The organism is Aeromonas sp. ZOR0001, from assembly GCF_000801015.1.
GTDB classification, from domain to species: domain Bacteria; phylum Pseudomonadota; class Gammaproteobacteria; order Enterobacterales; family Aeromonadaceae; genus Aeromonas; species Aeromonas veronii.
This window is the reverse complement of sequence record NZ_JRJY01000037.1, coordinates 46,488-102,700: the sequence shown is the minus strand read 5'-3', so window position 1 is coordinate 102,700 and position 56,213 is coordinate 46,488. Positions and strand designations below refer to the sequence as shown.

The window sequence follows — 56,213 nt, the reverse complement described above, 5'->3', positions numbered from 1 at the left end:
TGCTCGATATCCAGCTGCCGGACATGACCGGCTTTGATGTGGCGAAAACCCTGCTGGAGCGTTATGGCGACAGCCTGCCACCCATGGTGGCGCTCACCGCCAACTCCACCGGTGATCGCCAGTACTACCGGGATCACGGCATGCAGGATGTGATTAACAAGCCGCTTGGTTCCAAAGCGGTGCGGGAGGTGATTGGTCACCTGTTTGCCGATCTGGCCGAGGATGAAGCGGACGAGCAGGCGGATGCGGGCAATCAGGATGCCCTGCTGGATATCCCCTTCCTCACCGATTACGCCGATACCGTGGGCAAGCCGGTGCTGCTCTCCAGCGTTGATCTGTTCGAGAAGATGATGCCGGACTACATGGCAGTGCTCGACTCCAACATGATTGCCAAGGATCAAGCTGGGGTGGTGGAAGAGGCACACAAGATAAAAGGGGCGGCAGGCTCCATTGGCCTGCGCCGATTGCAGCAGACGGCCCAGCTGATCCAGAGCCCGGATCACCCCGCCTGGTGGGAAAACGTGGAAGACTGGATTGAGACGCTGCGCCGGGAATATCCGGGCGACATCGCCCGTCTGCGGCGCTGGTTGCTGTCTTGATGCTGGAGGTTGTCTTGAGTCTGATGGAAGTTGCTGGCAAGGAGCTGCGAGATGTATAGCCGTTTGATTACCCCCGCGCGCATCCACCCCTGGGGGGATGAGGAGCTGCTGGAGGCGACCGAGCAGGATCGCGCCCGTATCGTGCAGGCCGCGCCGGTGCGCCGGTTGCAGCAGAAGACCCAGGTCTTTCCGCTCGATGTGAAGGCCTCGGTGCGCAGTCGCCTCACCCACTCGCTGGAGGTGCAGGAGACCGGTCGCCAGATCAGCCGCCGCATTCTGGCTGCCTTGCCTGCCGGGATGGTCTGTGAAGGGGCTTTTATCAATCTGGTGGAGATGTCCTGCCTGCTCCATGACGTGGGCAACCCGCCGTTTGGCCACTTTGGCGAGCAGGTGATGAGCCAGTGGCTCGGCGAGATGCTCGATCCCCTCTATCAGCAGGCGCTGGCGCAGCCACCTTCAGCCCAGTGGGCTGAATTGCGTCAGGATCTGCAACTGTTTGATGGCAACGCCCAGAGTCTGCGGCTGGTGCACAGCTTGCACGAGCTCAACCTGACACTCGGACAACTGGCGGCGCTCTGCAAATACCCGCAGCAGCCCCAGCCCGGCGTGAGCTATGGTCAGCATCATGGCTGGAGCAGCAAGCGGGGCATCTTCTTTAGCGAGCAGCCGCTCTACCGGGCCCTCGGCCAGAGCCTGGGATTGGCCCCCGGCTGCCGTCATCCGCTGGTTTACATCATGGAGGCGGCCGATGATATCTCCTACTGCATCGCCGATCTGGAAGATGCGGTAGATCGGCGGATCCTGACTCAGGGTGAACTGCTGGCGGCGCTGCGAGCTGCTGACCAGAGTGACTACATGGGCACCTTGCTGGATGAGGCGCTGGCTTCTGGTCGGGGCTTTTTCCCCCATTTTCGCCAGCAACTTACCCGGGATCTGGTTGCGCTGGCGGCGCAGAGCTATGTCAGCGAACATCAGGCCATTTTGCAGGGCTCCTATCCGCAAGCGCTGCTGCACGGTCAGGCGCCGGCGGCGCGGGTGCTCGATATCCTCAAACGGGTGGCCCGCGAGCTGGTCTTTATGCGCCCCGAGGTGGAAGAGCTTGAGCTGGAGGGGTATGCGGCGCTGCGCGGGGTGCTGACCAGTTATGCCTGCCTGTTGTCGCTGCCAGCGCCACAGTTTGCCCGCCTGCTGGCCGGGGAGGGGAGCCAGGCGCTGTTCTTTGCGCGCCGCCTCTATCACCGCCTCTCGGCCCGCCATCTCAAGGCCTATCGATTGGCGATCGCCACCCCGGATCCGCGTTTTGCCTGCCAGAACGAGCAGGAGTGGTATTACCGGGTGCGGTTGCTGCTCGATTATGTCAGCGGCATGACGGATACCTACGTGCTGGAGGAGTACCGGCTACTCTCGGGGATCTGATGCCCCAGGCTCCCTGTCGGGCAGCATAAAATGCCGTGAAAACGTTTAAAAAGGAGTCGCAAGAGGCTTGTTTTAAATTCGGATATTTTTTAGACTTCTGCAACCTGTTCAATTTTTACTCGGTAAGGAGACGAAAATGCAACATCTGATGCTCAATATTGCATTCTCTCGCGGCACTGCGTGCGGCGTGAAATCTCGTGCTCTTTTACCGCGTGGCGTAAACAGGTAACCCCTGTCTTTTTATCACCCGCGGTTCGTCCCGCAGGGTGATATCCACTTTCTCCGGGAGAACCGCATGTTCAACTGGAGAATGTCATGTCTATCGAACTGGTTTTACTGCGCAGTGTTGAATCCCTGGTCCAGAGAAGGATTGCCCGGGTCGAGCGTCGTCTCGTGCTGGTCAATCTGTCACCCGCCCTGCTCAGGGATATCGGGCTGGAAGGATATCAGGGTCAAATCGCCCTCGTTCGCGAGCGGGAGTATCAAACCGGCTTCCGCCTCGGGAATCGAATAACCTGATCGCGAGGGGGAGAATAAGATCCCCCTCGCTAGTGAAATGGCAGGCTGCATGCCTGCCATTTTTCCATCTTATGGTTGATTCCATGTTCACATGTTGGTGACTCAGTATTATCCTCTCTGCCCTCTTTGTAACAGCTGCGATTGTTTTCTCGCCTTGCGTCGTCAGGATCTGCAAGATTAGAGGTGGCAGCCCTATCTGTTTTACTCATCAGGACAAGACCTTATGCCGCTCTTTCGTCAGCTTTTTCTTCCTATTTTGCTGTTGTTTACGGGCATGTTGGCTGTTGCAGCTCCCCAACCGCAAGATGAGAGCACAAGTAACGAAATTACTGCACAAAAGGAGCTGCTGATCGGGGTTCCCCGTGGCGGCTATCTCCCTTTCATCTATCAACTCCCCAACCAGCGTTATGCCGGTCCGCTCAAGGAGCTGGCCTCGCGCATTGCAGCCGAAATGGGCGTGTCATTGCGTTATATCCCCTACAACTCCTACGTGGATGCCCAGATTGCTCTCCAAGACGGCCAGATTGATGCATTAATCGGGGTCGAACGTAATGCTCTTGAATTGAAGGGGATAAACCCTATTGGCAGTATCGGTTCTTATGCTCGCTCCATTTTAATGCATACCCCGGATCAGCGATTGACCCTGGAGCAGGCGCGCAAGTTACGCTGGGTCTGTATTCGCGGGTTTGGCAGTTGCAATGAGTTGGCTCGTTTGGGGATCTCTGATGTAACTGAGCTGGAGAGCCGCACTGAGGCGACCTATATGGTCAAGCTGGGCGCTGTCGATGCATATCTTGAGTTGGGGCCAATTGTTACCCTCAAGATGGAGAGAATGCCAGCGTCAATGGGGGTTGTCGCTCCTGGGTGGCTTTCTGGCAGCACGTTGACGATGGCGACCAGTTCCCTCCAGCCAGAGCTGAGTGAGAAGCTTTGGCAGGCATATCAACGGATACCCGTTGCAGACTCACGATTACGGTTGCATCAGGAAGATGAACGCGCCAACGCTGGTCTGTTGCTGGAACCAGATGAGGCTAGTTGGCTGAAGCAGAGAAACAAGGTCATCAAGTTCGCCGTTGCCCCCAGATTTGCCGGCATCAGTGAAATCGATGACGAAGGTGAATTGCATGGCTATACGGCAGACCTGATGAAGTTATTGAGTCTGCGCTCCGGGATCCGCTTTGAGCTGGCGTCGACAAATACCTGGCAGGAGTCACTTAAAATGCTGAAAGAGCACAAAGTGGACCTTATTCCCTTGATGACACCGCTCAAGGATCGTCAGTCCTTTGCCTCTTTTACCTCCTCCTATCTGAAGTTAGACAGCTATGTTGTAGCCAGACACGGTGCTCGCCCGCTGAAGTCGTTGGTCGAGCTGAAAGGGCGTCTGATTGGTGGTGTGACGGGCTCTTACGAAGCCTCTCTCATTCACGCGCTGGGCGCCAATATTATCGAAGGAGGCAAAGATGCCGATTTACTGACCTTGCTTGATACTGGGCGAGCCGAATATGTGCTGTTGACCATGACCAATCTGGGACAGCAGGCGATGAAGGGGTTCAATGATAAGTATCAGGTGGTGCTGAGCTCTCCCGAATTTTCCGTACCTATCAGTATGGCCGTCGATAATGCTCAGCCCGAGTTGCTCCGCATCATGGACAAGTTGCTGCTGACCATCACGGATGAGGAGTGGCAACTGCTGGAACGACGCTGGCTCAATGTGTCGGTCAATATCGAGTCTGATTACACCCTGATTTACAAGTGGTTGGCCATAGGGGGGGGCGCCTTGCTTGTCAGCGGTTTACTGGTGATGCTCTGGGCTCGCAGTTTGCGTCGCCAGATTGCGCAGCGGAAAATCGCAGAGGACAAGCTGAACGAACAGTTGCTGTTTGTGCAGACCTTGCTCAACTCACTTCCAACCATGGTGGCGCTACGTGATAGCGAGCAGCGGATCACCTTGTGCAATCAGGCCTATCGCGATGCTTTCCTCGGTGCTGGCAGTAGCAGTGAGGAGCTGCAAAGCATGCCCGAGGCACTCAGAAACAGTGTGTTGGAAGAAGAGCGCTGGGTGTGGCAGACCGGACAGGATCTGGAGGGGGCAGGGAGCAACCAGCGAGCTGATGGTACGCCCTGCCATGTTATCTATGCCAAACGTCCTTATCGCGATCCCGATGGCAATATGCTGGGGGTGTTGACAGTACTGACCGATGTCAGCCGGATCAAAGAGGCGGAGGAGCGCGCCCGTCAGGCTGAAAATCGCCTTACCCAGATTACCGACAGCATGCCTGGGGTGGTCTATCAGTATTTGTGGCAAGGACCCGGCAAGGGGCGGTTTTTGTATGCTTCTCAGGGGGCCAGCGAGATCCTCGGGGCTTCCCGGCAGGACCTGTTCAATGCCGAATCGGGTGGTGAGGTGTTCGGCTTTACCGAAGAGGCGCTCCAGGATTTTGTCAGCAAGGTGGCCAATCATGCCGAGACTCTGGCGCCCCTCGATCTGGAGGTCAAGGTGGAGCAACCTGATGGAGATCGCTATCTGCAAGTGCGTGGCAACTTTGTCAGACAGGAGCAGCAGGCACTGATCCTTAACGGGGTGATTCAGGACATCACTGCCCTCAAGCAACAGGAATATGAGCTGCGCGAAGCTCGCGCCTATGCCGAGCAGGCGATGCAGGCTCGCAGCCGCTTTTTGGCAACCATGAGCCATGAACTACGAACACCCATTTCAGGCATGCATGGCATGCTCGAATTGCTGCAAATGAGCGAGCTCAACGACGACCAGCGTTTTATGGTGCGCAATGTGGTTACCTCGACCAACAACCTGCTCTATCTGGTCAATGACATCCTCGATTTCTCCAAGATAGAAGCGGGTCAGTTGCAGTTGAATTACCAGAGCAGCCGGTTGCAAACGGTGATCTGCGATGCCATTCGTGGCCATGCGACACTGGCTCATAACAAGGGGCTCCACGTGGTGCTGGAGTGGGAGCACCATGTGCCGGATTGGGCCGACATCGATGGGGTGCGTATCGGTCAAGTCATCTCCAACCTGCTCAACAATGCGGTGAAGTTTACCGAACAAGGGGGGATTACTATCTGGGTCAGCTACCTGAGCGAGCAACTGACCATCAGTGTCAGTGACACCGGTATCGGGATCGCCGAAGAGAAGCAGGCGCTGCTGTTCACGCCTTTTGAGCAGGTGGAGTCAGATATCAACCGTCGTTTTGGTGGCACCGGACTGGGGTTGGCAATCTGTGAGCAGCTGGTATGCAAAATGGGGGGGGCACTGACACTGACCAGCAAGGCAGGAGAGGGCTCCTGTTTCCGCTTTACCGTACCGCTTACCAATCCGCAGTGGGATCCCCCTGCTCTGGCTGACACAGAATGGTGGTTTTTCAGCGATGACACCAATCTCGAAGCGGCCATGGTACGGCAGGGGGCCAAGCTCAGGTACTTGGGGGCCAATGAGCTCAGTCGCTCACTGGAAGGGTTGCTGTTGGCCGATCAACGGTGGCTTGAGCAAGCGCTTGGGGGGGAATGGCAAAGCTGGCTGCAACACTCTGCGCTGAAGGGGATCATAGCGTCACCCGATGAGGCGTTACGGGGTCGGATTGGTGAACAGAAATGGTGGCGCCTGGGTCTATCTCCTCTCTATCCGGATCTTCTGCTGGAGAGCTGCCACGAATTGCTACAGGAGCGGGTCACACCAATCCTCCCTGCGCTTGCAGAGAAGCTGGGTGGCAAAGTATTGGTGGCCGATGATCATCCGGTCAATCGTGCCTTGCTGGCACGGCAGTTAGCCATTCTTGGTATCGAGGCTCAGGTCGTGGAAGATGGCGAGAAGGCTCTGCGGGCCTGGCAGGGACAGCAATTCTCTCTGCTGTTGACTGATTGCCATATGCCGGTGATGGATGGTTATGCTCTGACCAAGGCGCTGCGGGCTGCGGGAGTGACGGCCCCCATCATAGGGGTAACGGCAGATACGTCGGAAGAGGCGAGTGCTCGTATGGTAGAGGCAGGCATGAGTGACATGTTACTGAAGCCCTACCCGCTGGATATCTTGCGCCAGATGCTGGCCCATTGGCTGGCAGAGAGGACGCCAACCAGAAGCGCGGTTGCGCCCGTTGATGGGGCTGCAGGCATGCAGGCTGAACGCTGGTTAGCGCTGTTTGGTGACGAGCTGACCGCGCGAGCCATGGCGGTGGAGTATCTCGATTCCAACCGGCAGGATGGCGAGGCCATGATGGCAGCGCTGATTTGTCATGATGCCAGCGCTTTGGTAGAGACTGCCCATCGGATCAAGGGGGCTGCCAGAATGGTCGGGTTGGAGGGGCTTGCCAGCCAGGCTGCCATGCTGGAATCGGCTGCGCGATTGAAGCGGCTCGACGAGCTCGACGATCTGGTCAGCACAGTGCAGAGGTTGATGACGGCGATTGCCCACGACATTGGATTATGGCTCGATGAAAAAAGCACAACATGAGTTGGTCATCATGGTCGTGGAAGACCATGGATTTCAGCGCAAGGCGCTGCTGCACCAGATCCGCAGCCTGGGTTACCAGAATCTGCTGGAAGCGGTTGATGGTGTCGAGGCGTTGGCGCTTAGCCAGCAACACAACGTCGATATCCTGTTTTGCGATCTGCGAATGCCCGGAATGGATGGTATGGCGCTGTTGCACCGCCTGTCGCTGGGTGGTTTTCAGGGCGGCATTATCCTCTCCAGCGCGCTTGAGGGGGATGTGGTGGAAGCCGTATTGCGTATGAGTACCGCTTATGGCTTGCAGGTGCTCGGTCGCATAGAGAAACCCTCAACGCCGCAGCAGCTCCAGCGGCTTATCCAGGCTTGGTCACCCCGGCAGGAACCAGTCAGAGAAGAAGAGGGGCACAGAATAGGACTCGATGAGTTGCGTCGGGCGATCGAACAAGATCAACTGCTGCCCTGGTATCAGCCCAAGGTGAGTTTTGCATCCGGCGAGTGGGTCGGGATGGAGGCGTTGGCCCGCTGGCAACACCCCGAGTTTGGCCTGATCCCGCCCGGGCGTTTTATTTCACTGGCGGAGCACAACGGGCTTATCGATCCGTTGACCGAGGTGATCATCAGCAAATCTCTGAGTGATGGTCATTTATGGGAGGAAACCGGGTTGTCACTCAATCTGTCGATGAACCTCTCCACCACCTCACTCATTGAAGGGGATCTTTGCAACTTATTGATTGATCAGTGCAAGCGCTGGAGTATCAATCCTGAGCTCATCACCCTCGAGGTGACTGAGAGCGCATTCGTGCAGGATCTGGGCAAGTCTCTGGAGGTGCTGACCCGGCTAAGGATGCATGGCTTTGGCCTCTCCATCGATGATTTTGGTACCGGCTACTCCTCGATGCAGCAGCTGGCACTGTTGCCGTTCACCGAACTCAAGCTGGATCGCTCTTTCGTCGATCACTGCCATGCCGATCCGTCACGTTTGGCTATCATCGAGTCCAGTATCGAGTTGGCCCGCAAGCTGGGGCTGAAGTCGGTGGCGGAAGGGGTAGAGGATGAGGCGACCTGGCGAGTGCTGGCTCAGCTCGGTTGTGACCTCTGTCAGGGATTTTTCTCTGCCCGCCCGATGCCGCGCAGTGAATTGGCTAATTGGCACCGGACTTGGCAAGATAGATTGCCTACACTGATATCTATCTGATTCTGTTGGCTGGATCCCTCCGTTTGAACAAGGATGTTCATGAAAATCTCAAGCAAGTTGCTGCTCAGCTTCGGTTTTATCAACCTGCTGATCCTGCTCTCCTCCACGCTGGTCTATTACCGGCTGACCCAGATCAATCAGGCCCAACACACCCTGCTGGAGCAGGCGCTGCCCGCCCTGCAGCGGGATGAAACGAGCCAGAAGGCGCTGGTTGCCACCGTTTCCGCCTTGCGTGGCTATCTTATCCTCGGCAAGGATCCGGCTCAGGCCTCCCGCCTCAAGCAGGAGTGGGAGTCGGCCTGGCAGGCCATTGCCCATCAGGCCTTCCGTCCGGCGCTCGCCAAGTCTCTCGAGACCTTCAAAAGCAATCAGGATAAGGTGTGGACCATAGCCCAGAGCGAAGAGAATCTGCCCGCTCACACTCTGATGCTGCAGGAGGCGGGGCCGTTAGCGGAGGCTGCGCTCGATCAGTTGCAATCCTTTGCCAATGAAGAAGTTGGCACTCCGCAGGATCAACTCTCCGGCGATCGTCGCATGCTGCTCAAACAGGTGGGGGATGCCTACAACAGCCTCGCCAACGCCCTCTCTGCCCTGCGGGATTTTCTTATCTCAGGTGACCCCGAATACCGCAGCAAGTATCAGGATTACTACCAGTTTCATCAGCAGCGTGTGGCTGAGGTTAAACAGCAAGCCGCGCTCTTTACCGACACCCAGCAGAGCCTCTGGCAACTGTTTGAAGAGATGGCGACCCCTTTCTCCGAGCTGGTGGGGCAGGTGATCGAGAAACGCCAGGCGCCGGATTGGGATCAGGCAAACTACCTGATGGCCACCGACATCGAGCCGATGCAGTCCAGCCTCAGCGAGCAGCTGGTCCAGCAGGTGGAGAAAACCCGTGCTGAGGTGGATCAGATTTCGGCGCAGATGACTGGAGCCGGGAGGGCCATCAACCAGACTCTGCTGTTGGCTACCGGCAGCGCCATCGTGCTTGGCATGGTGGTCGCATGGCTCTTTAGTCGCCGTCTGACCCGTGACATTGCCTGTCTGGTGACCCGGGCGGGGCAGGTTGCGGATGGTCGGCTGGCGGCCGAGCCCTTGCCAATCACAGGGCAGGATGAGTTGGGAGAATTGACTGGCTCCATCAACCGGATGTCTGCCCAGTTACATCATCTGGTCGGGGAGTTGCAGGGCGCAGTGGGGCAGGTCGAGGTGGCCTGTCTCGATGTGGGCAGCACCACCAGAGCCATAGTGGTGGATCTGACGGAGCAGGATCAGCGGGTCGATGCGGTGGCGGCGGCTATCGATCAGATGTCAGTGAGTGCTCGTGATGTGGCTGGCAACATTGCCGGTGTGGCGGATGGAGCCCATCAGGTGCGGCAGCAGACCCGTCAGGGAGAGGCCGCGCTGGCGCGAATGAGCGATACCATGCAGCAGATTGCCGCCATGATTGGACAGGCCAACGAAGCCATGGGGCTGTTGGAGCATCAAAGTGAACAGGTGGGGCAGATCACCGAGGTGATCGCCACCATTGCGGAGCAGACCAATCTGCTGGCACTCAATGCGGCGATAGAAGCGGCGCGGGCAGGCGAGCAGGGGCGCGGTTTTGCGGTGGTAGCCGATGAGGTACGCCAGCTGGCGACCCGCACCCATCAATCAACCGCCGAGATCAGCCAGACTATTGCGGCCATCTCCCAGCAGACTCGCCAGACGGTAAGTACCGTCAGCAGCGGTACCCGGTTGGTGGAGCAAGGGCGGGATGCTGTTGGATTGGTGACAGATACCCTGAGTGCCATGAACCAGCTGGTACAATCGCTGTCGGGCCAGCTGGAGGCCATTTCGGTGGCAACCGAGCAGCAGTCGCGGGTGGCCGCCGAGGTATCCGGGACGGTCGATGACATTGCTGCGCTCAGTCGGCAATCCTGTCAGCGCAGTCAGCAGGGGGAGGAGATCGTAGCCAGACTGGCTGGTGATACCGGCAAGCTGAAGGCGGTCATCGCCCGTTTTGATCTTGATGCGTGAGGTGGCGGGAGCATCCCGCCATTGCTATTGCCATTCACCGGGCCGTCTGGCCCGTGGGCTTAGTCCAGACGTCTGAAGGTGTGGTTGTCGAAGCTGCTGGTAGTCTCTCGGTTGAGCAGGCTGACCAGCAAAATCGCCCGTTTCTCTCCATCCGGCTCCATATAGATGGCTTCGAATCCAGCTAACGGCCCCTCTTCAATCAGCACCTTGTCGCCCGAGCAGGGCAGGCTGGCGTAGCTGGCTCTCGCCTCATCGCTGTCATCGCGGCTCATCAGCTGATAGACCAGCTTGCTGCTGATGGGGGTCCATTCACTGCCAAAGTGGATGATCCGGCTGATGCCGCGGGTCGATTTCAGGGTGACCGGTGTCACCTCTTCCAGATCGACAAAGATAAACAGGTAGTTGGGGAACATGGGTTCCCGTACCGGAACTCGCTTGCCCCGGCGCAGCTTCTCGATCTCCACCATGGGGTAATAGGATTCGATACCCTGGGCATCGAGGTGGGCGCGGGCGCGGGCCTCTTCTTTTGGCTTGCAGTAGGCCAGATACCATTTTTTCATGTTATGAGTATGTTCGTGTTGCCGTGCTCGCGGATATGATAGCGGCGCCAATAAAAAAGGCCACGCATTGCGTGGCCTTTTTTGCCGAGTGAGCAATTACCAACCTTTTACCAGGCCACCTTTGAACAGCTCGAGACCTTTCTTGTAAACATCATCGGTCTGGAAAGCTTGTACGAACTGTTTGACCTTCTCGTCATCCTTGTTGTTGTCGCGGGCGACGATCAGGTTGACGTACGGGGACTCTTTGTCTTCAACAAACAGGCCGTTCTCGGTCGGGGTCAGACCAATCTGGCCGGCGAAGGTGTTGTTGATGATGGCCAAGTCCACGTCTTCCAGCGAGCGCGGCAGTTGGGCTGCTTCCAGTTCCACAATCTTGAAGTTGCGCGGGTTGCTGGCGATATCCAGCACGGTGGCTTCCAGACCGGCGCCATCCTTCAGGGTGATCAGGCCCTGTTTGGCCAGCAGGATCAGGGAGCGGCCCAGGTTGGTCGGATCGTTCGGTACCGCGATCTGGGCGCCATCTTGCAGCTCGCTCAGCGCCTTGATCTTCTTGGAGTAACCGGCAATCGGGTAGACGAAGGTGTTGCCAACCGGCACCAGCTTGAAGCCGCGATCACGCACCTGCGCATCCAGATAGGGTTTGTGCTGGAAAGCGTTGACGTCGATGCTCCCATCGTTAAGCGCCACGTTCGGGGTGACGTAGTCGGAGAAGTTGACCACCTCGACTGTCAGACCGTATTTCTCTTTGGCGACCTTGGCAGCCACTTCAACCAGTTCGGTCTCGGGGCCGGCAATAGCGCCCACTTTCAGAACCTTGCTCTCTTCTTTTTGACCGCAACCGGCCAGAACCAGACCAGCCAGCAGGGCAGCCGCAACGGATTTGATGCCAAATTTCATAAAACCTCCTGTCAGAAATCGACGATTAACGATGATCACATTTGTTGACCAGGCGCTCACCCGCGCTCTGGATAAGTTGAACCAGTACTACCAGGATAACCACGGTCACCAGCATGACGGTCGGGTCAAAGCGCTGATAACCATAACGAATACCCACATCCCCCAGACCGCCGCCACCGATGGCCCCGGCCATGGCCGAGTAGTTCACCAGAGTGACGAGGGTAATGGTGACGCTGTTGAGGATGCCGGGCAGGGCCTCGGGCAGCAGCACCTTGGTGATGATTTGCAACGGCTTGGCGCCCATTGCCTTGGCCGCTTCCAGCAGGCCGTCCGGCACTTCCATCAGGGCCCCTTCCACCAGACGGGCGATGAAGGGGATGCAACCGACAGTCAGCGGCACGATGGCAGCGATGGTGCCGATACTGGTGCCGACAATCAGCCGGGTTAGCGGAATGATGGCGACCAGCAGGATGATAAAGGGCACCGAGCGACCCACGTTGACCACCATACCCAGAGTACGGTTGAGCAAGGGGTTGGCCAGGATCTGGCCCGCCTTGGTCACATGCAGTGCCACGCCGAGCGGCAGACCCAGCAGGCAGCCGAACAGGGCGGAGGCAAACACCATGATCAGGGTGTCGCCCAGGGCCGTGATGAGCAGATTAATCATGGCTTCGGACATAACCCATTACCTCCAGCTGAATGTGGTTGTCGATAAGGAACTGCTGGGTGGCCTCGCATTGGGCTTCATCCCCGAACAGCTCGGCCAGCAGGAAACCGAATTTGACGCCACCGGCGTATTCGATGTCTGCGCTCAGAATGCTGATGTCGATATTGAAACGGCGGCTCGCCTCGGAGATCAGCGGCGTATCGACCGTGCTGCCGGTAAAGCCAAGCTTCACCAGCGGGTAGCTGCCCGGCACCCGCTCGCTGCTCATCCGATCCTGATACTCCTGCGGTACCTCCAGATGGATGGTGGAGTGGATGAAGTCACGGGCCAGCTGGGTCTTGGCGTTGCTGAAGAACCAGGCCACTTCGCCCTGTTCGATCAGACGGCCGTCGCTGATGATGGCCACTTCGTCACAGATCCCTTTCACCACATCCATCTCGTGGGTGATGAGCAGGATGGTGAGCCCCAGCTTGACGTTGATCTCCTTGAGCAGGGTCAGGATCGAGCGGGTGGTCTGCGGGTCGAGAGCAGAGGTGGCCTCGTCACACAGCAGTACCTTGGGGGCCGGTGCCAGTGCGCGGGCAATGGCGACGCGCTGTTTCTGACCGCCGGAAAGCTCGGACGGATAGGCATGGGCACGGGCTTCCAGCCCGACCAGCGCCAGCAGCTCGGCAACCCGTTGCTGGATCTTCTCTTTGCTCCAGCCTGCCAGCTCCAGCGGAAAGGCGATGTTGGCAAACACGGTACGGGAGGCAAGCAGGTTGAAGTGCTGGAAAATCATCCCGATCTGGCGGCGAGCCTGGGTCAGATCCCGTTCGCTCAGGGCGACCAGATCCTGGCCATCAACGATGACTTGACCCTCTGTCGGGCGCTCCAGCAGGTTGACACAACGAATGAGGGTACTCTTGCCGGCACCGGAGGCACCGATCACCCCGAAAATTTTGCCTTGGGGTACATGCAGACTCACATCACGCAGGGCGTGCACGGCGTCACTGCCTGTACCGTAGACTTTGTTGAGACCGATCAACTTAATCATGGATTCTTCCGTGCTAACAGCCTTAAAGCACAGGGCGCTACAGGCGGGGAAATTGGGCAGAGGTTCCACTGGGTTACTCTGTCATCATGGAGGATGATGCTAAGATGTCTGGATGGCCATGTCAACGCATGTTTTTACGTCTAGACGTCTAAAAAAGTGATAAGGATTTCTGTCAGGCGGATAACGATCAGGATGGTATTGTTGCTCTTCCAGATCCTGTTTCGTCCCTGCGACAGATAACCGAATTAAAGATGGTTTATACACGGTAAATGCTGGTTTTATTAGTGTGTCAGCCCGTTTCTGTTCACATCTGCTGTCGAGCTTAATGCTCCTCCATCGTTACACAAATTGCTGCACAAATCGTTCCCTATTCTCGACCGGATCACCTGATCGCCACTTTGTCGGTGTCAACCTTGATGCAGCGCAAGGGGGGCTCGGATAGGGATTGGGTCGGTGGCGCCGGTTTTTTATACTGATGATGTCGACAAGCATGGAGGGCTGTGCGATGAGATTCCAACAGATCAAAGAGTTGCTGCACTATCTTGAACAGGTTCACCATCAGCTCGGGCTCTGTTACGGGCGTTTGACCAGTCAGGTGGACAGCGAACGCAGCCGGATGTTGCTGGTCTATCTGCAAGGGCGTGAGGATGCGGCCAGTGCCCATCTGCACGAATATGCTGCTCAGCTGGGAGAGGCGGTCAGGGAGACCTGGCTGAACCAGAGTTTCAGTGAGGATATGCTGCCTGCCATTACCCGCTTCGAGCTGCTGGCATCAGTCCAGACTCAGGATATCGTCACTCAGGTATGCCGCTGGGAAGAGCAGCTGGTGGGCGAGCTGAGTCATCTGGCCCGGGAGTGCCCGACACCGGCCACCACCGCTTTGCTCGAGAATCTGGCCGGGCTGGAGCAGACCCGCCTGACTCGGCTGGTGCACGGGGTGCATCGATTCGACGACATGTAACGGGTGATAAGCTCCAAACACGCAAGATGGCCGCAAAACAAAAGGGCCCGGCAGCAGTGCCGAGCCCTTTCCATTGGTATCTGCTGACTTGCAGTGAGCGTCGGTTAGCCCTGCTGCTCGGCCGCGTAGAGGGCGGCCCCGATAATGCCCGCCTGATTGAGGCTGGCCGCCGGAATAAGCGGCGCCCGGGTCTCGATGCGATCGACAAACTTATCCAGCTTGGCTGCGCTGCCGCCCCCCAGAATGAAGAGGTCGGGGGAGAAGAGAAACTCGAGGCGCGCCAGATACTTGTTGAAACGCTTGCCCCAGCGGTTCCAGGAGAGATCTTCCCGTTTGCGCGCCGCATCGGAGCAGTAGTGCTCGGCGACCATTCCTTCCAGCATCAGATGGCCCAGCTCGGTGTTGGGCAGCAGATGGCCGTTGACGAAGATGGCGGTGCCGATACCGGTACCGACCGTGATGAGGATGATGACCCCCTTGCGATCCTTGCCGGCCCCAAAGCGCATCTCGGCCAGACCGGCGGCATCGGCATCATTCAGCACATAGCAGGGCTTGCCGGTGACATCGGCAAACAGATGCTCGGCATCGGTTTCGATCCAGCTCTTGTCGATGTTGGCGGCACTCTTGGCAATTCCGTTGTGGATGGTGGCGGGAAAACCGCAGCCCACCGGCCCTTTCCAGTCGAAGTGTTCGACCAGCGCCTTGAGGGTATGGGCGATGGCGGCCGGGGTGGCCGGTTGCGGTGTGGCAATGCGATGGCGCTCGCCAATCAATTCGCCGGTTTTGGTATCGACCAGACAGCCCTTGATCCCTGAGCCTCCAATATCCACTCCCAACATATGCATCTGTGTTGTCCTTGTTGTGTGCCGACCAGTTTGCAGTGACCACGCTGTTATGGGCACTGCAGGTCGGCAGAGCATGAAAAAAGTGCTGCAATCCGGCAAGGGGCAGATCACTTATGCGTGATCCGACAGACCTTTTTCGATGCAGCGGATCAGCAAACGGGTCTTCTTGTTCTCTTCATCCTGACGCCGGGCAAGGGTGGTTAGCGCCCATTCGATATGTTCGGCCACCATGGGCTCGGCGGTGGTCAGCCCCAGTTGCAGGGCGGCGATCACCTCGGGGGTCGCCGGGCCATTGCCAAGGGCGACCGCCAGATTGCGGCGCCAGCGTTGATAGCCGATGCGGCGGATCGGGCTTCCCTCGGTCTGTTTGAGGAAATCGCTCTCGCTCCAGCACCACAGCGCCAGCAGGGGCGGGCGGTGCAGGCTTGGGCGAGGACTAAAATCGGGCTCCGGGCTGGCATCGGCGTAGCGGTTCCAGGGGCAGATGAGCTGGCAGTCGTCGCAGCCGTAGATGCGGTTGCCCATCAGGGGCCTGAACTCTTCCGGAATAGGGCCGTCGTTCTCGATGGTGAGATAGGAGATGCAGCGGCGGCCATCTACTACATAGGGGGCGACAATGGCGCCGGTCGGGCAGATGTTGATGCAGGCGACACACTTGCCGCACTGCTCCTTCTCCACTGGCTGGTCGAGCGGCAGCGGCAGGTTGAGCAACAGCTCACCGAGAAAGAAGAAGGAGCCGGCCGATTCGTTGAGCAGCAGTGAGTGTTTGCCAACCCAGCCTAGGCCCGCCTTGGCTGCCAGTGGCCGCTCGAGGATGGGGGCGGAGTCGACGAAGGGGCGCCACTCACCCAAGGTCTCTTCAGTGCCTTGAAACAGCTCGGCGCAGCGCGCTTCGATGCGATCACCCAGCTGTTTGAGCCGGTTGCGCAGCACCTTGTGGTAGTCACGGCCGAGGGCATAGCGGCTGATATAGCCGAGAGTTGGATCGCGCAGGGTAGCGGCGAAGCCCGCTTCGAACGGCAGGTAGTTCATCCGCACCGACAACACCCGCACCGTGCCCGGCAGCAGTTCGTGGGGGCGCGCCCGCATCATGCCGTGGCGCGCCATGTAATCCATGCTGCCGTGATAGCCCGCATCCAGCCAGGCCTGCAATCTCGGCTCTTCGATACGCAGATCGGTGTCGGTGATGCCCGCCTGGTCAAATCCTAGCTCCCGTGCCCAGAGCTTGATATCGTGGGCCAGCTGGTGGAAGTCAGGTGCGCTCATGCAGCTTGGCCTGGCCGGTGTTTGCTGGCGTGGGTCGATTGATAAGAGGCGGGAGCCGTCATGGTAGAGATCATCAGGGGCGCGTTGGGCACAAAAGAGGCGGGCAGTTTACCACAGGGGCTGTGGCAGACTGAACAGATCCGCGCACTGGAGCGCAACTGGGCTGCGCGTGAGGGGCAACCTCTCTATGCCCTGATGGAGCGAGCCGGTGCCGCGCTGCGCACCTATGCCACCCTGCATTGGCCCGACAGTCGCTGCTGGTGGATTTTCGTCGGCCCCGGTAATAACGGCGGTGATGGTTATGTGCTGGCCCGCCTTGCCCGCCAGATTGGCATCGAGGTGGTGGTGATTGCCGCCAGAGCACCCGACCAGCTGAAGGGGGATGCCAGACGGGCTGCCGATGAGTGGCTGGCGGCCGGTGGTCGGGTCTGGCTGGCCGAGCAGTTTGATGATACCCAACACTCCGCCCCGGATCTGGTGGTCGATGCCCTGTTTGGCACCGGCGTCAACACGCCCCTCTCGCCACTACTGACAAAGGTCGTCGCAACAATCAATGGCTTGGCTGTGCCCGTGCTGGCGGTGGATCTCCCCTCCGGCCTCAACGGCGATACCGGCCGTGCCATGGGGGCCGTGGTGCAGGCCACTCGCACTCTCACCTTTATCGGTATCAAGCAGGGGATGCTCACCGGCGATGGGGTGGATTGTGTCGGCCAGCTCGACTGTGATCCCCTTGGCGTCACGCCTGATGACACTATGTTGCCCGCCGCCTGGCGTATCGATTATCCGCAGCTGAGCACACAGCTGACCCCGCGCCCGCGCGCTTCCCACAAGGGCTCTTATGGCAAGGTGCTGCTGGTGGGGGGCAATCGCGGCATGCAGGGGGCCATCGTGCTGGCGGCCCGCGCCTGCCTGCGGGCGGGGGCCGGGCTGGTGCGGGTGTGTCAGCATCCGGAACATCCGCCGGTCAGCCTCTATCAACCCGAACTGATGAGTCTCACTACCGCAGATGACGAGGGGTGGGCGTCGGTGCGGGTCATCGGCCCCGGGCTCGGTCAGGATGAGTGGGGAAGCGCGCAAATCACCCGTTATCTCACCGGTCGGTTGCCACTGGTTTTGGACGCCGATGGATTGAATTGGCTGGCGCAATCTCCCCGCCATCAGGATAATTGGGTGCTCACGCCCCATCCCGGCGAAGCGGCGCGCCTGCTGGGATGCACCATTGCCGAGATTGAAACCGACCGGTTTGCCGCCGTGCAGGCGCTGCAGCGGCGTTATGGCGGTGTGGTGTTGTTAAAAGGGGCGGGAACACTTATTTATGACGGCGAGCGGGTCGCTCTCTGTTGTGAAGGCAATCCCGGCATGGCAAGTGGCGGCATGGGTGATCTGTTATCTGGTATAATCGCCGCCCTTTTGGCCCAGGACTGGTCTGCCACTATGGCAAGCTGGCTGGGCGCCGTGATCCATGGCGAGGCTGCAGATCAGGCCGCCGCCGACGGCGAGCGGGGCATGCTGGCGTCAGATCTGCTGCCGCTGATCCGCAAACTGGTTAATCCCGACACCATTACAAGTTAAAAAGAAGAACATGGCAAAACAGTTGATGATGACACTGCCGGACGAGGCAGCAACCGTGGCACTGGGTGGCCGTCTGGCACAGGCCTGCCAGCAGGCGACCACAGTGTTTTTGCATGGCACGCTTGGCGCCGGTAAAACCACCCTGACCCGCGGCTGGGTGCAGGGACTTGGCCATCAGGGCAAGGTAAAAAGCCCGACTTACACTCTGGTCGAGCCCTACGAGCTCGATGGCTGGCAGGTCTACCATTTTGATCTCTATCGCCTGACTGATCCGGAAGAGCTGGAATTCATGGGCATTCGGGACTATTTTGCCGCCAACACACTCTGTCTGGTGGAGTGGTCCGAGAAGGGCGAGGGCTGGTTACCGGCTCCCGACCTGGAAATTACCCTCACTTATGTAGGCGAGCAGCGCGAGGTTCTGATAGAGGCTCGCTCTGCTATTGGCGAAGCCATTCTGGAACGGTTGTCATCTACGTGCGCTTGATCCTTGTTATTGCTCTCTCCTTGATGGCGTTACCCTCTTGGGCGAATCAGCTCAAGAGCGTACGAATCTGGCCATCACCGGATAACACCCGGGTGGTGCTCGATATGAGCAGCGCTCCCAATTTCAACTACTTCACCCTCACCGGCCCGGATCGGCTGGTGATCGATCTGAAAGGGGCGAGCAACGCCGCCAATCTGGCCCGGATCGAGAACAACAGCGAACTGGTGCGCAAGATCCGCCAGAGCACTCCGCTGGAGAAGGGCGGTCTGCGGCTGGTGATGGATCTCAGCTCCGCCATCAAGCCGGTGGTCTTTCCGCTGGCGCCAGCCGGGCCCTATGGCCACCGTCTGGTCATCGACCTCCCTTATGAAGAGAAGCGCTCGGCGGCAGCAGTGCAATCCACGCCTGTCGGTGGCAAGGGCAAAGGGGTGGTGATTGCCATCGACCCGGGCCACGGCGGGGAAGACCCGGGCTCCATCGGCCCGCGCCGTACCTATGAAAAACGGGTGACGCTGGCGGTCTCCCAGAAGCTGGCGGCACTGATCGACCGCGAGCCGGGGATGCGCGCCGTGATGACCCGTCGTGGCGACTACTTCGTCGACCTCAACAAGCGCTCCGAGATTGCCCGCAAGGCGAAGGCGGATCTGCTGGTCTCTATCCATGCAGACAGTTTTCATAACTCGACCCCGCGCGGCGCCTCGGTCTGGGTCCTCTCGACCAACCGTGCCAACCGCGAGATGGGCAGCTGGCTGGAGAAGCAGGAGAAGCAGGGCGAGCTGCTGGGCGGTGTCGGCAAGGTGTTGGCGGAATCTGATCCCAACCCCTATCTGGCGCAGACCTTCCTCGACCTCTCCATGGACAAGTCCCGTGCCGAAGGGTATGACGTCAGCCGCCAGATCCTGCGTTCCATGGGCAAGGTTGCCCGACTGCACAAGAAGGCGCCGGAGCATGCCAGTCTGGCGGTGCTGAAGGCGCCGGATATTCCCTCGGTGCTGGTGGAGACCGGTTTTATCTCCAACCATGCGGAAGAGAAGCTGCTGGCCACCGCCAGCTATCAGGACCAGCTCGCCCGCGCCATCTTCGAGGGGATCCGCAACTACTACCGCGCCCACCCGACCAAGGGGGCCATGCTGACCGGCAAGGGGCAGGTGAGCCAACCTGCTGCGACCACTCGCCCTGCACCGGTAGCCCGGCAGCCGGTGAGCCAGCCTAGGCAGGCACAGTCCCAGCCGGTAGTGACCAACAAGATGCCCGCTACTGCCCGCGACAGCGGCACGGCGAGCGGCTCTGGTGCCGGAGTGATCAAGCCTTACTCGGCGGCAGCGCAAGAGAGCGGTGCACCGGTCAGCAGTGTGGGGGACTATGACAAATCGCGGATGCTCCGCCATGTGGTCAAACGGGGTGAGAGCCTCTCCCGCCTTGCCGAGAAGCATGGAGTGAGTCAGTCCACTCTGGTGGAGATCAACCAGCTGCGCAGCCGGGATATTCAGATTGGTCAGACCATCTATATTCCCCAGCAGGGGCAGAGCCGCGCTGCTGCTCCCGTTCGCAGTGACGACAAGTCGCAGATGATCCGCCATGTGGTCAAGCGGGGCGAGAGTCTCTCCCGCCTTGCCGAGAAACATGGGCTGAGTCAGGCTCGGCTGGTAGAGATCAACAAGCTCAAGTCGCGGAATATTCAGGTAGGGCAGGTGCTCTACATTCCGCAAAACTGACGCGCGGGAGCGGGTGATGCCGCTCCCGCTGTTAGCGAATACCATCAGCAAGATTGAAATTCAGGAGTCAGCGATGCCGATCCGTATATTGCCCCCTATCCTTGCCAACCAGATTCCGGTTGGTGGAGAGGTGGTGGAGCGGCCCTCCTGGAGCCTTAAGAGACTGACCATCCGCAAGATAGAAATTCAGGAGTAAATGATGCCGATCCGTATTTTGCCACCCATTCTGGCCAACCAGATTGCAGCCGGAGAGGTGGTGGAGCGGCCCTCTTCTGTGGTGAAAGAGCTGGTGGAGAACAGCCTGGATGCGGGGGCCGACCGGGTCGAGATCGACATCGACAAGGGGGGCGCCAAGCTGATCCGCATCCGTGACAACGGCTGCGGTGTCGCCAAAGATGAGCTGGTACTGGCGCTGTCGCGTCATGCAACCTCCAAGGTGGCCACGCTGGATGATCTGGAAGGGATCAACAGCCTCGGTTTTCGCGGTGAAGCGCTCGCCTCCATCAGCTCGGTCTCCCGTCTCACCTTCACCTCCCGTACCGCCGATCAGTCCGAAGCCTGGCAAGCCCAGGCGGAAGGGCGCGAGATGAGCGTCACCATCAAGCCGGCGGCCCATCCGGTGGGCACCACGGTGGAGGTGGTGGATCTCTTCTTCAATACCCCCGCGCGGCGCAAGTTCATGCGCAGCGAAAAGACCGAGTTTGCCCACATCGACGAGCTCGTGCGCCGCATCGCGCTCTCCCGCTTCGATGCCACCCTGATCCTGCGCCACAATGGCAAGGTGGTGCGCCAGTACAAGGCCGCCAATACCGTGCCGGAGCAGGAGCGTCGCCTCGCCGCCGTTTGCGGCACCCCCTTCATGCACCATGCGCTGGCGGTGGAGAGCGAACACAGCGATGTGTGTTTGTGGGGCTGGTTGGCGACTCCGGAGGGGGCAAGACCGCAAAACGATCTGCAATACACCTACGTAAACGGCCGGATGATGCGCGACAAGCTCATCAATCACGCTATTCGTCAGGCCTATGACGAGTTGTTGCCTCCCGACCGCTTCGCCGCCTATGTGCTCTATATCGAGCTGGATCCCCGTCAGGTGGATGTCAACGTCCACCCGGCCAAGCATGAGGTGCGCTTCCATCAGGCGCGGCTGATCCACGACTTTATCTTTCAGGCGTTGTTTACTGCGCTGCGCCGCGAAGGAGTCAGCGCCGCTCATCAGGACGCGCCGCTGGCCGAAACTCTGGTCGAGTTGCCGGTCAGTCCGCAGATCGAATATCCCGGTCAGGCGCCACGCCCGGAGTGGTACGGTGCCGAGCACAGCTACCGGGCACCTGCACAGGTGCGGGAAGGGAACGGTGGTGGTGCAGGCAGGGTCAGCAACTATCAACCGCCCGAGCCCCCAAGCCGGGAGGTGATGCGCGGCATGGGCGCTCTGCTCACTACGCTGCCTATCGCAATTGCGGCTGAGGCTGTTCCCGCACAGCCCACCGACACAGTGCCGTCACCCAAACAGGGGGGATGTCGCGCCCTGACACTGGTGGAGCAGGCCTACCTGTTGATCGAGAGGGATAATCAGCTGGCGCTGCTCTCGCTGGTACGCGCCGAGCGGGTACTGCTGCGCCACTGGCTGCTGGAGACCTGGGGCCAGGGACTGGCGGCCCAGCCACTGTTGCTGCCGGTCTCCTTCAAATTGCCGAAGAATTTGATTGCGCTGGTGACCGAGCAGGAACGTTTGCTGAAACGGATGGGGCTGGAGTTGAAAAGCGGGGGGCGCGACACCATGATCCTGACTCGGGTGCCGGCTCTGCTGCGCCAGACCGATCTGGTGCGTCTGTTACCCGAATTGCTGCAAATTATCGAGGGCGGATCTGACAGTGATGCTGGTCAGCAGGCTGAAGTATTATGCCAATGGCTGGTGGAGCAGGGGATAAGCCGCGAGAAGATATACGATTTTTCAACTGCCAGTCGTCTGCTGACGGAACTTGTGACAGATTTCAGTGACCAACTGGCAGACATTCGCATGGTGCGCCCCCTTTCGCTGGCGACCGTGCTGGAGGAGTTTGAACATGGCGAGTGACTTGCCGACCGCAATTTTTCTGATGGGGCCGACGGCCTCCGGCAAGACGGATCTCGCCATTGAACTGTGCCAGGCATTGCCTTGCGACATCATCAGCGTCGATTCTGCACTGATCTATCGCGGCATGGATATAGGTACGGCCAAGCCGACTGCCGATGAGCTGGCGCGGGCCCCGCACCGGCTGATCGACATTCTTGATCCCGCTGTGAGCTATTCGGCAGCCGATTTTTGCAAGGATGCCCTGCGGGAGATGAAAGAGATCGCCGATCGCGGCCGCATTCCGCTGCTGGTGGGCGGCACCATGCTCTATTTCAAGGCGCTGCTGGAGGGGTTGTCCCCATTGCCCTCTGCCGATCCCGCCATTCGTGCCGGGATTGAGGAAGAGGCTACCCGCCTCGGTTGGCAGGCGCTGCACGATGAGCTGGTGCGCATCGACCCGGTGGCCGGTGCGCGGATCCACCCCAATGACCCGCAGCGACTCTCTCGGGCGCTGGAGGTCTACCGTATCAGCGGCAAGACCCTTACCGAGTTGACGCAAGTGCAGGGGGAGGGCTTGCCCTATCGGGTGCAGCAGTTTGCCATCGCCCCGAGCGAACGCGCCGTGCTGCATCAGCGGATCGAACAGCGCTTTGACAAGATGCTGCAAGGCGGCTTTGAACAGGAGGTTCGTGCGCTGATGGCGCGCGGCGATCTGCACCCGGATCTCCCCTCCATTCGCTGTGTGGGTTATCGCCAAATGTGGGACTACCTGTGCGGTGAAGTAGGGTATGATGAGATGCGTTATCGTGGCATTGTTGCCACACGCCAATTGGCAAAACGACAGATGACCTGGTTGCGCGGCTGGCCCGATGTGACCTGGTTGGAATCTGGTGAGTCTGGCAATCTCGACCGCGTGCTTGCTCGCGCTGGTGCGGCTTGACACTCCCTGTATAATCAGGTTGTTATATTGATATTCGGTGTTTAAAAACAACAAACTATAAGGAAAAGAAAAATGGCTAAGGGGCAATCTCTCCAAGACCCGTTTTTGAATGCGCTGCGCCGTGAGCGGATTCCTGTTTCTATCTATTTGGTGAACGGCATCAAACTGCAAGGTCAGATCGAGTCTTTTGACCAGTTTGTTATCCTGCTGAAAAACACCGTGAGCCAGATGGTTTACAAGCACGCCATCTCGACTGTCGTACCGGCCCGTGCCGTCAATCATCACCAGCCCACTCCGGGTGGCGCGGCTGATGAACAAGGTGATGCCGAGGCGTGATATCCTTGGGCGAGTCGACTCGCCAACTCAGATTCATCATGATTCCTGTTAAGGAGCAAGCGCTTGTTTGACCGTTATGAAGCTGGCGAACAGGCCGTTCTGGTGCATGTCAACTTCAGTGATGAGGGTGAGCGGGAGGATCTGGAAGAGCTCAAGATGTTGGTGAGCTCGGCCGGAGTCAATGCGCTGGGGGTAATTACCACCAGTCGCAGTGCGCCCAGTGCCAAATTTTTTGTCGGCAGTGGCAAGGCTGAAGAGATCGCGTCCCAAGTCCAGATGCTGGATGCCGACGTCGTCATCTTCAACCATGCCCTGACCCCTGCCCAGGAGCGCAACCTGGAGCGTCTGTTCCAGTGCCGGGTGGTGGATCGAACCGGCCTGATCCTCGATATCTTTGCCCAGCGCGCCCGAACCCACGAAGGAAAACTGCAGGTCGAACTGGCCCAGTTGCGCCATCTTTCCACTCGTCTGGTGCGAGGCTGGACCCACCTTGAGCGTCAAAAGGGCGGGATCGGTCTGCGTGGCCCGGGTGAAACCCAGCTTGAAACCGACCGACGTCTGTTGCGGGAACGCATCAAGGCGATTTTGCGTCGGCTCGACAAGGTGGCCAAGCAGCGGGAGCAGGGACGCCGTGCCCGCAACCGCAACGAAGTGCCGACGGTGTCACTGGTTGGTTATACCAACGCCGGAAAGTCCACTTTGTTCAACCAACTTACAGCTGCCAGCGTGTATGCTGCCGACCAATTGTTCGCAACTCTGGATCCTACCCTGCGTAAACTGGTGATCCGGGATGTGGGTGATGTGATTTTGGCGGATACAGTTGGATTTATTCGACACTTGCCCCATGATCTGGTCGCGGCCTTCAAGGCGACCCTGCAGGAGACCCGTGAAGCGGATCTGCTGCTGCATGTGGTGGACTGTGCCGATGAGCAGATGCAGGAGAATATCGATTCCGTGCAGCAGGTGTTGGCCGAGATCGAAGCCGATGACAGGCCCCAGCTGATGATCTGCAACAAGATCGACAAGCTGGCGGATCGTCCTGCAGGTCTGGAGCGAGATGACGAGGGGCGCCCGTTGCGCGTCTGGTTGTCGGCCCAGACTGGTGAAGGTTGTGAGCATCTGTTTACGGCGCTGACCGAATTGCTGGCTGGCTCCATGGTGCATCACACCCTGCAGTTGCCTCCTTCTGCCGCGAGATTGCGCAGTGCGCTCTATCAGCTGAAAGGGATTGAGCAGGAAGGTTTTAGCGAGGAGGGTGATTTCGTGCTGGAAGTCCGCTTGCAAGTGGCCGACTGGAACCGCCTCGTGAAACAGGAAGGTGAGAGTTTACAACGCTTTATCAGGTATTGATTCGTTGATGAAGATGAACCCTTAGGGGCTTCTCAACGTATGACGGCCCGATAGAGATGATATCCATCCGCATGTATTAATGGAGACGCTGATGGCTTGGAATGAGCCTGGTAACAACGGCAAAGACCGTGACCCTTGGGGGAATAACGGCAAGAATCAGGGACCCCCTGATCTGGATGAAATGCTGCGCAAAGTGAGTCGCCGTTTCGGTGGCTTGTTTGGTGGCGGCAAATCTGGCGGCGATGTAGGTCGCTTTGGTATCTCCATCGCGCTGGTTGTGGCTGTGGTGGTGTGGGTCGTCAGCGGCTTCTACACCATTCGCGAAGCGGAGCGTGGTGCCGTGCTGCGGTTTGGCAAGTTTTCCCATATTGTCGAGCCGGGCCTGCGCTGGAAGCCGACCTTTATCGATCAGGTGATCCCGGTGGACGTTGAGTCCGTGCGCTCCCTGCCTGCCTCCGGTTTCATGCTGACTCAGGATGAGAACGTGGTACGGGTCGAGATGGACGTGCAGTACCGTGTGGTCAATCCTGAGCAGTATCTGTTCAGCGTGACCAATGCCGACGAGAGTCTGGGTCAGGCCACCGATAGCGCCCTGCGCTATGTAGTGGGTCATACCCGGATGGATGATGTCCTGACTACCGGTCGTGAGAAGGTGCGTCAGGAGACCTGGCAGGTGATCGATGGCATCATCGAGCCTTACCAGATGGGTCTGCAGATCGTCGACGTCAACTTCCTGCCGGCGCGTCCGCCGGAAGAGGTGAAAGACGCGTTTGATGACGCCATCTCCGCTCAGGAAGATGAACAGCGTTTCATTCGTGAAGCAGAAGCCTATGCCCGTGAAGTGGAGCCCAAGGCTCGTGGCCAGGTGAAGCGTCTGGAGCAGGAAGCGGAAGCTTACAAATCCCAGATCGTGTTGAAAGCCCAGGGTGAAGTTGCTCGCTTCAACGAGCTGCTGCCCCAGTATCTGGCTGCCCCCGAGCTGACCCGTGAGCGTATCTATCTGGAAACGATGGAAGAGCTCTATCAGCAGGCCAACAAGGTGGTGGTCGACATGCCGGCTGGCAACAACAGCATGATCTACCTGCCGCTCGACAAGCTGTCCGGCAAGCCGAAGGCTGCCCAGTCTGATCGTACCACTGTCGCCCCGGTCACAGAGCAGGTCCCCGTTTCCAACGAGGGTGCCAACTCTACCCCGACAATGCCGCTGCGTAGCGGTGACCGCTTCAGCTCAGGGAGAAACTGATAGATGAAAAAGCTAGCTATTGGTGCAATCGCTGTCGCGGCCATGGTCTGCTTCTCCTCTGTCTTTATCGTTGATGAAGGTCAGAAGGGGATTGTGGTGCAGTTTGGCAAGGTGAAGCGGGTTGACTCCGGTGAACCCCGCCTCTATGAGCCGGGCCTGCACTTCAAGGTGCCGCTCATCGACCAGGTTCGCAAGATGGATGCCCGCATCCAGACCATTGACAGCCAGGCCGACCGTTTTGTCACCTCCGAGAAGAAAGACCTGATCATCGACTCTTACGTGAAGTGGAAGATCGAGGACTTCTCCAAGTACTACCTGGCAACCGGTGGTGGCAACAAGCTGCAGGCTGAAGATCTGCTCAAACGCAAGATCAATAACGGTCTGCGTTCCGAGATCGGTAACCGCACCATCAAGGACATCGTCTCCGGTGAGCGCAGTACCGTGATGGAAGATGCCTTGAAGAAGATGGCGCGCTCCTCCGAGCTCGGTATCAAGGTGGTGGATGTGCGGATCAAGCAGATCAACCTGCCGGTGGAAGTCTCCAACTCCATCTACCAGCGGATGCGCGCCGAGCGTACCGCAGTTGCCCGTGAGCACCGCTCTCAGGGGCGCGAGAAGGCTGAAATCCTGCGTGCCGATATCGACCGCAAGGTGACCGTCATGATCGCCGACGCCGAGAGTAACGCTCGCCAACTGCGTGGTGAAGGGGATGCGGAAGCCGCCAAGATCTATGCCGACAGCTACAAGAAAGACCCCGAGTTTTTCAGCTTCGTGCGTAGCATGGAGGCCTATCGCAAGAGCTTTGCCGGTGGCAACGACCTGATGGTGCTCAAGCCGGACAGCGAGTTCTTCCGTTACCTCAAGTCTCCTCACGGCACCAAGCAGTAATCGCCACGAGGTCACATTCAAAGGGTCTGCATTGTCAGACCCTTTTGTTTTTGGTGCCAATGCCAGCCGTTGACCCGAGGGGCTGGTTGCATTGAAGGAGATCGGATGCTGACATCCATGCTGATGGGGTTGGGATTGCTGTTGTTGTTCGAGGGGCTCGGCCCGCTGTTGATACCAAGGGCATGGCAGCAGATGTTACGGCTGCTGAGCGATCAGCCACCGGAGCAGTTGCGCCGTATCGGCGGCTCGCTAGTGGTGGCGGGTAGCGTGATCCTCTGGATGCTCAGTCGCTGAGTCTGGCGCAATGTACTGTCCAGCAGATAGCAGACAATAAAAAAGAGGCCGAAGGCCTCTTTTTTCATGCATGTCGTTTACTCAGGCACTGCGCTGCACGGCCATGTGGGCCAGTGTTTCCAGCGCGTGCTTGTGCGGGGAGTCCGGCAGGATGGCGAGGGCGGCAATGGCCTTGTCGGCCTCTTCCCTGGCACGCATGCGGGAGTACTCCAGCGCGCCAGTGCGGTCGAGAATGCCAAGGATCTGCTCAAGATGCTCCATGCCGTTGCGGTGTTCGATGGCATCGCGCACCAGCTGGCGCTCTTCCGGTGTGCCCACTTCCATGGCGCGCAGCAGCGGCAGGGTCGGTTTGCCTTCGGCCAGATCGTCGCCGACGTTCTTGCCCATCTCTTCGCTATGGGAGCAGTAGTCCATCACGTCATCGATGATCTGGAACGCGGTGCCCAGATACTTGCCGTAATCGGTCATGGCCTGCTCGACGGGCTCGGGCTGATGGGTCAGCACGGCGGCGAGTCGGGTAGCGGCCTCGAACAGCTTGGCGGTCTTGCAGTAGATGACCGTCATGTAGCTCTCTTCGGTGGTATCCGGATCGTTGCAGTTCATCAGCTGCAACACTTCCCCTTCGGCGATGGTGTTGGTGGCATCCGAGAGGATCTCCATCACCCGCAGGTTGGAGAGTTCGGCCATCATCTGGAAGGAGCGGCTATAGAGGTAGTCACCGACCAGCACGCTGGCGGCATTGCCAAACATGGCGTTGGCGGTCTCCCTGCCACGGCGCAGGTCGGATTCGTCGACCACGTCGTCATGCAGCAGGGTAGAGGTGTGAATGAATTCGATGATGGCGGCCAGTTTCAGGTGATCCTCACCCTCATAGCCCAGCGCACGCGCAGCCATCACGGTCAGCATTGGGCGCATCCGTTTCCCGCCGGCGCTGACAATGTAGAAACCCAGCTGATTAATCAGACTAACGTCGGACTGGAGTCGGGCCAGGATCAGTTCATTGACCGCCGTCATGTCGGCGGCACAGAGCGCACGGATAGTCTGTTGGTCCATAAGTCTCGTAACGTGACAGCAGCAATAACTGCGATTTTAGTAATGGCAGGGATTCTACACGATTTCACAATGGGTTACAGTTAGGCGTTTATCCACGGCGGCAGATATGCGCACAAAATAAACTTTTTGCTAAATTGGCCTTGCCTGAGCAGATCGATTTGCGTAGAATGCCCGCCCATTGTTATAGGTTTTTGCGCATGTCTAGCCTTGAGCAAAAGACATGCCTTTACGGAGTTAATCAAATGTACGCGGTATTCCAAAGCGGCGGAAAACAACACCGTGTGGCCGAAGGTCAAATCGTTCGTCTGGAAAAGCTGAACGTTGAGACTGGCGCTACCATCGACTTCAACGAAGTTCTGATGGTTGCTGCAGGCGACACTTTTAAAGTAGGTGCTCCTTTCGTTGAAGGTGGCAAGGTTGTAGCTGAAGTTGTGGCTCACGGCCGTGGCGAGAAAGTGACTATCGTCAAGTTCCGTCGTCGTAAGCACCATCGTAAGCAAGCGGGCCACCGTCAGTGGTTCACTGAAGTCAAAATCACTGGCATCAGCGCTTAATTAGAGGAGTCCGATAAATGGCACACAAAAAAGCTGGCGGTTCATCCCGCAACGGTCGCGATTCTGAAGCTAAACGCCTGGGCGTGAAGCGTTTCGGCGGCGAAACAGTTCTGGCTGGCAGCATCATCGTTCGTCAACGTGGTACCAAGTTCCACGCTGGCACCAACGTTGGTCTGGGCAAGGATCACACCCTGTTCGCTACCGCGACTGGTAAAATCCTGTTCGAAGTTAAAGGTCCGCTGAATCGTAAGTACGTTAGCATCGTTGCTGAGTAATTACGGACCGCAAGGATCCGAAGCCCCGCCAACAGGCGGGGCTTTTGTTTTTCTGACGTCTTTCTGATGTCGTTGACGAAAAAACGGAACGCAGCTGACTTTGGCTCTGACGGGCATGATTGGCAAGATGCGTATCGCCCGCAGGGGTCTGTACCACTATAATTGCGTATCGGTTTTTCGAATTAAGGTGACGGTTACCTATGAAGTTTGTTGATGAAGTCCAGATTCGAGTCGATGCCGGTGACGGTGGTAACGGTTGTGTAAGCTTTCGCCGTGAAAAATATATTCCCAACGGTGGTCCGGACGGCGGTGACGGCGGTGACGGTGGCGACGTATATCTGATCGCCGACGAAAACCTCAATACCCTGATCGACTACCGTTTCGAGCGTTTCCATGCTGCCGAGCGTGGCGAGAATGGCCAGAGCGCCAACTGTACCGGTCGCCGCGGCAAGGACAAGATCCTGCGTGTGCCGGTCGGTACCCGTGCGACCGATGAAGATACCGGTGAACTGCTGGGGGATCTGACCCACCACGAGCAGAAGCTGCTGGTTGCCAAAGGTGGTTTCCACGGTCTGGGCAACACCCGCTTCAAGAGCTCCGTCAATCGTGCTCCCCGTCAGAAGAGTAACGGTACTCCGGGTGAAGTGCGTACCCTGAAGCTGGAGCTGCTGCTGCTGGCCGATGTCGGCATGCTGGGTCTGCCCAACGCAGGCAAGTCTACCTTTATTCGCGCCGTTTCTGCGGCTCGCCCGAAAGTGGCTGATTACCCCTTCACTACCCTGGTACCGAACCTGGGTGTGGTGCGTGGTGAGAACTCCCGCTCCTTCGTGATCGCCGATATCCCGGGTCTGATCGAAGGTGCTGCCGAAGGCGCAGGTCTGGGTATCCGCTTCCTGAAACACCTCGAGCGTTGCCGCGTGCTGATCCACCTGGTGGATATCTGCCCGGTTGATGGCTCCGATCCTGCTGAAAATGCCGTGACCATCGTCAAGGAGCTGGAGAAGTACAGCCCGGAACTGGCTGGCAAGCCGCGCTGGTTGGTGTTTAACAAGATGGACCTGATCCTGGAAGAGGAAGCCCAGGAGGTGATGGATCGCGTCAAGGCGGCCCTGAACCACGAAGGTCCGGTCTATGCCATCACTGCCATCAGCAAGGAAGGCACCAAGAAGGTCTGCTACGACATTCTGGATCTGCTGGATACCATGCCCCGTCAGCTGGCGGAAGATGCCAAAGACGCCATCGAGAAGGTGGAGTTCAAGTGGGACGACTACCACAAGAACCAGTTGGCCAAGGCTGAAGCGGAAGCACTGGCTGCCTCTCTTGCCTTCGATGAAGGGCTTGATGATGACGATTGGGATGACGACGAAGATGATGGCGTTGAAGTCATCTACGTCCGTGACTGATCCCCGTCACTCTCATTGAAAACCGGAGCCTGCACAGGCTCCGGTTTTTTTATGTCTATCGAGCAGCAACTCATTAGGTATATTTGTGATGTCACTTATTGCCTGCCACTGATAACCGATTATACTGCCCACCAAAATTAACAATAACGAAACAATCATCTGGCGATGTCGATTGAATCGATATGCGCCGCTGTATCTTATTGTTTTAATAGGAGGTTTACCTGTGGAAATATTTATGCGCAGATTTCTGCTTTAAGGGGTTGTTTGTGCATTTTTTTAGAGTATTCTTGCGCCCGTTTTGCCGGTTAATGCATGAATACGCAGGTTGGCCGGGCTAGGGAAAAGTAACATTAGGGCAGTCATATCATGTTGGAAAAGAGTCTCGAAGCACCTGCGGTCAATACTCGCCGTAACTTGTTGATGTTTCTGGTTCCGTCACTTATCGGGATCCTGCTGTTCATGACGCCGGTCGTCTATGACGGTAACGTCACCATCCCGGTGGCCGTGCTGGCCAAGCTGGTACAGCGCGTTTTTGCCGATTATCTGGTCGCCATGGTCAGTGCGGTGATCACCACCACCATGCTGATGACGCTGATTGCCTGGTGGTTCAAGCCAGCGATTCTGGTGCGTCGTCCTTTCCTCAACAGCTTGTTCAATGTCTCCCCTTTCTGGGCCTGCGTGCGGGTATTGGGCGGTATCTTCGTGCTGCTGACCTTCTTCCAGGTGGGGCCTGAGGTGCTTTACTCCGGCGCAACCGGTGGACTGGTGCTCATCGATCTGCTGCCGGTGCTGTTCTCGGTCTTCATTTTTGCCGGCCTGCTGCTGCCGTTGCTGCTCGATTTCGGGCTGCTGGAATTTGTCGGCACCATGATGACCCGCATCATGCGTCCGGTGTTCCGGTTGCCGGGTCGTTCGGCTGTGGACTGCTTTGCCTCCTGGCTCGGCGATGGCAGCGTCGGTATCCTGCTGACCAGCAAGCAGTACGAAGGGAAGTTCTATACCCAGCGTGAAGCCGCGGTGATTGGCACTACCTTCTCTGCCGTCTCCATCACCTTCTGTCTGGTGGTGATCTCCCAGGTGAAGCTGGAGCACATGTTCGTCCCCTTCTACCTGACCGTCTGTCTGGCGGGGGTGGTTGCCGCCATCGTGGTGCCGCGTCTGCCACCGCTCTGCTGGAAGAAAGACATCTATGCCGATGGCACTCCCCTGTGCCGCAAGCAGGAAGCAGTGCCGCACCAGCACAGCGTGATGAGCTATGGTTTCGAGCGTGCCCTGACCAAGGCTGACAGCATGACAAATCTCGGCGCCGTCGCGCGAGAAGGGGTGAAGAATGCACTGGATATGGTGTTTGGCGTGCTGCCGGTGGTGATGGCGATCGGTACCTGCGCCCTGATACTGGCCGAACATACCCCTATCTTCAACTGGCTTGGCGCTCCGTTCGTCCCCTTGCTGGAGCTGCTGCAACTGCCGGAGGCGGAAGCGGCTTCCAAGACCATCATGGTCGGTTTTGCCGACATGTTCATTCCGGCAGTGTTGGCCTCGACCATCGAGAGTGACATGACCCGCTTCGTGATTGCCGCCATGTCAGTGACCCAGCTGATCTATATGTCGGAAGTGGGCGCCCTGCTGCTGGGCAGCAAGATCCCGGTCAAGCTGTGGGAGCTGTTCGTTATCTTCCTGCTGCGCACTCTGGTTACCTTGCCCGTTATTGCCGGGGTGGCACACCTGCTGTTCTAAGGACGCAGCGCAGTGAAAAACGGTCAACCTCGGTTGACCGTTTTCTTTTTCGCAGTAACGGGAGAGAGTCCCCCTTCGGTTGGCTCAGCCTGTAGTGACGGGACACTGGATGGTCAGCGAGTGGATTGTGTTGGCGATGCGATAGGGCTTGGCTGCCTTGTAGACCTTCTTCTCGTCGTCATAGCTTCCCCCCAGATACTGGGTGCTGTAGAGAGTCTGCTGACGACGATCGGTCTCCTTGTAACCTTGCGGGCAGGTCTGGTTGGCCTGCTGGAAGCAGGCTTTCATGCTGCTGCACTCTATGTAGAAGCCGCGCTGGCTGGGATCGGCAAGGTGCACCGGGGTGACGGTAGGGGCGGGGGGAGACAACAGGGCGCAACCGGAGAGCGTCAGTGCGCCCAGCAGAACGAGATGTTTTGACATAGATAACCTGAACAGTGTGGTGTGACAAAGAGTGAGGGGGAGTCTATTGCTCCCCCTTCGCTATAGGGGCACCGTTATAACCAGCCGGGGGCGCTCAGGCCAGCCCGCAAATGTAAGAAAATATGATCCACCCACGGGCTTGTGCGGCCAGCAGGATGAGCGTTCAAACAATACTTGCCTGAGATTTGTTCCGTTCGATTGCTGCCGCTTGGCAGGCAGAGTGTGGCAGGAGATAGTGATTCATTCAGGTATCCCGTGCTACATTGCCCCACTTGTTACTGGCCTGTAAATCAATGGAGTGACCCATGTCTGCCATCCCCTATTCCGTGCTCGATCTGGTGCCTGTTGCCGAAGGTTCCGTGCCTGCCGAGTCGTTTCGCCGTTCACGGGATCTTGCCCGCCATGCCGAGGGTTGGGGTTACCAGCGCTACTGGCTGGCTGAACATCACAACATGCCGGGCATTGCCAGTGCCGCCACCTCGGTGCTGATCGGTCATCTGGCCGAGGCCACCACCACTCTGCGGATCGGCGCGGGTGGCATCATGCTGCCGAACCACTCGCCACTGGTGATTGCCGAGCAGTTTGGCACTTTGGCTTCTCTCTATCCCGACCGCATCGATTTGGGCCTTGGTCGCGCCCCCGGTACCGATCAGCGCACCATGCGGGCGCTACGGCGTATGCGCAGTGGCGAGGTGGATGATTTCCCAGCCGATGTGCGCGAGCTGATGAGCTATTTTGGCGACGAGATTGGCGCGGTGCAGGCGGTGCCCGGCCAGGGGCTGCATCTGCCTATTTGGCTGCTGGGTTCCAGCCTTTACAGCGCGCAACTGGCGGCGGCGATGGGTTTGCCGTTCGGGTTTGCCTCCCATTTTGCTCCCGCCATGTTGCTGCAGGCGCTGGAGATCTATCGTAGCCAGTATCGCCCCTCTGCGCGCTGGCCCAAGCCCCATGCGGTGGTCTGTATCAATATGATCGCCGCCGACAGCGAGCGCGAAGCCCGCTTTCAGTTCACTACCGTGCAGCAGCAGTTTTTGCGCCTCCATCGCGGTGATGCGGGCAAGCTGCCCGCGCCGGTCGTCCAGCTTGGCGACGAGTGGGCACCCCGGGAGCTGATGGCGATGGAGCAGACCTTAGCCCGCTCTCTGGTGGGAGATCCGGAGCAGGTTCGTCACGGTCTCAAGGCGCTGCTGGCGGAAACCCGCGCCGATGAGCTGATGTTCAACGGTCCTATCGTCGATCATCAGGCCCGACTGCGTTCTTTCGAGATTGCCGCCGAGCTGATGCAGAGCCTGTAAGCCATGACGAACCCTACTGTCGCGGTGGATGAGGTGTATTGGAATCCCATGGTACCGGAGCTGTCGGTTACCGATCTGGCTCGATCTCTGGTTTTCTATACCGGTTTGTTGGGCTTCTCGGTCCGCTATCGGCGCGATGACCCTCCTTTTGCTTATCTTGAACAGCAACAGGTACAACTGATGCTGGAGCAGGTACATCCGGCGGGTTGGCAGGTCGGGGCGCTGGAGCCACCGTTCGGTCGGGGGATCAATCTGCAGATGGAGCTGACCGAGATCCAGCCGCTACTCGACCGCTTGCAGGCCGCCGGGATTGCACTTTTCCGGCAGCCCACTGAGGTCTGGTATCCAGTGGGCGAGATGCTGGCCGGGCAGCGCGAATTTTTGCTGCAGGATCCCGATGGTTATCTGTTACGGTTTGTGCAATATCTGGGGGAACGAGCGGCTGACTGACAAGATAAAAATCTTAACCATCTGATTTTAAAGGACTGTCAGATGTATGTCGGCCATCTGTCGTGTCACCTTTCGCGGCGCAAGCCCTATGCTGGCCCTGTCAATTACCACAAGGAGTTCGAGATGATCGTCAGGAAGTTGAGATTGCAGCGGGGTTGGTCTCAGGATCAGTTGGCAACGTTGACTGGTTTGAGTGTCCGCACTATCCAGCGGATCGAGCAGGGGCAGCAACCCGGACTGGAATCTCTCAAGGCCCTGGCCGCCGTCTTTGAACTCGATGTGGCTCAACTGGATGGGTCAGAGCAACAGGAGCGCGAGATGAGAGGAAGTGACACTATGGGTCAGGATGCGGTGCAGGTATCGGCAGAGGAGCGGGCGGCAATGCGCTATGTGGAGGAGCTCAAGGGCTTCTATCACCATGCCGCCAGCTACGTGGTGGTGATCTGCGGGCTGTTTGTCATCAACTACCTGAGCAATCCGGAGTACATCTGGGCCTGGTGGCCAACCCTGGGTTGGGGGCTGGGGCTTGCCTCCCATGCTGTTCGGGTGTTTCAGCCCTTCAAGCTGTTTGGCCCCGAGTGGGAGCGGCGCCAGATCGAGAAGCGGCTGGGGCGCAAGTTGTAACTTCATTCGCTGGAAAACAGGGAACCTAAAACAGCAAGCCCGGCAGATTGCCGGGCTTTGTTATTGGAACGGGTTGTGGCAATCCGTGCGGCAGCGACCGCCAGATTGCTGCGTCCCCCTAGCTGGCGTGAACCGGGCAGGGGGTGGCGATCAGGGCATCATCCTCGTAGCGCCACAGGGTGAGGCTGTTGCCCCAGACACAGCCGGTATCGAGTGCCTTGATATCGCTCTTGCCGGTGTTGCCCATCAGGGCCGCCCAGTGGCCGAACACCAGAATGGGGTCATCCACGTGATGCTCGCGCTGCTCGAACCAGGGGCGCAGGCCCGGGGTCGACTCCTTGGGCCCCTTCTTGCATTTGAAGTCGAGACGACCGTCGAAATAGCAGAAGCGCATCCGGGTGAAGGTGTTGATGATGTAGCGGTAGCGGTCGATCCCGACCAGATCATCTTTCCAGCCATCGGGCTGGTCACCGTACATGTTGTGCAGCAGCCAGCTGTACTGGTCACCGCGCAGCAGGCTCTCTACCTCGCGGGCGCAGTTGCGCGCGGTGCGGACATCCCATGCGGGGGAGATCCCGGCATGCACCATCATGATGGGGAGATCCGGATGTTCGGCCAGCAGTGGGCGGTGGCGCAGCCACTCCAGCAGTTCATCCCGATCAGGGGCATCCATCAGGCTTTGCAGCTTGTCTTTCTTCTTGAGCGGTGCAACGCCATCGGCGACCGCCAGCAGGTGCAGGTCGTGGTTGCCGAGCACGGTAACGGCACGGTTGCCCAGCCCTTTGACAAAACGCAGGGTATTGAGGGAGTCCGGGCCGCGGGCGACCAGATCGCCGCAGAGCCAGAGCACGTCATTTTCGGGATCGAACGCGGCAAGATCCAGCAGACGGCGCAAGTCGTCGTAACAGCCCTGGATGTCACCGACAAAACAGTTCGCCATGAAACCTCAGTTGATAATATTGGGGATAGCCAGCGTGAAGGGGGCGATGGGCGCCTCAAACTGCTGACCAGAGCCATCTTGCAGGGTATAGCTCCCTTCCATCACCCCAAGCGGGGTCGCTAGCGGCACGCCGCTCTGGTAGCGGTAGGTCTCACCTTCGGCAATGACGGGTTGTTCCCCGACCACGCCCGGGCCTGCCACTTCCAGCATCTTGCCATTGGCATCGGTGATGAGCCAGCGTCGATGCAGCAGTTGCACCGGGCCGGGCCCCAGATTCTCAATCTCGATCAGATAGTGAAACTGGTAAGGGTCTTTGGAGCCCGCCACATACACGGGGTATGGGCGGATCTCGATGTGCGGGAGTGCCACAGGATCAGGCCTGTTGCTGATCCGCCAGCCAGTTGGCGATCATGACAAACTGCTCGAGGGAGAGATTCTCCGGGCGCAGGTTGCCATCGATACCAAGTTCGGTCAGCTGGGCGTCGGTGATGAAGTTGGAGAAGCTGTTGCGGATGGTCTTGCGACGCTGGCCAAAGCCCTCGGTACAGACGCGATTCAGACAACGAATGTCTTTTGCGACTATGGTCGGATTCTTGTGCGGGATCAGGCGAACCACGGCAGAGTCCACTTTCGGCGCCGGTTTGAAGGCACCCGGGCCCACTTCCAGCACAGGCACTACCTGACAGTAGTACTGGGTCATCACGCTGAGACGGCCATAAGCCTTGCTGCCCGGGCCTGCGGCCAGACGCAACACCACTTCCTTTTGCAGCATGAAGTGCATGTCTTCTACCCGATCAGCGAACTCGCACAGGTGGAAGATGAGCGGGGTGGAGATGTTGTAGGGCAGGTTGCCGAAGATACGCAGCGGCCCCTTGCCTTCACCCATCAGGGTGCCGAAGTCGAAACGCATGGCGTCCGCTTCGATGACGGTCAGCTTGTCTTTGAGAGTCGGGTGCTCGCGCAGGCGAGCTGCCAGGTCCCGGTCAAGCTCGACCACGGTCATTTTGTCCATCTGGGCGGCAACCGGCTCGGTCAGCGCGGCCAGACCCGGACCGATCTCCACCAGATTCTGACCCGGCTGCGGGTTGATGGCGGCGACGATTTGATCGATCACATACCGGTCGTGCAAGAAGTTCTGACCGAAACGCTTACGGGCCGTGTGGCCCATGTGCACCTTACTGCTCATATCTTTTTTTCTCTACCATCTTGATGGCGTGGTTAATCGCGGTGACAAGGCTGCCCGGATCGGCCAGGCTCTTGCCTGCCAGATCCAGCGCGGTGCCGTGATCCACCGAAGTGCGGATGAAGGGAAGCCCCAGGGTGATATTGACCGAACTGCCGAAGCCCTTGTACTTGAGCACGGGCAGCCCCTGGTCGTGGTACATGGCGAGTACCGCATCCGCATCCTTGAGGTATTTCTCCTGGAACAGGGTGTCGGCCGGCAACGGGCCGATCAGATCGATCCCCTCCTGGCGCAGGGTGGCCAGGGCGGGTTCGATCACGTCAATCTCTTCACGTCCAAGATGGCCACCTTCCCCGGCGTGGGGGTTGAGGCCGCAGACGTAAATACGGGGTTTGGCGATACCAAACTTGGTTGTGAGATCCTCGTTGAGGATCCGGATCACCTTGCCGAGGCGATCTTCGGTGATGGCCATCGCTACATAGGCCAGCGGAATATGGGTGGTCGCCAGTGCGACCCGCAGCCCCTCGGTTGCCAGCATCATCACCACATCGGCGGTGTTGGATTGCTGGGCAAAGAACTCGGTGTGGCCACTGAACGAGACCCCGGCCTGGTTGATGATCCCCTTGTGCGCCGGCCCGGTCACCACGGCGGCAAATTCGCCGCTCATGTTGCCATCACAGGCACGCTGCAGGGTAGCCAATACATAGGCGCCATTGCCTTCGTTCAGCTCGCCCGGCACCACAGAAGCGCCGAGGGTGACCGGACAGACGGTCAGAGTGCCCGCCCGCTGGGGGCGGGCAGGGGCAGCGGCATCGTAGGGCTCAAGCTCGATGGGCAGCCCAAGCAGGGTTGCCCGCTCGCGCAGCAGCGCCGGATCGGCGATCACCACCAACTGGTGGGGCCAATCCTGCTGGGCAATCTGCAGCACCAGATCCGGGCCGATCCCGGCCGGTTCGCCCGGGGTAACGGCAAGGCGACGGCAGCTCATCAGCTACCGGCTCCTTCGATCTGGATGTAGGCTTCGTCACGCAGCTCATCCAGCCACGCCTGGGACTCTTCCACGAAGCGACGGTTGTAGATCAGCTGGTAGGCGCGCTGCTCCTGAGCCTTGTCGGTCGCATCCTGGCTGCGGCGATCTTCCACCTGCACGATGTGCCAGCCATGGCTGGTACGGAACGGGGCACTGATCTGGCCCGGTTGCAGACGGTTGACCATGTCGCGGAACTCGGGGACATAGACGTTGGGATCAGACCAGCCCAGTTCGCCACCCTGCACCGCAGAGCCCGGATCTTCGGAGTACTTCTCCGCCATGCTGGCGAAGCTGGCCTTGCCGCTCTTGATGTCGTGCAGAATGCCATCCAGCATCCCCTTGGCTTTCTCTTCGCTCAGGATGATGGAGGGCTTGATCAGGATGTGACGTGCCTTCACCTCGGTCTGCATCACTTGTTGCTGACCCTTGGTGTCGAACACTTTGACGATGTGCAGGCCGGCGCCGGAGCGCAGCGGGCCGACGATGTCGCCCTTCTTGGCACCTTGCACCGCTTCCGCCATCAGGGTCGGCATCTCTTGCGGGCTCATCCAGCCCCAATCACCCCCTTCCAGCGCCTTGGGACCATTACTCTCGGCAATGGCCAGTTTGCGGAAGTCGGCACCTTGCTTGAGGGCGGCCAGAATGCGCTCGATCTTGCTCTTGGCGGCATCCAGCTGGGCGGCTGTGGGGTTGTCCGGCAGGGCAATCTGGATATGGCCGACGTGGTATTCGTTCTGCTGTTGACCCTGTTTCTTCAGGATCTCCACCACCTGCTTCACCTCCTGCTCGGAGATGTTGATACGGCGGCGCACCTGGTTGCGGCGCACCTCGTTCATCAGGATCTCGCGGCGCACCTCTTCCCGATACTGGGCATAGGTCATCCCTTCACGGGCGAGCTGGGCCCGCAGCTGATCCAGGGTCATTTTGTTGTCGGCAGCGATGCCCTGAATAGCCTGTTCCAGCTGGGTGTCGCTGATCTTCAGCCCCTGGCGCTCCGCCAGTTGCAACTGCAGGCTCTCCTGGATCAGGCGATCCAGCGCCTGTTTGCGCAGGGTGGCATCGTCAGGCAGGGACTGGCCGCTCTCTTGAGCGGAGAGTTTTACCTTGTTGACCAGTGCGTCCTGTTGGCTGGACAGCACCACGTCCTTGTTGACCACGGCCAGCACCTTGTCCATCAGCTCGGGCGCAGCCAGTGCGGCCTGGCTCATGGCACCGAACATTCCCGCGGTCAGCAGGGCAATCAGGGTCTTTTTCATATCCATCTCTCAAGGCTGGACCAGCATCATTGCTGGCCTTTCAGATTAAACGGGCGAACATAGGGCAACAGCTCGGTATCCAGTGTGACGCTGCGGCCACCTGTACCCACGCTGCCAAGTCCCTTCATTTCAAACTGCAGACCAATGACTTTTTCCGAAATGGGCTTCAGGGTGACGTTGTCCGGCTGATTGTGCCACTCCAGGCTCATGTTGATGCTCCAGCAGCAGGAGTCGTATTTGACACCGAGCTTGCGGTCAATGTTCACATCCTGCTTGATGTCACGGTAGTAACCGCCATACATCTGCCACTGATCGGCGATCGGCGCCATCATCACCAGACCCGCCTGGCTCAGATCTTCTGCCAGTGCTGTGTTGGTCGGATAGCGATAGTCCAGGTTGCCATCCTTGATGTAGCGGTAGTTGACCTGAGTGGTCAGCTTGCCGGTCCGGTACTCGACTGCACCGTTGCCAGCCGTAAATTCACCCTCGGAGGTATCGTACTGGGTTCCTGCGTGGGCAAACCACTCATCGGTGATCCGGGCATCCCCCTCAAACGAGAGCAGGGAGCGGGCGTTGGTACTTTCCGGATTTGAAGGGTAGAGGCGCACCTTGGGTGGCGTCATTTCAAAGGCCTGGGCTACCGCCAGACGCAACCGTTCATCACCCACATTGTCATAGACCCGGCTGGTCAGGCCAACGGTGACCCGATTGGCATCGCTGATGCGGTCGAGACCGGCAAAGCGGCGATCACTGAACAGGCTGTAGTAATCCTGACGGGTGGTGGTGGAGTCGTAGATCCCGATCTCGTCCTGATTTTTGTAAGGGATATAGAGGTACTGGAACTCGGGTTCCAGGGTCTGGGTGCCCTTGCCATCATACCAGTCGAGTGGCCGATCGAAGTTGACGCCCCCCTTGAGCCGGAAGGATGGCAAAGTGCGGGTAATGGTGCCGTCTTTCAGTACTGATTCGTTCCCTTGCATATACAACTGGGCATTGCGATCTAACGCGGTGTTACCGCTTAGGTTGGGGTGTTTATAAGTATCAGGTACCTCTTGGTTATAGGAGGTAAACATTAGTTTGTACTGACTGGTCAGGTAGTAACCCGGTGCATCCACCAGAGGCACGGTCAGGGTCGGAGCCAGATGCAGACGGGTGGCGGTATAGCGCTCACCGGCCTGCTGGATGGTGGCACTGCCGCTGTCATAGCCAAACTTGGTTAGTTCGCTGTTCCAGGCCAGATCGAACCACGTACCTTGCTGATAGTAGTTGTAGTCGATACGCGGCAGCATCTCGTGGGGCAGTAGAACATACGGACTCAGGATCTGGTAGCGGCGCACCTCGGAGGTGAGGTTCCAGTTGGGCTGGTAGTAGCCGGCGGTAAAGGATTGCTGCAACTGGCTGTCGACCTGAGTACCCACTTGCGGGCTGAAGTCGTTGAAGTAGTTGTAATCCTTGTCGCGCACCTGGGTGTAGTCGATACCAAAACGCAGGCTGCCATCCATCAGGGCGGAACCGTGGCGGACGTTCATCAGGTAGCGATGTCCATCGGACAGGCCAGCCAGACTCGGATTGCTCGGGCTGTACTGCTTGTCATCCGCCAGATTTTCAAAATAGAGAGTGCCGGTGTGGGCGGGGTCCGGCATGTAGCGGAACTCCACCTGTTCCATCAGGCCGCGTTTATCCATAAAACGGGAGGTGATGGTGGCATCGTAGTTGGGAGCTATGTTCCAGTAGAAGGGCTGGGTGATATCCATGCCGTTGCTGGAGCTTTGCTTGTAACCCGGGTAGAGCAGACCGGTCTTCCGCTCATCCTTGATGGGGAAGTTGATATAGGGGAAGTAGAACACCGGGTAATCATAGAGCCAGAGGCTGGCATTCCAGGCTTCGCCGAACACCTCTTTCTGGTCGATGTCGATGCTGCCCGCCTTGAGGGTCCACACTTCCTGACCGGGGGGGCAGGTGGTGTACTGGGCCCCCTCCATGGTGATGTTCTGGTTGTTGTTGGTCATCACCACGCGCTTGGCAAAGCCGCGCACCGGTGAGCCATGCACCTGATACTTGCCCTCTTCCAGTTCGGAGTTCTTGGTATCCAGGTTGGATTTGAGAGTCTTGTCGCTGGTGACGGTCACCTGACCGTCGTTGTAATAGATGTTGCCGATGGCGATGACATCCCGGCTCTTCTGGTCGAGTTGGGCATAGTCGGAGTCAAACTTGCGAACACCCTGACGAACCTTGACGTCGCCTTCATAGACGGCGGTGCCGCCCTGTTTGGCCTCGAGACGGTCGGCATCAACCTCGACCGGCTGTGCGTTGGCATCCTGATCCGATGCAGGCTTCTCTATCTTGGGAACATAGTCATAGCAGAGACTATCGAGAATGCCGGTGGCTGGCGGCGCTTCGAACGGGGCCGCCTGCACCATCATAGGGGTGAGTGCGGGGGCCAGGCTGATAGTCAGGGCGATGGGATAGCGGTACCCCAGTGTCCATTTTGTCATGTGAAAGACTCGTGCAATCCGTGATAGATACGGTTGATCCAAGGCATGCATTTTACGACAGGTTTCATCGAGTTGACATTGCATGTCATTGCTTTATGTTAGCCAGCAATGATAAAGCATTATTGCGGCCAGGGCTAACAGCCAAGTGCTGCTTTCCACCTTGGTCCTCTACTTATGCACGATCGCGATTCCCTGCTATTGCAGTGGGCACGCCGTATTTCCGGTGATGCCACTCTCACGCTTACCCTCATTTCCGGTGATGCCAGCTTCCGCCGCTACTCTCGTGGTGGTGGTCTTGTGTGGGTGGATGCCAATCCGAAAACAGAAAAAAATCATGAGTTTGTTCGTAACGCGGCCGCCTTGCAGGCGCGTCAGCTGTTGGCGCCAGAGGTCAAGGCGGTGGACTACGAACAGGGGCTGCTGGCGGTCAGTGACCTGGGCGATACCCAGCTGATCAGCTGCCTGAACGAACACAATGTGCTGGCCTGGTATGGCAAGGCGATTGATTTGCTGCCCCGCCTGGGGGCGGTTGAACTGGCGCTTGAACCCTTCGATGCAGCTTTTATGGCGCGGGAGAACAGCATTTTCCCCGAGTGGCTGCTGGGTCATCATCTGCAACTGACCCTGAGCCATGAAGAGCAGCAACTGCTGGACGAGACCTTTGCCTGCCTCACCGCCTGCAATCTGGCCCAGCCGCAGGGGGTGATGCATAGAGATTTCCACAGTCGCAACCTGATGGTGTGTGGCGGGGATACTCCCGAGAGCAGCCGGCTGGCCATCATCGATTTTCAGGATATGGTCATCGGGCCGCTCACCTATGACCTGGTCTCCTTGCTTAAAGATTGCTACATACGCTGGCCTGACGAGGTGATCGATGAAGGTATGCGCCACGGCTTTGCCACCCTGCAACAGGCGGGTCTGCTTGGCGAGCGCGACTATGCCAGTTTCCGTCGTGATGCCGACCTGACCGGCATGCAGCGCCACCTCAAAGCGGCGGGGATCTTCACCCGGCTCTATCATCGCGACGGCAAGTCCGGCTATCTCAAGGATATTCCCCGCACCCTCGGCTACGTGGTGGATGTCTGTCGCACTCACGGTAGTGCCTATCCGGTATTGGCCCGTTTTGGTCAGTGGCTGGAGCAGGTGGTGTTGCCGGGGATCGCCAATGCTGGAGTTAAATCATGAAGGCGATGATCCTGGCCGCTGGCCGTGGCGAGCGAATGCGCCCGCTGACTGACCTGCTGCCCAAGCCGCTGCTGGCGGTGGGGGGCAAGCCGCTCATCGTTCATCACATCGAAAAACTCAAAGCCGCTGGCGTGACCGAGTTGGTCATCAACCACGCCTGGCTTGGCCACAAGCTGGTCGATAGCCTGGGTGATGGCAGTGCGCTTGGCGTGACCATCCACTGGTCAGCCGAGGAGAGCGCACTGGAGACCGCGGGCGGCATAGTGCAGGCGCTGCCGCTGCTGGGGGCAGACCCTTTTCTGGTGATCAACGGCGATACCTGGCTCGATCTCGATTATCACACTCTGGTCAGCCAGCCCCTTGGCGATGATCTGGCCCACCTCTGGCTGGTGCCCAATCCGCCCCAGCACCCCGCCGGGGACTTTGCCTTGCAAGAAGGGCGAGTTATGGATACGCCAGCGTTTACCTTCAGCGGGGTCGGACTATATGATCCGGCGGCCTTTGCCGGTCTCGCGGGCGGTGCCCGCAAGCTGGCGCCCCTGCTCCGTGACTGGATGGCGCAAGGGCGGGTGGGCGGCAGCCTGCTCGCTGGCGAGTGGCGCGATATTGGCACGGTCGATCGACTGCGCGAGCTGGATGACCAGCTCCAGGCCCGCACTCATTAACTTCAAGAGGTCTTGAACCATGCGTATTTGGGGTAAGGTGCTGGGCGCCTTCTTCGGTTTTCTGCTCGGCAATATCATCGGCGCCCTGATTGGCCTCTGGATCGGCCACCGTTTCGACCGTGGCATGGGGTTGCAGGGGGCGTTTCGTCGCGGCCCGAGTCAAGAGCAGCAAGCCGTCTTCTTCCATGCCACCTTCTCGGTGATGGGTCACATCGCCAAGTCAAGCGGTCAGGTGACCGAGCAGGAGATCCGGGTTGCCTCCAACCTGATGGATCGGATGCGGCTGGCGGGCGAACAGCGTGCCCGGGCGCAGGAGTCGTTTCGTCTCGGTAAAGAGGCCGACTTCCCGCTGCGCGAGACCCTGGCCGAGTTCCGCCGTGCCAGTCTGGGGCAGCGCGATATTCTGCGCTTCTTCCTCGAGGTACAACTGCAGGCGGCCTTTGCCGACGGGCGGGTGGAGGAGGGCGAGCGCGCCATTCTGCACACCATTGCCGACGAGCTGGGCTTCAGCCGCATCGAGTTGGCCCGCATTCTGGCGATGGCCGAAGCGCAGATGAACTTCTTCAATCAGGCTCATGGCCAGTATCAGGGGGGCCATTCCGGTGGCCAGCAGTATCGGCAGGCGGCACCCTCTGCGGAGCGCCTCAAGAATGCCTACCAGCTGCTGGGGGTGAGCGAGAGCGACAGCGATCAGGATATCAAGCGCGCCTACCGCAAGGAGATGAGCAAACATCACCCGGACAAGCTGGCCGCCAAGGGGTTGCCGCCGGAGATGATGGAGATGGCCAAGGAGAAGACCCAGGAGATCCAGCAAGCCTGGGAGTGGATCCGCGAGGCCCGCGGCATCCGTTAAGCGCCAAAATCTGGCTGTAACAGACAATAAAAAGCCCCGCAGCAGTGCGGGGCTTTGTTTTGCCGTGTGGCGCAGGCCGGGTTATTTGGCCGGAATCGCTTCCAGCACGTGCACCAGCAGTTGCCAGAAACGTTCGACCGCCGGGATATGTACCTTCTCGTCAGGGGAGTGGGCACCGCGGATGGTCGGGCCGAAGGAGACCATGTCCCACTCCGGATAGGCGCTCTTGAACAGACCGCACTCGAGACCAGCGTGGATCACCATGACGTTGGGCATGGTACCAAACAGGGTCTGGTAGCTGTTGCGTACCAGCGCCATGACGGGGGAGTCCACGTTCGGCGCCCAACCCGGATAGGCCCCGGTGAATTCGCAGCTGGCGCCTGCCAGGGTGAACAGGGAGCGGGTCATCTGCTCGATGCTCTCGCGGCCGGAGTCAATCAGGGAGCGGATCAGGCACTGGACGTACACTTCGCCATCCTGAGTCTTGATGACCCCCAGGTTGGTAGAGGTTTCGGTCACGCCGGGCATGGCATCGCTCATGCGCATCACGCCGTTCGGGCAGGCCATCAGGGCATCCAGCAGGCGCTGCTGCAGGGAGACGCTCATCAACTTGGCCGGTTTGGCGGCGTTGTTGACCAGCACGGTCAGGTTCGGCTCGGTGGCGGCCAGTTCGGTCTGGTAGATCCCGGTGTAGCGGTCAACCAGCGCCTTGAACTCGTTTACGCTGGCTGCGGGCACCAGCAGGGTGGCGCGAGCTTCGCGCGGGATGGCGTTGCGCAGCGTGCCGCCGTGGATCTCGGCCAGACGAACACTCAGCGGCTCTGCTGCTTTGAGCAGACGCACCAGCAGCTTGTTGGCGTTGCCACGGCCGCGATGGATATCGCAACCGGAGTGGCCGCCACGCAGCCCTTTGACCGCCAGCTCGAACGCTTCACCTTCAGCAGCATCAACCAGCTCGAGCGGGAAGCGGATATTGGCATCCACACCGCCAGCGCAGCCCATGTAGACCTCGCCATCCTCTTCGGAGTCGGTGTTGAGCAGAATTTCGCCCTCCAGCCAGCCCGCTTCCAGACCGAATGCGCCGGTCATGCCGGTCTCTTCGTCTGTGGTCAGCAGCACTTCCAGCGGACCGTGCTTGATGGTCTTGTCAGCCAGCACAGCCAGGCAACCGGCCATGCCGATGCCGTTATCGGCACCCAGAGTGGTGCCACGGGCAGTGACCCACTCGCCATCGACATAGGCATCGATGGGATCGTTGGCGAAGTCGTGTTTGGTGTCGGCGTTGGCCTGCGGCACCATGTCGATGTGGGCCTGCAGTACCACGGCTTTGCGGTTTTCCATCCCCGGGGTGGCCGGTTTCTTGATGATGATGTTGCCGACCTTGTCCTGCTTGACCGCCAGGCCTTCCCCTTGAGCCCATTGGATGATCCAGGCGCTCAGTTTGGCTTCATGTTTGGAAGGGTGGGGGATGGAGCAGATCTGTTCGAAGAAATGCCAAATCAGTTTGGGAGAGAGAGAGCTAAGCTGTGCCACGTCGGGACTCCTTACCAGCACGGAATTAACAGGGCCCCATCAGCGGGCCGGGGAAGAGGATAACGATAATACAGTCAATCACACAAAAATGTGAGCAATCAGCGCAAATCGCAGGCAGCTTGTGCTGGCTGATGGCAACCAGGCAGTACGATCGTCAGGTTCGGACGACGCTGACCGATAGAAAAGAAAATGTGTGACCGATCTCACAAAAATATTGAATTTAACGCACCGACTGGTAAATTAGCTCCCGTGGTTCGCCACCCGTCAGGATGACGATGAAAGCCTCCAGGGAACCGAAGCAAAGCAAGTGCGCCTCCATGGAACCGAGTGTTCGTTCAAGGATTTGAGCCCGCATTAAAGGTACGTAACTTGTTAAGCAATCAGGAGTTTCAATATGCCAGGCAGCAACTCAACCTATTGGTTTGCCCCCTCTTTGTATACCCAGGGTTTCAGCTACCCTAACCCCTTCGTCACTCGTCGCTAAGACGAGCTGCCCAACCAGGCAGAGGCGAGAAAGCAGCAGGTGCGTGAGGTAAATCCTCCCCCTGCTATTTTTTTATCTGCGATTTGCCGCACAGCTATTAGGACTCGGCAGCAGGGACGGCAGGTTAGTCGTTTGGCGCTCGAGATGTGCCGAATGGAGAGGGGGATGCCGATTTTTCCTGTTTTTGGCATACGTTTGCCAGGCATTTTCTCTGCAAACGGTGCTATCATATCGGCCCAACAGCCTGTCCGCGGTTTGGACACATCATCTAACCGATCGCCGGATAAGCCCATCTTGCTTCCATTGTTATCAGATTTGCTGCCGAGGCTTAGCCCTGAGGCAGCCGAAGTGCAATCTGAATTCAGTCGGGCAAGGGCCGCCATTTACTGGCATCCGCAGGGATAATTGCGGGTGTTGTTATTTTAAGTGATTGTTTTTAAATAACTATTCGAGATCGATAACATGCCGAAAAAGTTCTATGTGTCGTGGGACAACCTGCAACGTGAAGCTCGCCGTCTGGCCCGTCGTCAGCTGCCTGTCAGCCAGTGGAAAGGTATCATCGCGGTCAGCCGTGGTGGCCTGGTGCCCGCAGCCCTGATGGCCCGTGAACTTGGCATTCGTAATGTGGAAACCCTCTGCATCTCCAGCTATGACCATGACAGCCAGCGCGAGCTGGTGGTCGTGAAGGCTGCCACCACCGCTGGTGACGGCGAAGGCTGGCTGGTGGTGGAAGATCTGGTAGACACAGGCACTACCGCCAAGGCGATCCGCGAGCTCTATCCGAAAGCCAAGTTCATCGCGATTTTCGCCAAGCCGATGGGCGAAGCGCTACTGGACGATTTCGAAGTGGCGATCCCGCAGGATACCTGGATCGAACAGCCATGGGATATGGCACTGGAGTTCGCCACACCGATCTGCGACGAAAAGTAACGGGATCGGGATGTGACGCTCGCTGCGTCCATTGGTCGCAACCGGCAATAATGGTTTCACAGGGCTCCAATTTGGAGCCCTGTTTTTTTGTGTATCAATCTGTTGCAGGGTGGCTGATGGGCAGTAAAAGTGGTTAAGATGAGCTATTGCCTGATATGAATGGGACACTATCTTGGACTTGAACGAAGACCTAAACCTGACCGAACAGCTCTTTACCCGCGTCAAGAAGGTATTGGAAACATCCGAGATCTCCAACTCCAGTGCGGCTGATCTGGCGCAAGCCGAGTCAGACGAGATGTTTATCGACGGATCCATGTCAAAGAGCTGGTATCGCCTGCTGCGCCGCCCCTCCTGGACTTGGCAGGGGGCTGATCCCATCGAAGTGGAGCAGACCCTGGCCCGTATCGCCATGGCGACCGGCGAGCGTACCCACGATTGCTATCTCGATACCATCAAGGGCTATGTGCCCGGCAACTGGATCTACGAGTGGAGCCAGGTGGCTGGCAACTATTTCAAGCAGGGCCGCGAACTGCGCGAGAAGGGTGATCCTTCTGGCGCCTTGAAACAGCTGCTCAAGGCGGTGCGCTACTACTCCATCGCCAGCTATCCCCATCTCAAGGATGACGAGCTGGCGGATCAGGCCCAGCTGCTCGGTAACATGGCCTATCGCGAGGCGGGTCGCCTGTTCAAGGTGCCGCTCAAAGAGATCCAGGTGCCTTTTCGCGGCAAGCATATTCAGGGTTATCTCCACCTGCCGACGACCGAAAAACCGGTGCCGCTGGTGATCATCAGCGGCGGGATCGACTCCCTGCAGCTCGATTTCCTCAACTTCTATCTCAAGCGGCTCGAGCCCAACGGTATCGGCATGCTCTCCCTCGATATGCCCGGGGTCGGTTATGCCGAGCATTGGCCGCTGGTGCAAGATACGAGCCGTCTCCATCAGGCGGTGCTCCATTACCTCTCCGAAGTGGCCTGGGTCGATCATCAGCGTATCGCCATGGTGGGGATGCGTCTGGCGGGCAATATCGCAGCCAGACTGGCCTTTATCGAACCCTTTAAGCTGCGCACCGTGGTTTGTGTCGGCGCCGGTGTCAATCAGGTGTTTACCAATCAGGAGCTGTTTGCCAAGTGTCCGCGTATGATGCGGGACAGTCTGGCCAACCGGTTGGGGGCGGATGCGGCGCAGTGGGACGGCATGCGTACCAAGTGCCAGGTTTTTTCACTTAAAACACAAGGATTACTGGGGACTCGCACCTCTGTGCCGATATTGAGTATTGGACACAAGCGAGATTTTATTTGTCCCGAGCAGGATGTACGGGCATTGGCGGCGGCCAGTCGTAACGGCAAGGCCATCGTATTCGACAAGCAGCCTTTGCTGGAGGTGTATGACAAGGCGCTGGACGAAATCGTCGAGTGGCTGAAACAGCATTTGTGTACCTGACATTGCGCTAAAGAACTGACGCCATCCCGAGGTGGCGCGGCTTGTTTAACAGGGAGGTTAACATGTCTGAAAGAGTGACCTACAAGCGACTGCTGAGGCAGTTTGCTGCCATTGGCCCCTATTTGCGCGAAGATCTCTGCGAAGAGGGGCGTTATCGTTTCGACTGCCTGTCGGTCTGTGTCAGCGCCAAGCCGGCGCCGGACAAACGGGAGTTCTGGGGCTGGTGGCTGGTGCTGGAGCAGGACGATCACCATTTCCGTTACCATTATCAGCTCGGTTTCTACAATGCTGATGGTGAGTGGCTGGACAAGCCGATCCCCAAGAAGCACCAGGTAGAAGTGGAGCGGACCCTCAACCGTTTCTACAAGCTCATCAGCGACAAACTGACGGCTCTGGAGTGTCAGTTAGCGCCAGCGGATCAGGTCACCAATGAGTTGACCGTGACCGCTGCTTGATCCCTGATGCCCGGCGAGCAGCATCCCGCTGTTTGCCGGGCCATCAGTCAGCCATCTCCCCTTCCGACCGCAATCATCCGGGCTTTGCTTCATCTCCTCACCCCGACGTTAATTGCCTTGCAGGGCTCCATGGCCGTGGGTATAAAGATATTCCTTACTTTTTAGCCTTTATGCTCCCATGGAAAACAGAACCATAGTCGTCAAGTTGGGCACCAGCGTGCTCACAGGGGGGTCTTCCCAGCTCAATCGTGCCCATATGGTCGAGCTGGTCAGACAGTGTGCGGCCTTGCACCGTCACGGCCATCGAGTCGTGGTCGTCACATCAGGTGCTATCGCCGCCGGGCGTGAACATCTGGGTCACCCGCCACTGGCGCCAACCCTGCCCAACAAGCAGATGCTGGCGGCGGTTGGTCAGACCCAGCTTATTCGGGTATGGCAGGATCTGTTCAACCTCTACGGTCTGCATATCGGCCAGATGCTGCTGACCCGCGCCGATCTGGAAGATCGGGAGCGCTACCTCAACGCCCGCGACACCATGCGCACACTGCTCGATCACCGCATTATTCCGGTCATCAACGAAAACGATGCGGTGGCGACCGCCGAGATCAAGGTCGGCGACAACGACAACCTCTCCGCACGGGCCGCCATTCTGGCGGATGCGGATCTGCTGATCCTGCTGACAGACCAGAAGGGGCTCTTTACCGCCGATCCGCGTACCAATCCCGATGCCCAGCTCATTGAAGAGGTGCAGACCATCGACGATACCCTGCGCTCGTTGGCGGGTGACAGTGTCAGCGGCCTTGGCACCGGCGGCATGGCTACCAAGCTGCAGGCCGCCGATGTGGCGCGTCGCGCCGGCGTCAACGTGGTGATCGCGACCGGCCAGATGCCGGAGGTGATTGGCCGTCTTGCCAAGGGCGAGCGGATTGGTACCCTGTTCCCGGCGCTGGCGTCCCCGCTGGAAGGGCGCAAGAGCTGGATCCTGGCAGGCCCACCTCCTCACGGCGAAGTTCATGTGGATCAGGGCGCAGTGGCCGCCATGAAGGAGAAAGGCTCCAGCCTGCTGCCCAAGGGGATTGTGGCAGTCAAGGGCGACTTTATTCGAGGCGATGTGGTGCGCATTCTTGATCCCAAAGGTGCTGAGTTGGCGCGCGGTATCTGCCGTTACGACCATCTGGAGCTGGACAAGTTGCGCGGCGTCCACTCGGATCAGATTGAGCAGGTACTGGGCTATGGATATGGTTCAGTAGCCATCCATCGAGACGATATGGTGCTGCTCTAATCAGGGCGGCACGGCATGAACAAAAGGGAACCGAGATGAGTCTGGAGAAAATGGGGCAGGCGGCCCGTGAAGCTGCCTATCAGCTGGCTACTGTCAGCACGGCGCAGAAGAACCGGGCGCTGGCCGCCATCGCCGACGAGCTTGAAGCGCGCAGTGAACAGATCCTCGCCGCCAATGCGAAAGATATCGCCGCCGGCCGTGAGGCGGGCTTGTCAGAGGCGATGCTGGATCGCCTGCTGCTCAATCCGGCCCGGCTGGCCGGTATCGTGGCAGATGTGCGCAAGGTGATCATGCTGGATGATCCGGTCGGCGCCGAAATGGATAGCCGGGTGCTGGAAAATGGCCTGCGGCTCTCCCGTCGTCGGGTGCCCATCGGGGTTATCGGCGTCATCTACGAGGCGCGCCCCAACGTCACCATCGACATCGCCAGCCTCTGCCTCAAGACCGGCAACGCCAGCATCCTGCGTGGTGGGCGCGAGACCTTCCACTCCAATCTGGAGCTGGTGCGGGTGATCCAGCATGCCTTGGCGGCCTCCGGTCTGCCCGAGGCGGCGGTGCAGTACATCGACAACCCGGATCGGGCGCTGGTCGGCGAGTTGCTGCGCCTAGACCGCTATGTGGACATGATCATCCCCCGTGGCGGTGCCGGCCTGCACAAGATGTGCAAGGAGAACAGCTCCATCCCGGTCATCATCGGCGGGTTCGGTATCAGCCATATTTTCGTCGACGAGAGTGCCGATCTGGTGCGCTCTCTGGCGGTCATCGACAACGCCAAGGTGCAACGCCCCTCCGCTTGCAACGCCCTCGATACCCTGCTGGTACACGAGAAAGTCGCTTCGGCTTTCCTGCCGCAGCTAGTGACGCTGATGAACGAGCGCAAGGTGACGCTGGTGGCCGCGCCCAACGCCATGACGCAGTTGGCGGGTGCCGACAACCTGTGCGAGGCGGGGCCGGAGGATTTCGATACCGAGTGGCTCGGGCTGACCCTGGGGGTCAAGTTGGTGGCGGATGTGAACGAGGCTCTGGCCCATATGCGCGAGCATAATGCCGGCCACTCTGATGCCATCCTGACCAACGATCTGGCCAACGCCGAGCGTTTCGTCAACGGCGCCGGTTCGGCGGCGGTCTACGTCAACGCCTCCACCCGTTTCACCGATGGTGGCCAGTTTGGTCTGGGTGCTGAAGTGGCGGTGTCGACCCAGATGCTGCACGCCCGTGGCCCCATGGGGCTGACCGAGCTTACCAGCTACAAGTGGGTAGGGCAGGCCGATTACCTCAGCCGTGCCTGATAACAGGCTGTTGCAAAAACAAAAATGCCGACCACAGGGTCGGCATTTTTTTCGCGGGTATCGTGCCGATACCACGCCGTGCGCTATTCCTCGGGGTTATTCCCCGTGATAGAGCGCCTTGTCACCGTGCTTGAGCACATAACCCTTCCAGATAAAGAGGGTGTAGCCGCTGCCCTGCCACGACCAGTTGCCCTCCGCACCTTGACGGGTCAGCAGGTGCTGCTCGCCGCTTGGTAGATGCAGTTCGGCCTGCGTCTGGTCGGTGTTGAACAGCACGAAGGCGCTGCTGGTCTGGCTGGCATCAGTTGGATTGAGCCGGATGCCTTGCTCGAACAGGCGCACACATTTGCCAGTCAGCGCTGACCACTGATAGCCCGCACTGCCGATACAGCCGTGGCTGTCGCGATCGCTGCCAACCAGATGTTGTTCCGGTGTACTGCATGCCGCCAGCAGCAGAGAGGCGGCCATCAGAGTCAAGGTGCGCATGGTTACTCCTGAAGATCCCGTTCGATGACGATGTTGGAGAATCCCAACTCTTTGAAGTAGTTCTCCTGGTAATCCTTCACGCTTTTTTTGTCACGGCGACAAACCTGAGCCAGCTGGGCCTCCATAGCGTGAAAACTGGTGAGATCCAGCCCTTCGGCAGCCGCGATGGCGTCGTAGATGCTGCGGAACTTGTCGTTCGCGTAGCCGATCTCTTTGGCCTGTTTTTTATAGGTGTACGTAATCTTAAAGGCCATCTTGCCCTTCCTTCTTCGATTTGGCTTGCTTGCGCTGGACGTAGAGGTAGAGGCTTTCGACCTTCTCCCGAGCCCAGGGTGTCTTGCGCAAGAACTTCAGGCTGGACTTGATGCTGGGATTATCGGTGAAGCAGCGGATATTGATCTGCTGCCCCAGCTCTTCCCAGCCGTAGTGTTCGACCAGCGCAGTGACGATGGCTTCCAGCGTCAGCCCGTGCAGCGGGTTGTTCTTCTGCGAGGCGTTCGGTTGCTCGCTCATGCCTGCTCCGCCAGCTTGGCAAAGGGCTGACCCATGCGGGTGGTGACGCCATTGGCCAGATGGGGCTCGAAACCGGCCAGCATGCCCGGGCCAAACAGGCAGACCACGGTGCTGCCCAGTTTGAACAGCCCCATCTCGGCACCTTTTTGCAGGGTAATGGCCTCGTCGCCGGTGTAGTCCCAGCGCACCACCTTCTTCTCTTTGGTCGGCGCAATGTTGCCGGCCCAGATGGTCTCGATGCTAGCCACGATAGTGGCACCGACCAGCACCAGCGCCATGGGGCCGTGCGGGGTGCGGAAGGTTGCCACCACCCGCTCGTTGCGGGCAAACAGGTTGGGCACGTTCTCGGCGGTGAGCGGGTTGACGGAGAAGAGATCCCCCGGCACGAACACCATGCTCTCCAGCACACCGTCCAGCGGCATGTGGATGCGGTGATAATCCTTGGGCGCCAGATAGATGGTGGCAAAGTCGCCATCCTTGAACGGCGCCACCAGATCCTCATAGCCGCCCAGTAGTTCGCGGGCGCTGTAGTCGTGGCCCTTGGCCTGAATGATGCGACCCTGCTGGATGGGGCCGAGCTGGCTGACGGTGCCATCCACCGGCAGCGCCAGGGTCATGGCATCTTCTATAACGGGGCGGATGCCGGGCTTGAGCTCGCGGGTGAAGAACTCGTTGAAGCTCTTGTAGTGGGCCGGGCTCTCGTGCAGCGCCTCGCTCATGTCGACCTGGTACTGCTTGATAAAAGCCTCGATCACTTTGGTAGTGATGTTGCCCGCTTCGGCGGCGGCAAACTTGCCGATCAGACGGGAGAGGGCGTGCTTGGGCAGACAGTATTGACCGGCAATTTTCAGGTTGTCAGTAATGCTCATGTTCATCATCAACGTAGGTTTATTAGGGTCACAGGCGCGCTTGCTGGCGACCGTGACGGGCTTCCTGCATGGTTTCCAGGATGCGGTGATAGTTGTGGAAGCGATCGGCGCTGATGGCGCCCGCGTCGACCGCGGCGCGCAGGGCACAGCCGGGATCGTCCTTGTGGGTACAGTCGCGGAACTTGCAGCCACCCAGATAGTCGCGAAACTCGACGAAGCACCAGGTGATGCGGTCGGCCTCCAGATGCCAGAGGGCGAACTCGCGGATCCCGGGGGAGTCGATGAGATCGCCGCCGCTGGGGAAGTGGTAGAGCCGCGCCGTGGTGGTGGTGTGCTGGCCGAGCCCCGAGTTTTCGGAGATTTCGCCGGTCAATACATCCAGCCCCGGCATCAGGGCGTTGGTGAGGGACGACTTGCCCACCCCGGACTGGCCGACGAAGATGCTGATCTTGTCGGTGAGCTTGGCTTTCAGCTCATCCAGCCCTTCACCGCTCTCGCAGCTCACCAGCAGCACCTCGTAATTGAGCTTGCGGTAGGTTTCGAGCTGGCTTTCGATGCGCGCTCTGGCGGCATCATCGAGCATATCGACCTTGTTCAGCACGATGAGGGGGCGGATCTCCACATCCTCGGCGGCCACCAGATAGCGGTCGACGATGTTGGTGGAGAACTCGGGCATCACCGCCGAGACGATGATGATCTGGTCGATGTTGGCGGCGATGGGTTTGACCCCGTCGTAGAAGTCCGGCCGGGTCAGTACCGAGTGGCGCGGATGCACCGCCTCGATGACGCCCGCTGTCGCGGCATTGAGGCCGGGACGCCACACTACCTTGTCGCCGCACACCAGACTGCTGATGCTGCTGCGCCGCAGGTTGCTGCGGTGGATGGTGCCATCGACCGCTTCCACGTCTGCGTGCTGACCAAAACGGCTGATCACCACCCCTTCGATGGCGGGGCCAAACAGGGTGTCATCCACCACTGTGGTGTGATCTTTTTGCAGCCGCCGTTCGCGGTTGGCCTGGACGCGCCTTTGTTGACCCAGATTGAGTTTTGCTTTCTTTGCCACTCGATTCGCCAGTTTATGAACAGATCCAAAGCCAGTATGATACATGCAAATTGGCAAAATTCCGCCATTCCTCCCAATAGAGAGAGCAATCATGACAGTCAGCGCGCAGAACCTGGTATGGATCGACATGGAGATGACGGGTCTCGACCCCGAAGAGAACGTGGTACTGGAGATCGCCACCATAGTCACCGACAAGGATCTGAACGTGCTGGCCGAAGGGCCGGTCATCGCCATTCATCAGAGTGATGAAGAGCTGGCCAAGATGGACGAGTGGAACGTCAACACCCATACCAAGAGCGGTCTGGTGGCCCGGGTCAAGGCGAGCCAGCATGACGAGGCGAAAGCCGTTGCCGAGACCCTCGACTTCATTCGTCAGTGGGTGCCGGAGCGCACCAGCCCGCTGTGCGGCAACAGCATCGGTCAGGATCGCCGCTTCATGGTCAAGCACATGGCTGATCTGGAAGCCTTCTTCCACTATCGCAACGTCGACGTCAGCACCATCAAGGAGCTGGTACGCCGCTGGCAGCCGGAACTGCTGGATCAGTTCAAGAAGAGCGGCACCCACCAGGCGCTAGACGACATCCGCGAATCCATCGCCGAGCTGCAGTTCTATCGCAGCCACGTCTTCAAGATCTGATTCTCTGGCAAGGGGTTGTCATGCGCTGGCTGCTAAAATCGACAGTTCGGCCAGCTTTTGAGCGAACGCGCGCAACCAGACAAAAAAGCCCTTGCAATTGGAATGACTGCTCTTATAATTCGGCTCCCGTACAGTAGCGCAAGCAACCAAATGCTGTACGGCCTGTTTTAAGGTAGTTGCGGGAATAGCTCAGTTGGTAGAGCACGACCTTGCCAAGGTCGGGGTCGCGAGTTCGAGTCTCGTTTCCCGCTCCAATCATCAGCCAGCCTCAAGACAACCAAATTGTTGCGGGAATAGCTCAGTTGGTAGAGCACGACCTTGCCAAGGTCGGGGTCGCGAGTTCGAGTCTCGTTTCCCGCTCCAAAAATCTGATGATGACACTGGTGCAAACCAGCCCGATGCGGGAATAGCTCAGTTGGTAGAGCACGACCTTGCCAAGGTCGGGGTCGCGAGTTCGAGTCTCGTTTCCCGCTCCAAAAAATTTGTAAGTGATATT

54 protein-coding genes and 3 tRNA genes (1 of these 57 only partly in view) are annotated in these 56,213 nt (G+C 58.8%); 37 read left to right on the top strand and 20 right to left on the bottom strand.

The features are described 5' to 3' along the window. The 6 genes from arcB to L972_RS04830 all read left to right on the top strand — a co-directional run. Nucleotides 1–599, top strand: the 3' end of a protein-coding gene (gene arcB / locus L972_RS04855; protein WP_047436177.1) for an aerobic respiration two-component sensor histidine kinase ArcB. It extends 1,714 nt beyond the left edge of the window; 599 of the gene's 2,313 nt are visible here — the last part of the coding sequence; its start codon lies beyond the left edge, outside the window; it ends in the stop codon at nt 597–599. 51 nt (nt 600–650) lie between these two features. Next, nucleotides 651–2,015 (top strand): dGTPase, encoded by a 1,365-nt coding sequence (dgt, locus tag L972_RS04850; protein WP_047436175.1) that lies wholly within the window; start codon nt 651–653, stop codon nt 2,013–2,015. Nucleotides 2,016–2,330: 315 nt separating this feature from the next. Beyond that, complete coding sequence (locus L972_RS04845) at nt 2,331–2,534, top strand: hypothetical protein (RefSeq protein ID WP_047436174.1); 204 nt, start codon at nt 2,331–2,333, stop codon at nt 2,532–2,534. A 223-nt stretch (nt 2,535–2,757) separates the two neighbouring features. Further along, nucleotides 2,758–6,999, top strand: a complete 4,242-nt coding sequence (locus tag L972_RS04840) for an ATP-binding protein (RefSeq protein WP_047436172.1) — start codon at nt 2,758–2,760, stop codon at nt 6,997–6,999. Continuing rightward, on the top strand, nt 6,980–8,191 hold the full coding sequence (locus tag L972_RS04835; protein ID WP_047436168.1) for an EAL domain-containing response regulator: 1,212 nt from the start codon (nt 6,980–6,982) through the stop codon (nt 8,189–8,191). The genes L972_RS04840 and L972_RS04835 overlap by 20 nt, the downstream gene beginning before the upstream one ends. Before the next feature lie 39 nt (nt 8,192–8,230). Then, entirely contained in the window at nt 8,231–10,207 is a 1,977-nt protein-coding gene (locus L972_RS04830; protein WP_047436165.1) for a HAMP domain-containing methyl-accepting chemotaxis protein, read from the top strand. Between the two features lie 59 nt (nt 10,208–10,266). Here the strand turns inward: L972_RS04830 and rfaH are convergent, their stop codons facing one another. The 4 genes from rfaH to metN all read right to left on the bottom strand — a co-directional run bounded on the left by rfaH (nt 10,267) and on the right by metN (nt 13,367). Further along, complete coding sequence (gene rfaH, locus L972_RS04825) at nt 10,267–10,767, bottom strand: transcription/translation regulatory transformer protein RfaH (RefSeq protein WP_005339074.1); 501 nt, start codon at nt 10,765–10,767, stop codon at nt 10,267–10,269. A gap of 96 nt (nt 10,768–10,863) precedes the next feature. After that, the gene (metQ, locus tag L972_RS04820) at nt 10,864–11,664 is read right to left on the bottom strand and encodes a methionine ABC transporter substrate-binding lipoprotein MetQ (protein ID WP_005339072.1); all 801 of its coding nucleotides are present in this window, start codon (nt 11,662–11,664) and stop codon (nt 10,864–10,866) included. A 25-nt stretch (nt 11,665–11,689) separates the two neighbouring features. Then, nucleotides 11,690–12,343, bottom strand: a complete 654-nt coding sequence (locus L972_RS04815; protein ID WP_005339070.1) for a methionine ABC transporter permease — start codon at nt 12,341–12,343, stop codon at nt 11,690–11,692. Then, nucleotides 12,324–13,367 carry a methionine ABC transporter ATP-binding protein MetN gene (gene metN, locus L972_RS04810; protein WP_042080560.1) on the bottom strand — a complete coding sequence of 348 codons (1,044 nt, stop codon included), beginning with the start codon at nt 13,365–13,367 and terminating at the stop codon, nt 12,324–12,326. Before metN ends, L972_RS04815 begins: the two co-directional genes overlap by 20 nt. 505 nt (nt 13,368–13,872) lie before the next feature. On the opposite strand from metN, the gene L972_RS04805 reads away from it, so the two are divergent. Next, complete coding sequence (locus L972_RS04805) at nt 13,873–14,328, top strand: hypothetical protein (RefSeq protein WP_047436160.1); 456 nt, start codon at nt 13,873–13,875, stop codon at nt 14,326–14,328. A gap of 104 nt (nt 14,329–14,432) precedes the next feature. Here L972_RS04805 and ppgK read toward each other — a convergent pair whose 3' ends face one another. Next, nucleotides 14,433–15,173: a polyphosphate--glucose phosphotransferase gene (gene ppgK, locus L972_RS04800; RefSeq protein WP_005349265.1), complete on the bottom strand. Its 741-nt coding sequence runs from the start codon at nt 15,171–15,173 to the stop codon at nt 14,433–14,435. A 111-nt stretch (nt 15,174–15,284) separates the two neighbouring features. Continuing rightward, entirely contained in the window at nt 15,285–16,439 is a 1,155-nt protein-coding gene (gene queG / locus L972_RS04795; protein WP_047436159.1) for a tRNA epoxyqueuosine(34) reductase QueG, read from the bottom strand. 60 nt (nt 16,440–16,499) lie between these two features. Between queG and L972_RS04790 the strand changes: the two genes are divergently transcribed. The 11 genes from L972_RS04790 to L972_RS04740 all read left to right on the top strand — a co-directional run bounded on the left by L972_RS04790 (nt 16,500) and on the right by L972_RS04740 (nt 27,314). After that, complete coding sequence (locus tag L972_RS04790) at nt 16,500–18,011, top strand: bifunctional ADP-dependent NAD(P)H-hydrate dehydratase/NAD(P)H-hydrate epimerase (RefSeq protein ID WP_047436156.1); 1,512 nt, start codon at nt 16,500–16,502, stop codon at nt 18,009–18,011. Nucleotides 18,012–18,021: 10 nt separating this feature from the next. Continuing rightward, complete coding sequence (gene tsaE, locus L972_RS04785) at nt 18,022–18,495, top strand: tRNA (adenosine(37)-N6)-threonylcarbamoyltransferase complex ATPase subunit type 1 TsaE (protein ID WP_047436153.1); 474 nt, start codon at nt 18,022–18,024, stop codon at nt 18,493–18,495. A 23-nt stretch (nt 18,496–18,518) separates the two neighbouring features. Next, nucleotides 18,519–20,210, top strand: coding sequence for an N-acetylmuramoyl-L-alanine amidase (locus L972_RS04780; protein ID WP_047436275.1), 1,692 nt, complete (start codon nt 18,519–18,521; stop codon nt 20,208–20,210). 16 nt (nt 20,211–20,226) lie between these two features. Next, nucleotides 20,227–20,406: a hypothetical protein gene (locus L972_RS04775; protein WP_047436150.1), complete on the top strand. Its 180-nt coding sequence runs from the start codon at nt 20,227–20,229 to the stop codon at nt 20,404–20,406. Nucleotides 20,407–20,409: 3 nt separating this feature from the next. Next, nucleotides 20,410–22,284, top strand: coding sequence for a DNA mismatch repair endonuclease MutL (gene mutL / locus L972_RS04770; RefSeq protein WP_047436274.1), 1,875 nt, complete (start codon nt 20,410–20,412; stop codon nt 22,282–22,284). Next, nucleotides 22,274–23,203 carry a tRNA (adenosine(37)-N6)-dimethylallyltransferase MiaA gene (gene miaA, locus L972_RS04765; RefSeq protein ID WP_047436147.1) on the top strand — a complete coding sequence of 310 codons (930 nt, stop codon included), beginning with the start codon at nt 22,274–22,276 and terminating at the stop codon, nt 23,201–23,203. The genes mutL and miaA overlap by 11 nt, the downstream gene beginning before the upstream one ends. 72 nt (nt 23,204–23,275) lie before the next feature. After that, on the top strand, nt 23,276–23,539 hold the full coding sequence (gene hfq, locus L972_RS04760; RefSeq protein WP_005339045.1) for an RNA chaperone Hfq: 264 nt from the start codon (nt 23,276–23,278) through the stop codon (nt 23,537–23,539). A gap of 63 nt (nt 23,540–23,602) precedes the next feature. After that, a complete protein-coding gene (gene hflX / locus L972_RS04755) occupies nt 23,603–24,889 on the top strand; it encodes a ribosome rescue GTPase HflX (protein WP_047436144.1) in 1,287 nt (428 codons plus the stop codon). Between the two features lie 91 nt (nt 24,890–24,980). After that, nucleotides 24,981–26,132, top strand: a complete 1,152-nt coding sequence (gene hflK, locus L972_RS04750) for an FtsH protease activity modulator HflK (RefSeq protein ID WP_047436141.1) — start codon at nt 24,981–24,983, stop codon at nt 26,130–26,132. Between the two features lie 3 nt (nt 26,133–26,135). Beyond that, complete coding sequence (hflC, locus tag L972_RS04745; RefSeq protein WP_005339038.1) at nt 26,136–27,020, top strand: protease modulator HflC; 885 nt, start codon at nt 26,136–26,138, stop codon at nt 27,018–27,020. 105 nt (nt 27,021–27,125) lie between these two features. Then, nucleotides 27,126–27,314, top strand: coding sequence for a DUF2065 family protein (locus L972_RS04740; protein ID WP_005349283.1), 189 nt, complete (start codon nt 27,126–27,128; stop codon nt 27,312–27,314). An 81-nt stretch (nt 27,315–27,395) separates the two neighbouring features. Here L972_RS04740 and ispB read toward each other — a convergent pair whose 3' ends face one another. Next, nucleotides 27,396–28,367, bottom strand: a complete 972-nt coding sequence (gene ispB, locus L972_RS04735; RefSeq protein WP_047436139.1) for an octaprenyl diphosphate synthase — start codon at nt 28,365–28,367, stop codon at nt 27,396–27,398. 242 nt (nt 28,368–28,609) lie between these two features. Here ispB and rplU point away from each other — a divergent pair, with 242 nt between their 5' ends. The 4 genes from rplU (at nt 28,610) to L972_RS04715 (ending at nt 32,336) form a co-directional block, all read left to right on the top strand. Continuing rightward, on the top strand, nt 28,610–28,921 hold the full coding sequence (gene rplU, locus L972_RS20595; RefSeq protein ID WP_005304210.1) for a 50S ribosomal protein L21: 312 nt from the start codon (nt 28,610–28,612) through the stop codon (nt 28,919–28,921). 17 nt (nt 28,922–28,938) lie between these two features. Next, nucleotides 28,939–29,196 (top strand): 50S ribosomal protein L27, encoded by a 258-nt coding sequence (gene rpmA / locus L972_RS04725; protein ID WP_005339028.1) that lies wholly within the window; start codon nt 28,939–28,941, stop codon nt 29,194–29,196. Between the two features lie 200 nt (nt 29,197–29,396). Further along, complete coding sequence (cgtA, locus tag L972_RS04720; protein WP_005339026.1) at nt 29,397–30,599, top strand: Obg family GTPase CgtA; 1,203 nt, start codon at nt 29,397–29,399, stop codon at nt 30,597–30,599. Between the two features lie 366 nt (nt 30,600–30,965). Continuing rightward, nucleotides 30,966–32,336: a YjiH family protein gene (locus L972_RS04715; RefSeq protein ID WP_047436134.1), complete on the top strand. Its 1,371-nt coding sequence runs from the start codon at nt 30,966–30,968 to the stop codon at nt 32,334–32,336. An 84-nt stretch (nt 32,337–32,420) separates the two neighbouring features. Here L972_RS04715 and L972_RS04710 read toward each other — a convergent pair whose 3' ends face one another. Continuing rightward, nucleotides 32,421–32,759 carry a hypothetical protein gene (locus tag L972_RS04710; RefSeq protein WP_047436131.1) on the bottom strand — a complete coding sequence of 113 codons (339 nt, stop codon included), beginning with the start codon at nt 32,757–32,759 and terminating at the stop codon, nt 32,421–32,423. Between the two features lie 305 nt (nt 32,760–33,064). Between L972_RS04710 and L972_RS04705 the strand changes: the two genes are divergently transcribed. The 3 genes from L972_RS04705 to L972_RS04695 all read left to right on the top strand — a co-directional run bounded on the left by L972_RS04705 (nt 33,065) and on the right by L972_RS04695 (nt 35,128). Next, nucleotides 33,065–34,054 carry a luciferase-like monooxygenase gene (locus tag L972_RS04705; RefSeq protein WP_042054888.1) on the top strand — a complete coding sequence of 330 codons (990 nt, stop codon included), beginning with the start codon at nt 33,065–33,067 and terminating at the stop codon, nt 34,052–34,054. 3 nt (nt 34,055–34,057) lie between these two features. Further along, the gene (locus tag L972_RS04700; RefSeq protein ID WP_193556531.1) at nt 34,058–34,504 is read left to right on the top strand and encodes a bleomycin resistance protein; all 447 of its coding nucleotides are present in this window, start codon (nt 34,058–34,060) and stop codon (nt 34,502–34,504) included. 123 nt (nt 34,505–34,627) lie between these two features. Next, complete coding sequence (locus tag L972_RS04695; protein ID WP_047436128.1) at nt 34,628–35,128, top strand: 2TM domain-containing protein; 501 nt, start codon at nt 34,628–34,630, stop codon at nt 35,126–35,128. Between the two features lie 118 nt (nt 35,129–35,246). Here the strand turns inward: L972_RS04695 and L972_RS04690 are convergent, their stop codons facing one another. The 6 genes from L972_RS04690 to lptD are packed head-to-tail and all read right to left on the bottom strand — an operon-like array spanning nt 35,247 to nt 42,032. After that, a complete protein-coding gene (locus L972_RS04690; RefSeq protein ID WP_005358331.1) occupies nt 35,247–36,068 on the bottom strand; it encodes a symmetrical bis(5'-nucleosyl)-tetraphosphatase in 822 nt (273 codons plus the stop codon). Between the two features lie 6 nt (nt 36,069–36,074). Next, nucleotides 36,075–36,437, bottom strand: a complete 363-nt coding sequence (apaG, locus tag L972_RS04685) for a Co2+/Mg2+ efflux protein ApaG (protein WP_031227971.1) — start codon at nt 36,435–36,437, stop codon at nt 36,075–36,077. Nucleotides 36,438–36,441: 4 nt separating this feature from the next. Further along, on the bottom strand, nt 36,442–37,254 hold the full coding sequence (gene rsmA / locus L972_RS04680; protein ID WP_005339016.1) for a 16S rRNA (adenine(1518)-N(6)/adenine(1519)-N(6))-dimethyltransferase RsmA: 813 nt from the start codon (nt 37,252–37,254) through the stop codon (nt 36,442–36,444). Next, nucleotides 37,244–38,239 carry a 4-hydroxythreonine-4-phosphate dehydrogenase PdxA gene (gene pdxA / locus L972_RS04675; RefSeq protein WP_047436125.1) on the bottom strand — a complete coding sequence of 332 codons (996 nt, stop codon included), beginning with the start codon at nt 38,237–38,239 and terminating at the stop codon, nt 37,244–37,246. The genes rsmA and pdxA overlap by 11 nt, the downstream gene beginning before the upstream one ends. Then, nucleotides 38,239–39,537 (bottom strand): peptidylprolyl isomerase SurA, encoded by a 1,299-nt coding sequence (gene surA, locus L972_RS04670; RefSeq protein WP_005349338.1) that lies wholly within the window; start codon nt 39,535–39,537, stop codon nt 38,239–38,241. Before surA ends, pdxA begins: the two co-directional genes overlap by 1 nt. A 26-nt stretch (nt 39,538–39,563) precedes the next feature. Beyond that, complete coding sequence (gene lptD, locus L972_RS04665; RefSeq protein ID WP_047436122.1) at nt 39,564–42,032, bottom strand: LPS assembly protein LptD; 2,469 nt, start codon at nt 42,030–42,032, stop codon at nt 39,564–39,566. Nucleotides 42,033–42,206: 174 nt separating this feature from the next. Between lptD and L972_RS04660 the strand changes: the two genes are divergently transcribed. The 3 genes from L972_RS04660 to djlA are packed head-to-tail and all read left to right on the top strand — an operon-like array spanning nt 42,207 to nt 44,735. Then, nucleotides 42,207–43,217, top strand: a complete 1,011-nt coding sequence (locus L972_RS04660) for an aminoglycoside phosphotransferase family protein (RefSeq protein WP_047436119.1) — start codon at nt 42,207–42,209, stop codon at nt 43,215–43,217. Then, nucleotides 43,214–43,882 (top strand): N-acetylmuramate alpha-1-phosphate uridylyltransferase MurU, encoded by a 669-nt coding sequence (gene murU, locus L972_RS04655; protein ID WP_047436117.1) that lies wholly within the window; start codon nt 43,214–43,216, stop codon nt 43,880–43,882. The genes L972_RS04660 and murU overlap by 4 nt, the downstream gene beginning before the upstream one ends. A gap of 19 nt (nt 43,883–43,901) precedes the next feature. Further along, nucleotides 43,902–44,735 (top strand): co-chaperone DjlA, encoded by an 834-nt coding sequence (gene djlA, locus L972_RS04650; RefSeq protein WP_021231926.1) that lies wholly within the window; start codon nt 43,902–43,904, stop codon nt 44,733–44,735. 81 nt (nt 44,736–44,816) lie between these two features. Here the strand turns inward: djlA and L972_RS04645 are convergent, their stop codons facing one another. Next, nucleotides 44,817–46,268 carry an aminoacyl-histidine dipeptidase gene (locus L972_RS04645; protein ID WP_047436114.1) on the bottom strand — a complete coding sequence of 484 codons (1,452 nt, stop codon included), beginning with the start codon at nt 46,266–46,268 and terminating at the stop codon, nt 44,817–44,819. Nucleotides 46,269–47,214: 946 nt separating this feature from the next. On the opposite strand from L972_RS04645, the gene gpt reads away from it, so the two are divergent. The 5 genes from gpt (at nt 47,215) to L972_RS04620 (ending at nt 52,149) form a co-directional block, all read left to right on the top strand. Next, nucleotides 47,215–47,682 carry a xanthine phosphoribosyltransferase gene (gene gpt / locus L972_RS04640; RefSeq protein ID WP_005339007.1) on the top strand — a complete coding sequence of 156 codons (468 nt, stop codon included), beginning with the start codon at nt 47,215–47,217 and terminating at the stop codon, nt 47,680–47,682. Between the two features lie 172 nt (nt 47,683–47,854). Beyond that, nucleotides 47,855–49,123: an esterase FrsA gene (gene frsA / locus L972_RS04635; protein WP_005349360.1), complete on the top strand. Its 1,269-nt coding sequence runs from the start codon at nt 47,855–47,857 to the stop codon at nt 49,121–49,123. 62 nt (nt 49,124–49,185) lie between these two features. Next, nucleotides 49,186–49,578 carry a sigma factor-binding protein Crl gene (crl, locus tag L972_RS04630; RefSeq protein WP_005339003.1) on the top strand — a complete coding sequence of 131 codons (393 nt, stop codon included), beginning with the start codon at nt 49,186–49,188 and terminating at the stop codon, nt 49,576–49,578. 178 nt (nt 49,579–49,756) lie between these two features. Continuing rightward, on the top strand, nt 49,757–50,860 hold the full coding sequence (gene proB, locus L972_RS04625) for a glutamate 5-kinase (protein ID WP_033114873.1): 1,104 nt from the start codon (nt 49,757–49,759) through the stop codon (nt 50,858–50,860). Continuing rightward, nucleotides 50,860–52,149, top strand: a complete 1,290-nt coding sequence (locus L972_RS04620; RefSeq protein WP_265176580.1) for a glutamate-5-semialdehyde dehydrogenase — start codon at nt 50,860–50,862, stop codon at nt 52,147–52,149. The genes proB and L972_RS04620 overlap by 1 nt, the downstream gene beginning before the upstream one ends. Nucleotides 52,150–52,245: 96 nt before the next feature. Here the strand turns inward: L972_RS04620 and L972_RS04615 are convergent, their stop codons facing one another. The 5 genes from L972_RS04615 to rsgA are packed head-to-tail and all read right to left on the bottom strand — an operon-like array spanning nt 52,246 to nt 55,080. Further along, on the bottom strand, nt 52,246–52,635 hold the full coding sequence (locus tag L972_RS04615; RefSeq protein ID WP_047436107.1) for a hypothetical protein: 390 nt from the start codon (nt 52,633–52,635) through the stop codon (nt 52,246–52,248). A gap of 2 nt (nt 52,636–52,637) precedes the next feature. Beyond that, nucleotides 52,638–52,889, bottom strand: coding sequence for a DUF2960 domain-containing protein (locus L972_RS04610; RefSeq protein WP_005338984.1), 252 nt, complete (start codon nt 52,887–52,889; stop codon nt 52,638–52,640). After that, nucleotides 52,879–53,148, bottom strand: a complete 270-nt coding sequence (locus L972_RS04605; RefSeq protein WP_005349372.1) for a VF530 family DNA-binding protein — start codon at nt 53,146–53,148, stop codon at nt 52,879–52,881. The genes L972_RS04610 and L972_RS04605 overlap by 11 nt, the downstream gene beginning before the upstream one ends. Continuing rightward, nucleotides 53,145–54,017 (bottom strand): archaetidylserine decarboxylase, encoded by an 873-nt coding sequence (gene asd / locus L972_RS04600; protein ID WP_047436103.1) that lies wholly within the window; start codon nt 54,015–54,017, stop codon nt 53,145–53,147. Before asd ends, L972_RS04605 begins: the two co-directional genes overlap by 4 nt. A gap of 28 nt (nt 54,018–54,045) precedes the next feature. Beyond that, on the bottom strand, nt 54,046–55,080 hold the full coding sequence (rsgA, locus tag L972_RS04595) for a small ribosomal subunit biogenesis GTPase RsgA (protein WP_013724084.1): 1,035 nt from the start codon (nt 55,078–55,080) through the stop codon (nt 54,046–54,048). 91 nt (nt 55,081–55,171) lie between these two features. Between rsgA and orn the strand changes: the two genes are divergently transcribed. The 4 genes from orn to L972_RS04575 all read left to right on the top strand — a co-directional run bounded on the left by orn (nt 55,172) and on the right by L972_RS04575 (nt 56,193). Next, nucleotides 55,172–55,717 (top strand): oligoribonuclease, encoded by a 546-nt coding sequence (gene orn / locus L972_RS04590; RefSeq protein WP_047436099.1) that lies wholly within the window; start codon nt 55,172–55,174, stop codon nt 55,715–55,717. Between the two features lie 178 nt (nt 55,718–55,895). Then, nucleotides 55,896–55,971, top strand: a tRNA-Gly gene (locus L972_RS04585). Between the two features lie 33 nt (nt 55,972–56,004). After that, nucleotides 56,005–56,080, top strand: a tRNA-Gly gene (locus tag L972_RS04580). 37 nt (nt 56,081–56,117) lie between these two features. Further along, nucleotides 56,118–56,193: transfer RNA gene (locus L972_RS04575), tRNA-Gly, on the top strand. Nucleotides 56,194–56,213 lie beyond the last annotated feature (20 nt).

Excerpts from the sequence above, each read along its gene's own strand:
- dgt (WP_047436175.1), top strand. The coding sequence starts at position 651 with ATGTATAGCCGTTTGATTACCCCCGCGCGCATCCACCCCTGGGGGGAT.
- crl (WP_005339003.1), top strand. The coding sequence starts at position 49,186 with ATGTCTGAAAGAGTGACCTACAAGCGACTGCTGAGGCAGTTTGCTGCC.
- orn (WP_047436099.1), top strand. The coding sequence starts at position 55,172 with ATGACAGTCAGCGCGCAGAACCTGGTATGGATCGACATGGAGATGACG.
- L972_RS04840 (WP_047436172.1), top strand. The coding sequence starts at position 2,758 with ATGCCGCTCTTTCGTCAGCTTTTTCTTCCTATTTTGCTGTTGTTTACG.
- L972_RS04780 (WP_047436275.1), top strand. The coding sequence starts at position 18,519 with ATGGCGTTACCCTCTTGGGCGAATCAGCTCAAGAGCGTACGAATCTGG.
- L972_RS04790 (WP_047436156.1), top strand. The coding sequence starts at position 16,500 with ATGGTAGAGATCATCAGGGGCGCGTTGGGCACAAAAGAGGCGGGCAGT.
- rplU (WP_005304210.1), top strand. The coding sequence starts at position 28,610 with ATGTACGCGGTATTCCAAAGCGGCGGAAAACAACACCGTGTGGCCGAA.
- proB (WP_033114873.1), top strand. The coding sequence starts at position 49,757 with ATGGAAAACAGAACCATAGTCGTCAAGTTGGGCACCAGCGTGCTCACA.
- cgtA (WP_005339026.1), top strand. The coding sequence starts at position 29,397 with ATGAAGTTTGTTGATGAAGTCCAGATTCGAGTCGATGCCGGTGACGGT.
- metQ (WP_005339072.1), bottom strand. The coding sequence starts at position 11,664 with ATGAAATTTGGCATCAAATCCGTTGCGGCTGCCCTGCTGGCTGGTCTG.
- hflK (WP_047436141.1), top strand. The coding sequence starts at position 24,981 with ATGGCTTGGAATGAGCCTGGTAACAACGGCAAAGACCGTGACCCTTGG.
- L972_RS04835 (WP_047436168.1), top strand. The coding sequence starts at position 6,980 with ATGAAAAAAGCACAACATGAGTTGGTCATCATGGTCGTGGAAGACCAT.
- murU (WP_047436117.1), top strand. The coding sequence starts at position 43,214 with ATGAAGGCGATGATCCTGGCCGCTGGCCGTGGCGAGCGAATGCGCCCG.
- L972_RS04705 (WP_042054888.1), top strand. The coding sequence starts at position 33,065 with ATGTCTGCCATCCCCTATTCCGTGCTCGATCTGGTGCCTGTTGCCGAA.
- hfq (WP_005339045.1), top strand. The coding sequence starts at position 23,276 with ATGGCTAAGGGGCAATCTCTCCAAGACCCGTTTTTGAATGCGCTGCGC.
- surA (WP_005349338.1), bottom strand. The coding sequence starts at position 39,537 with ATGAAAAAGACCCTGATTGCCCTGCTGACCGCGGGAATGTTCGGTGCC.
- gpt (WP_005339007.1), top strand. The coding sequence starts at position 47,215 with ATGCCGAAAAAGTTCTATGTGTCGTGGGACAACCTGCAACGTGAAGCT.
- L972_RS04695 (WP_047436128.1), top strand. The coding sequence starts at position 34,628 with ATGATCGTCAGGAAGTTGAGATTGCAGCGGGGTTGGTCTCAGGATCAG.
- L972_RS04775 (WP_047436150.1), top strand. The coding sequence starts at position 20,227 with ATGCCGCTCCCGCTGTTAGCGAATACCATCAGCAAGATTGAAATTCAG.
- pdxA (WP_047436125.1), bottom strand. The coding sequence starts at position 38,239 with ATGAGCTGCCGTCGCCTTGCCGTTACCCCGGGCGAACCGGCCGGGATC.
- L972_RS04740 (WP_005349283.1), top strand. The coding sequence starts at position 27,126 with ATGCTGACATCCATGCTGATGGGGTTGGGATTGCTGTTGTTGTTCGAG.
- L972_RS04710 (WP_047436131.1), bottom strand. The coding sequence starts at position 32,759 with ATGTCAAAACATCTCGTTCTGCTGGGCGCACTGACGCTCTCCGGTTGC.
- L972_RS04715 (WP_047436134.1), top strand. The coding sequence starts at position 30,966 with ATGTTGGAAAAGAGTCTCGAAGCACCTGCGGTCAATACTCGCCGTAAC.
- ispB (WP_047436139.1), bottom strand. The coding sequence starts at position 28,367 with ATGGACCAACAGACTATCCGTGCGCTCTGTGCCGCCGACATGACGGCG.
- L972_RS04605 (WP_005349372.1), bottom strand. The coding sequence starts at position 53,148 with ATGAGCGAGCAACCGAACGCCTCGCAGAAGAACAACCCGCTGCACGGG.
- L972_RS04700 (WP_193556531.1), top strand. The coding sequence starts at position 34,058 with ATGACGAACCCTACTGTCGCGGTGGATGAGGTGTATTGGAATCCCATG.
- L972_RS04830 (WP_047436165.1), top strand. The coding sequence starts at position 8,231 with ATGAAAATCTCAAGCAAGTTGCTGCTCAGCTTCGGTTTTATCAACCTG.
- hflC (WP_005339038.1), top strand. The coding sequence starts at position 26,136 with ATGAAAAAGCTAGCTATTGGTGCAATCGCTGTCGCGGCCATGGTCTGC.
- L972_RS04615 (WP_047436107.1), bottom strand. The coding sequence starts at position 52,635 with ATGCGCACCTTGACTCTGATGGCCGCCTCTCTGCTGCTGGCGGCATGC.
- lptD (WP_047436122.1), bottom strand. The coding sequence starts at position 42,032 with ATGACAAAATGGACACTGGGGTACCGCTATCCCATCGCCCTGACTATC.
- L972_RS04805 (WP_047436160.1), top strand. The coding sequence starts at position 13,873 with ATGAGATTCCAACAGATCAAAGAGTTGCTGCACTATCTTGAACAGGTT.
- L972_RS04815 (WP_005339070.1), bottom strand. The coding sequence starts at position 12,343 with ATGTCCGAAGCCATGATTAATCTGCTCATCACGGCCCTGGGCGACACC.
- metN (WP_042080560.1), bottom strand. The coding sequence starts at position 13,367 with ATGATTAAGTTGATCGGTCTCAACAAAGTCTACGGTACAGGCAGTGAC.
- mutL (WP_047436274.1), top strand. The coding sequence starts at position 20,410 with ATGCCGATCCGTATTTTGCCACCCATTCTGGCCAACCAGATTGCAGCC.
- L972_RS04610 (WP_005338984.1), bottom strand. The coding sequence starts at position 52,889 with ATGGCCTTTAAGATTACGTACACCTATAAAAAACAGGCCAAAGAGATC.
- tsaE (WP_047436153.1), top strand. The coding sequence starts at position 18,022 with ATGGCAAAACAGTTGATGATGACACTGCCGGACGAGGCAGCAACCGTG.
- queG (WP_047436159.1), bottom strand. The coding sequence starts at position 16,439 with ATGAGCGCACCTGACTTCCACCAGCTGGCCCACGATATCAAGCTCTGG.
- L972_RS04660 (WP_047436119.1), top strand. The coding sequence starts at position 42,207 with ATGCACGATCGCGATTCCCTGCTATTGCAGTGGGCACGCCGTATTTCC.
- rpmA (WP_005339028.1), top strand. The coding sequence starts at position 28,939 with ATGGCACACAAAAAAGCTGGCGGTTCATCCCGCAACGGTCGCGATTCT.
- rsmA (WP_005339016.1), bottom strand. The coding sequence starts at position 37,254 with ATGAGCAGTAAGGTGCACATGGGCCACACGGCCCGTAAGCGTTTCGGT.
- miaA (WP_047436147.1), top strand. The coding sequence starts at position 22,274 with ATGGCGAGTGACTTGCCGACCGCAATTTTTCTGATGGGGCCGACGGCC.
- L972_RS04845 (WP_047436174.1), top strand. The coding sequence starts at position 2,331 with ATGTCTATCGAACTGGTTTTACTGCGCAGTGTTGAATCCCTGGTCCAG.
- djlA (WP_021231926.1), top strand. The coding sequence starts at position 43,902 with ATGCGTATTTGGGGTAAGGTGCTGGGCGCCTTCTTCGGTTTTCTGCTC.
- L972_RS04690 (WP_005358331.1), bottom strand. The coding sequence starts at position 36,068 with ATGGCGAACTGTTTTGTCGGTGACATCCAGGGCTGTTACGACGACTTG.
- asd (WP_047436103.1), bottom strand. The coding sequence starts at position 54,017 with ATGAGCATTACTGACAACCTGAAAATTGCCGGTCAATACTGTCTGCCC.
- ppgK (WP_005349265.1), bottom strand. The coding sequence starts at position 15,173 with ATGCATATGTTGGGAGTGGATATTGGAGGCTCAGGGATCAAGGGCTGT.
- rfaH (WP_005339074.1), bottom strand. The coding sequence starts at position 10,767 with ATGAAAAAATGGTATCTGGCCTACTGCAAGCCAAAAGAAGAGGCCCGC.